This is a genomic window from Ferrovibrio sp. GW821-FHT12E11 (assembly GCF_058806975.1).
The window spans coordinates 945,694-1,002,227 of the sequence record NZ_JBXAQG010000001.1 but is presented as its reverse complement, the minus strand read 5'-3'; the positions used below and the strand labels follow the sequence as shown (position 1 = coordinate 1,002,227).

50 protein-coding genes and 2 tRNA genes (2 of these 52 only partly in view) are annotated in these 56,534 nt (G+C 63.8%); 38 read left to right on the top strand and 14 right to left on the bottom strand.

Features of this window, described 5'->3' with window-relative positions; all coding sequences use genetic code 11:
* Positions 1–1,899 carry the 5' portion of an LTA synthase family protein gene (locus AC1ROT_RS04950; protein WP_492997510.1) on the bottom strand. 60 nt of this gene lie to the left of the window's left edge, so only the first 1,899 of its 1,959 coding nucleotides appear in the window; it begins with the start codon at positions 1,897–1,899; its stop codon lies off the left edge, out of view.
* A 188-nt stretch (positions 1,900–2,087) separates the two neighbouring features.
* On the opposite strand from AC1ROT_RS04950, the gene AC1ROT_RS04945 reads away from it, so the two are divergent.
* The 3 genes from AC1ROT_RS04945 (at position 2,088) to AC1ROT_RS04935 (ending at position 5,267) form a co-directional block, all read left to right on the top strand.
* On the top strand, positions 2,088–3,260 hold the full coding sequence (locus AC1ROT_RS04945) for a phosphoserine transaminase (RefSeq protein WP_492997508.1): 1,173 nt from the start codon (positions 2,088–2,090) through the stop codon (positions 3,258–3,260).
* 73 nt (positions 3,261–3,333) lie between these two features.
* Positions 3,334–4,908, top strand: a complete 1,575-nt coding sequence (serA, locus tag AC1ROT_RS04940; protein WP_492997507.1) for a phosphoglycerate dehydrogenase — start codon at positions 3,334–3,336, stop codon at positions 4,906–4,908.
* Positions 4,909–4,997: 89 nt separating this feature from the next.
* A complete protein-coding gene (locus AC1ROT_RS04935; protein WP_492997506.1) occupies positions 4,998–5,267 on the top strand; it encodes a hypothetical protein in 270 nt (89 codons plus the stop codon).
* A 6-nt stretch (positions 5,268–5,273) separates the two neighbouring features.
* Here the strand turns inward: AC1ROT_RS04935 and AC1ROT_RS04930 are convergent, their stop codons facing one another.
* On the bottom strand, positions 5,274–5,975 hold the full coding sequence (locus tag AC1ROT_RS04930) for a YggS family pyridoxal phosphate-dependent enzyme (RefSeq protein WP_492997505.1): 702 nt from the start codon (positions 5,973–5,975) through the stop codon (positions 5,274–5,276).
* Between the two features lie 14 nt (positions 5,976–5,989).
* Between AC1ROT_RS04930 and AC1ROT_RS04925 the strand changes: the two genes are divergently transcribed.
* On the top strand, positions 5,990–6,595 hold the full coding sequence (locus tag AC1ROT_RS04925) for a thiamine phosphate synthase (RefSeq protein WP_492997504.1): 606 nt from the start codon (positions 5,990–5,992) through the stop codon (positions 6,593–6,595).
* A gap of 71 nt (positions 6,596–6,666) precedes the next feature.
* Here the strand turns inward: AC1ROT_RS04925 and AC1ROT_RS04920 are convergent, their stop codons facing one another.
* Positions 6,667–7,431, bottom strand: a complete 765-nt coding sequence (locus tag AC1ROT_RS04920) for a TorF family putative porin (protein ID WP_492997503.1) — start codon at positions 7,429–7,431, stop codon at positions 6,667–6,669.
* A 244-nt stretch (positions 7,432–7,675) separates the two neighbouring features.
* Here AC1ROT_RS04920 and AC1ROT_RS04915 point away from each other — a divergent pair, with 244 nt between their 5' ends.
* The 4 genes from AC1ROT_RS04915 (at position 7,676) to AC1ROT_RS04900 (ending at position 11,846) form a co-directional block, all read left to right on the top strand.
* Entirely contained in the window at positions 7,676–8,461 is a 786-nt protein-coding gene (locus AC1ROT_RS04915) for an enoyl-CoA hydratase/isomerase family protein (protein WP_492997500.1), read from the top strand.
* A gap of 93 nt (positions 8,462–8,554) precedes the next feature.
* Positions 8,555–10,204 carry a 3-(methylthio)propionyl-CoA ligase gene (locus AC1ROT_RS04910; protein ID WP_492969753.1) on the top strand — a complete coding sequence of 550 codons (1,650 nt, stop codon included), beginning with the start codon at positions 8,555–8,557 and terminating at the stop codon, positions 10,202–10,204.
* A gap of 446 nt (positions 10,205–10,650) precedes the next feature.
* Positions 10,651–11,178: a DUF3455 domain-containing protein gene (locus AC1ROT_RS04905; protein ID WP_492969754.1), complete on the top strand. Its 528-nt coding sequence runs from the start codon at positions 10,651–10,653 to the stop codon at positions 11,176–11,178.
* 80 nt (positions 11,179–11,258) lie between these two features.
* On the top strand, positions 11,259–11,846 hold the full coding sequence (locus AC1ROT_RS04900) for a peroxidase-related enzyme (protein ID WP_492997499.1): 588 nt from the start codon (positions 11,259–11,261) through the stop codon (positions 11,844–11,846).
* Between the two features lie 89 nt (positions 11,847–11,935).
* Here the strand turns inward: AC1ROT_RS04900 and AC1ROT_RS04895 are convergent, their stop codons facing one another.
* The 4 genes from AC1ROT_RS04895 to AC1ROT_RS04880 form a co-directional block, all read right to left on the bottom strand.
* Positions 11,936–12,484, bottom strand: coding sequence for a hypothetical protein (locus AC1ROT_RS04895; RefSeq protein WP_492969756.1), 549 nt, complete (start codon positions 12,482–12,484; stop codon positions 11,936–11,938).
* On the bottom strand, positions 12,481–13,464 hold the full coding sequence (locus tag AC1ROT_RS04890) for a hypothetical protein (protein ID WP_492997498.1): 984 nt from the start codon (positions 13,462–13,464) through the stop codon (positions 12,481–12,483). The genes AC1ROT_RS04895 and AC1ROT_RS04890 overlap by 4 nt, the downstream gene beginning before the upstream one ends.
* A gap of 116 nt (positions 13,465–13,580) precedes the next feature.
* Positions 13,581–14,204 (bottom strand): class I SAM-dependent methyltransferase, encoded by a 624-nt coding sequence (locus tag AC1ROT_RS04885; protein ID WP_492997496.1) that lies wholly within the window; start codon positions 14,202–14,204, stop codon positions 13,581–13,583.
* A gap of 111 nt (positions 14,205–14,315) precedes the next feature.
* Positions 14,316–15,233: an MBL fold metallo-hydrolase gene (locus AC1ROT_RS04880; protein ID WP_492997494.1), complete on the bottom strand. Its 918-nt coding sequence runs from the start codon at positions 15,231–15,233 to the stop codon at positions 14,316–14,318.
* Between the two features lie 174 nt (positions 15,234–15,407).
* On the opposite strand from AC1ROT_RS04880, the gene AC1ROT_RS04875 reads away from it, so the two are divergent.
* From AC1ROT_RS04875 to AC1ROT_RS04840, 8 genes are all read left to right on the top strand, one after another.
* The gene (locus AC1ROT_RS04875; protein WP_492969760.1) at positions 15,408–16,295 is read left to right on the top strand and encodes a branched-chain amino acid ABC transporter permease; all 888 of its coding nucleotides are present in this window, start codon (positions 15,408–15,410) and stop codon (positions 16,293–16,295) included.
* A gap of 15 nt (positions 16,296–16,310) precedes the next feature.
* Positions 16,311–17,387, top strand: a complete 1,077-nt coding sequence (locus AC1ROT_RS04870; RefSeq protein WP_492969761.1) for a branched-chain amino acid ABC transporter permease — start codon at positions 16,311–16,313, stop codon at positions 17,385–17,387.
* Positions 17,384–18,145 (top strand): ABC transporter ATP-binding protein, encoded by a 762-nt coding sequence (locus AC1ROT_RS04865; protein WP_492997492.1) that lies wholly within the window; start codon positions 17,384–17,386, stop codon positions 18,143–18,145. The genes AC1ROT_RS04870 and AC1ROT_RS04865 overlap by 4 nt, the downstream gene beginning before the upstream one ends.
* Position 18,146: 1 nt before the next feature.
* Positions 18,147–18,953 carry an ABC transporter ATP-binding protein gene (locus AC1ROT_RS04860; RefSeq protein WP_492969763.1) on the top strand — a complete coding sequence of 269 codons (807 nt, stop codon included), beginning with the start codon at positions 18,147–18,149 and terminating at the stop codon, positions 18,951–18,953.
* Between the two features lie 33 nt (positions 18,954–18,986).
* The gene (locus AC1ROT_RS04855; RefSeq protein ID WP_492997490.1) at positions 18,987–20,855 is read left to right on the top strand and encodes an AMP-dependent synthetase/ligase; all 1,869 of its coding nucleotides are present in this window, start codon (positions 18,987–18,989) and stop codon (positions 20,853–20,855) included.
* Positions 20,856–20,912: 57 nt separating this feature from the next.
* Positions 20,913–22,094, top strand: coding sequence for an ABC transporter substrate-binding protein (locus tag AC1ROT_RS04850; RefSeq protein WP_492969765.1), 1,182 nt, complete (start codon positions 20,913–20,915; stop codon positions 22,092–22,094).
* Between the two features lie 200 nt (positions 22,095–22,294).
* A complete protein-coding gene (locus AC1ROT_RS04845; RefSeq protein WP_492969766.1) occupies positions 22,295–23,482 on the top strand; it encodes an ABC transporter substrate-binding protein in 1,188 nt (395 codons plus the stop codon).
* A gap of 80 nt (positions 23,483–23,562) precedes the next feature.
* Positions 23,563–24,486, top strand: coding sequence for a DMT family transporter (locus AC1ROT_RS04840; RefSeq protein WP_492997488.1), 924 nt, complete (start codon positions 23,563–23,565; stop codon positions 24,484–24,486).
* Positions 24,487–24,537: 51 nt separating this feature from the next.
* On the opposite strand, the gene AC1ROT_RS04835 is transcribed toward AC1ROT_RS04840, so the two are convergent.
* Positions 24,538–24,614: transfer RNA gene (locus AC1ROT_RS04835), tRNA-Pro, on the bottom strand.
* 120 nt (positions 24,615–24,734) lie between these two features.
* Entirely contained in the window at positions 24,735–25,778 is a 1,044-nt protein-coding gene (locus tag AC1ROT_RS04830; RefSeq protein WP_492997486.1) for a polyprenyl synthetase family protein, read from the bottom strand.
* An 86-nt stretch (positions 25,779–25,864) separates the two neighbouring features.
* Between AC1ROT_RS04830 and AC1ROT_RS04825 the strand changes: the two genes are divergently transcribed.
* The 6 genes from AC1ROT_RS04825 (at position 25,865) to AC1ROT_RS04800 (ending at position 33,380) form a co-directional block, all read left to right on the top strand.
* Entirely contained in the window at positions 25,865–26,641 is a 777-nt protein-coding gene (locus AC1ROT_RS04825) for a tRNA1(Val) (adenine(37)-N6)-methyltransferase (RefSeq protein WP_492997484.1), read from the top strand.
* 101 nt (positions 26,642–26,742) lie between these two features.
* Positions 26,743–26,955, top strand: coding sequence for a hypothetical protein (locus AC1ROT_RS04820; protein WP_492969770.1), 213 nt, complete (start codon positions 26,743–26,745; stop codon positions 26,953–26,955).
* Positions 26,956–27,077: 122 nt separating this feature from the next.
* Entirely contained in the window at positions 27,078–27,968 is an 891-nt protein-coding gene (locus AC1ROT_RS04815; RefSeq protein ID WP_492969771.1) for a glycine--tRNA ligase subunit alpha, read from the top strand.
* Complete coding sequence (gene glyS / locus AC1ROT_RS04810; protein WP_492997482.1) at positions 27,968–30,040, top strand: glycine--tRNA ligase subunit beta; 2,073 nt, start codon at positions 27,968–27,970, stop codon at positions 30,038–30,040. The genes AC1ROT_RS04815 and glyS overlap by 1 nt, the downstream gene beginning before the upstream one ends.
* Before the next feature lie 7 nt (positions 30,041–30,047).
* Positions 30,048–32,900, top strand: coding sequence for a pyruvate, phosphate dikinase (ppdK, locus tag AC1ROT_RS04805; RefSeq protein ID WP_492997481.1), 2,853 nt, complete (start codon positions 30,048–30,050; stop codon positions 32,898–32,900).
* A 99-nt stretch (positions 32,901–32,999) separates the two neighbouring features.
* Complete coding sequence (locus AC1ROT_RS04800; RefSeq protein ID WP_492997479.1) at positions 33,000–33,380, top strand: hypothetical protein; 381 nt, start codon at positions 33,000–33,002, stop codon at positions 33,378–33,380.
* Between the two features lie 16 nt (positions 33,381–33,396).
* Here AC1ROT_RS04800 and apbC read toward each other — a convergent pair whose 3' ends face one another.
* Positions 33,397–34,602, bottom strand: a complete 1,206-nt coding sequence (apbC, locus tag AC1ROT_RS04795; RefSeq protein WP_492997477.1) for an iron-sulfur cluster carrier protein ApbC — start codon at positions 34,600–34,602, stop codon at positions 33,397–33,399.
* A 254-nt stretch (positions 34,603–34,856) separates the two neighbouring features.
* On the opposite strand from apbC, the gene hflK reads away from it, so the two are divergent.
* Genes hflK through AC1ROT_RS04780 form a run of 3 tightly spaced genes read left to right on the top strand, consistent with a single transcriptional unit; the run spans position 34,857 to position 38,461 of the window.
* On the top strand, positions 34,857–36,002 hold the full coding sequence (hflK, locus tag AC1ROT_RS04790) for an FtsH protease activity modulator HflK (RefSeq protein WP_492997476.1): 1,146 nt from the start codon (positions 34,857–34,859) through the stop codon (positions 36,000–36,002).
* An 11-nt stretch (positions 36,003–36,013) separates the two neighbouring features.
* Positions 36,014–36,904: a protease modulator HflC gene (gene hflC / locus AC1ROT_RS04785; RefSeq protein ID WP_492969777.1), complete on the top strand. Its 891-nt coding sequence runs from the start codon at positions 36,014–36,016 to the stop codon at positions 36,902–36,904.
* Positions 36,905–36,949: 45 nt separating this feature from the next.
* Complete coding sequence (locus AC1ROT_RS04780; protein WP_492969778.1) at positions 36,950–38,461, top strand: DegQ family serine endoprotease; 1,512 nt, start codon at positions 36,950–36,952, stop codon at positions 38,459–38,461.
* A gap of 67 nt (positions 38,462–38,528) precedes the next feature.
* Here the strand turns inward: AC1ROT_RS04780 and AC1ROT_RS04775 are convergent, their stop codons facing one another.
* Positions 38,529–39,149: an ATP-dependent Clp protease proteolytic subunit gene (locus tag AC1ROT_RS04775; protein WP_492969779.1), complete on the bottom strand. Its 621-nt coding sequence runs from the start codon at positions 39,147–39,149 to the stop codon at positions 38,529–38,531.
* Positions 39,150–39,329: 180 nt separating this feature from the next.
* Here AC1ROT_RS04775 and AC1ROT_RS04770 point away from each other — a divergent pair, with 180 nt between their 5' ends.
* The gene (locus AC1ROT_RS04770; protein WP_492997474.1) at positions 39,330–40,112 is read left to right on the top strand and encodes a 3-hydroxybutyrate dehydrogenase; all 783 of its coding nucleotides are present in this window, start codon (positions 39,330–39,332) and stop codon (positions 40,110–40,112) included.
* Positions 40,113–40,241: 129 nt separating this feature from the next.
* Here AC1ROT_RS04770 and serB read toward each other — a convergent pair whose 3' ends face one another.
* The gene (gene serB / locus AC1ROT_RS04765; protein WP_492997473.1) at positions 40,242–41,144 is read right to left on the bottom strand and encodes a phosphoserine phosphatase SerB; all 903 of its coding nucleotides are present in this window, start codon (positions 41,142–41,144) and stop codon (positions 40,242–40,244) included.
* 55 nt (positions 41,145–41,199) lie between these two features.
* On the opposite strand from serB, the gene miaA reads away from it, so the two are divergent.
* The 4 genes from miaA (at position 41,200) to ilvC (ending at position 45,699) form a co-directional block, all read left to right on the top strand.
* Entirely contained in the window at positions 41,200–42,195 is a 996-nt protein-coding gene (miaA, locus tag AC1ROT_RS04760) for a tRNA (adenosine(37)-N6)-dimethylallyltransferase MiaA (protein WP_492997471.1), read from the top strand.
* An 84-nt stretch (positions 42,196–42,279) separates the two neighbouring features.
* On the top strand, positions 42,280–44,079 hold the full coding sequence (locus AC1ROT_RS04755; RefSeq protein ID WP_492969783.1) for an acetolactate synthase 3 large subunit: 1,800 nt from the start codon (positions 42,280–42,282) through the stop codon (positions 44,077–44,079).
* A 32-nt stretch (positions 44,080–44,111) separates the two neighbouring features.
* Positions 44,112–44,627, top strand: coding sequence for an acetolactate synthase small subunit (gene ilvN / locus AC1ROT_RS04750; RefSeq protein ID WP_297688666.1), 516 nt, complete (start codon positions 44,112–44,114; stop codon positions 44,625–44,627).
* Positions 44,628–44,676: 49 nt separating this feature from the next.
* Positions 44,677–45,699, top strand: coding sequence for a ketol-acid reductoisomerase (gene ilvC / locus AC1ROT_RS04745; RefSeq protein WP_492997470.1), 1,023 nt, complete (start codon positions 44,677–44,679; stop codon positions 45,697–45,699).
* A 57-nt stretch (positions 45,700–45,756) separates the two neighbouring features.
* On the opposite strand, the gene AC1ROT_RS04740 is transcribed toward ilvC, so the two are convergent.
* Positions 45,757–46,302, bottom strand: a complete 546-nt coding sequence (locus AC1ROT_RS04740) for a methylated-DNA--[protein]-cysteine S-methyltransferase (RefSeq protein ID WP_492997469.1) — start codon at positions 46,300–46,302, stop codon at positions 45,757–45,759.
* Positions 46,303–46,631: 329 nt separating this feature from the next.
* Between AC1ROT_RS04740 and AC1ROT_RS04735 the strand changes: the two genes are divergently transcribed.
* From AC1ROT_RS04735 to AC1ROT_RS04705, 7 genes are all read left to right on the top strand, one after another.
* A complete protein-coding gene (locus AC1ROT_RS04735; protein ID WP_492997468.1) occupies positions 46,632–48,194 on the top strand; it encodes a 2-isopropylmalate synthase in 1,563 nt (520 codons plus the stop codon).
* Positions 48,195–48,289: 95 nt separating this feature from the next.
* Complete coding sequence (locus AC1ROT_RS04730; RefSeq protein ID WP_144066920.1) at positions 48,290–49,333, top strand: rod shape-determining protein; 1,044 nt, start codon at positions 48,290–48,292, stop codon at positions 49,331–49,333.
* Positions 49,334–49,373: 40 nt separating this feature from the next.
* On the top strand, positions 49,374–50,252 hold the full coding sequence (gene mreC / locus AC1ROT_RS04725) for a rod shape-determining protein MreC (RefSeq protein ID WP_492969787.1): 879 nt from the start codon (positions 49,374–49,376) through the stop codon (positions 50,250–50,252).
* 9 nt (positions 50,253–50,261) lie between these two features.
* Positions 50,262–50,783, top strand: a complete 522-nt coding sequence (gene mreD, locus AC1ROT_RS04720) for a rod shape-determining protein MreD (protein ID WP_492969788.1) — start codon at positions 50,262–50,264, stop codon at positions 50,781–50,783.
* Between the two features lie 4 nt (positions 50,784–50,787).
* The gene (gene mrdA, locus AC1ROT_RS04715; RefSeq protein WP_492997467.1) at positions 50,788–52,695 is read left to right on the top strand and encodes a penicillin-binding protein 2; all 1,908 of its coding nucleotides are present in this window, start codon (positions 50,788–50,790) and stop codon (positions 52,693–52,695) included.
* Position 52,696: 1 nt separating this feature from the next.
* Positions 52,697–53,839 (top strand): rod shape-determining protein RodA, encoded by a 1,143-nt coding sequence (gene rodA / locus AC1ROT_RS04710; protein ID WP_492997466.1) that lies wholly within the window; start codon positions 52,697–52,699, stop codon positions 53,837–53,839.
* 122 nt (positions 53,840–53,961) lie between these two features.
* A tRNA-Lys gene (locus tag AC1ROT_RS04705) sits at positions 53,962–54,037 on the top strand.
* Between the two features lie 91 nt (positions 54,038–54,128).
* On the opposite strand, the gene pgmG is transcribed toward AC1ROT_RS04705, so the two are convergent.
* Positions 54,129–55,580, bottom strand: a complete 1,452-nt coding sequence (gene pgmG, locus AC1ROT_RS04700; RefSeq protein WP_492969791.1) for a phosphoglucomutase/phosphomannomutase PgmG — start codon at positions 55,578–55,580, stop codon at positions 54,129–54,131.
* A 462-nt stretch (positions 55,581–56,042) separates the two neighbouring features.
* On the opposite strand from pgmG, the gene AC1ROT_RS04695 reads away from it, so the two are divergent.
* Positions 56,043–56,534, top strand: the 5' portion of a protein-coding gene (locus tag AC1ROT_RS04695) for a hypothetical protein (protein ID WP_492997464.1). It continues 75 nt past the right edge of the window; only the first 492 of its 567 coding nucleotides appear in the window; the start codon lies at positions 56,043–56,045; its stop codon lies off the right edge, out of view.

Genomic DNA, 56,534 nt, shown 5'->3' with positions numbered 1-56,534 from the left:
CTGCGCGATCGCCTGCTTGCGCAGCAGTTCGGGCAGGGTGTCTTCGCCCATGCCCTCCAGCTGATAGGGCCCGGTCTTCATCTTGTAAGGCACCAGGCCGCCTTTGGGCGTCAGCACCACGGCATTGCTGCCGTCGCCCACCGCCACATCGAAATTATGCGCCATGGCGATGCGCCCGCTGCCGTCGCGCGGCGCGCGGCGCAGGTCGATGCCGAAGAACGGGCTGTCGTAGCTCAGTCCCAGGATACCCATCAGCGTCGGGCCGACATCCATGCTGGAGCCCAGCACCGGATTGCGTTCCGGTTTGATGTATTTCGGCGCCAGCACGACCATCGGCACGCGGAAGGCCTGCACCGGAATCTGCGCCGCGCCCCAGACCTTCGGGCCGTGATCGCCCAGCATGACGAAGACGGTATCCTCGAACCATGGCTTCTGGCGCGCCGCATCGATGAACTGGCCCAGCGCCCAGTCGGCATAGGCCGCCGCATGATCGCGCGCATTCGGTGCCGGCTTGAAGGGCACGCGGCCTTCCGGGAACATGAAGGGGCGGTGATTGGTGACGGTGAGCGCCGCGAAGAAGAAGGGGCCCGGCTCGGCGGCCATCTTGTCGATGCGGGTCAATGCTTCCTTGAACATGTACTCATCGGCCACGCCCCAGATGGTTTTGAAGCTCTGGTCGGCGATATCGCTCTGGCCCAGCACCTGGTCGAAGCCGATGGTTTTCCAGAAATAGCCCATATTGTCGAAGCTGGTCGGGCCGCCATAAAGGAAGGCGGTGCGATAGCCGAATTTCTCCAGCAGGAAGGGCAGCGAATTCATGCCTTCCGAGCCGGCGCGGCGCGCCGTCGAAATGCCCGGGATCGGCGGGAAGGAGGTGAACACCGCCTCCAGCGCGCGCACGGTGCGGTCGCCGGTGGCGTAGATGTTGGTGAACAGCAGGCCGTCTTCGGCGATGCGGTGCCAGTTCGGTGACTTCGTCTTCCAGTAGTCCTTCTGCTTCGGGTCGAAGACATCCTCGAAGTAGATCGAGCCGTAGGACTCCTCCAGGATCAGCACCACATTCAGCTTCTTCGCCGGCGGCGGGCCATTGTCGACGCGGCGGCGCAGACTGCGCTCGCCGGGCGCGGCCAGGTTGGTGGTGTTGTCCTGCTTCACCATATCGCGCAGCAGCGGCAGGGCTTCGTCTTCCGCGATGCCGGCATAGACGCCATCGTATTTGCTGTCGTTGGTGAAATAGGCGTCCAGGATGCTGTGCATACCGTTGATCGCCAGTTCGTTGACCGTGCGCGTCGCCACCGGCTCATAGGGGCCGAAGATGACAAAGGGAAGCGCCAGTGCGGCCGAGATCGCGCCGAGGCCAAGTGCGCGCCGGCGTTCGCGCGGCAGGAACGGCGCCTTCAGCGCAGCAGTCATGCGGCGCCACAGGAAGGCATAAATGATCAGCACCACGGCGAAGATCGGCGGCAGGTAATAGCGCAGGTCGAAAGACTCGCGGATGTTGCCGATCACTTCCTTGGGGAAGATCAGGTAGTAGACGGCAATGCCGTTGAAGCGGCTGTTGTATTCTTCCCAGAAGAACAGCTCGGACACGGCGCTGAACACCACGACGCCGAGCAACAGCAGCAGAAGAAGATGCGCCGGCACAAGGCCCCAGCGTTTGCGCAGCGGCCAGGCGAAAACGTAAAGGCCCAGCAGGAAGGGCAGGCCGAGCAGCAGGGCGGTGGCCAGGTCGTCGGCCAGGCCGACGATCCAGGCCGCAGCAAAGGCGCCGAAGGAATCGGGCGTCTCGAGTGCGACCCATATGGTCAGGACCAGTCTGACCAGGGCAGCGATACCGATGAAGACGGCGAGGCAAAGAAGCCAGAAGCGCTGGCGCGGATACGGCACGGCAGGCAGCATATTTTTAAACACCGGATGAGACGGGCGGGTGAACCATGCCTGCCTTGGCAGCGGCTTGCATCCCTCAAAAGCATTAAATCGGGTTAACTGTGACGGTTATGGCCATTGCGCCGATAGCCGACTTTGGCTAGAAGGGCCGTGGGACACGCCCCCCCAACGGGGCGCTTACTATCTGGAAGGATAGACAGATGACCAAGCCTGCCCTGCGCCCCAAATCCGCGCATTTCTCCTCCGGCCCCTGCGCCAAGCGCCCCGGCTGGACCCCCGAAGTCCTCAAAAATGCTCTGGTCGGCCGTTCGCACCGCTCGAAAGAGGGTAAGGCGCGTCTGGTCGAAGCCATTGAGCTGCATCGCAAAATCCTTGGCATTCCGGCCGATTACAAGATCGGCATCGTGCCCGCGTCCGATACCGGCGCCGTCGAAATGGCGCTGTGGTCGCTGCTGGGCGAACGCGGCGTCGATGTGCTGGCCTGGGAAAGCTTCGGGGCCGGCTGGGGCTCGGATATCGCCAAGGAGCTCAAGCTCAAGGATGTCCGCACGCTCAAGGCTGGCTACGGCGCGCTTCCCGATCTGAAGCAGGTCGACTGGAGCCGTGACGTTGTTTTCACCTGGAACGGCACCACCTCCGGTGTGAAGGTCCCGAACGGCGACTGGATCGCCGATGACCGTCAGGGCCTCGCCATCTGCGACGCCACCTCGGCTGTCTTCGCCATGGACCTGCCCTGGTCGAAGCTGGATGTCACCACCTGGTCCTGGCAGAAGGCCACCGGCGGCGAAGCCGCCCATGGCATGATCGTGCTGAGCCCGAAGGCCGTGAAGCGGCTGGAGACCTACACGCCGGCCTGGCCGCTGCCGAAGATTTTCCGCATGGCCAAGGACGGCAAGCTGATCGACGGCATCTTCAAGGGCGAAACCATCAACACGCCCTCCATGCTCTGCGTCGAAGACATTCTCGATGCCCTGAAATGGGGCGAGAGCGTCGGCGGTCTCAAGGGCATGATCGGCCGTTCGGAAGCCAATCTGAAGACCATTGCCGACTGGAAGGCCAAGACCCCCTGGGTCGATTTCCTGGCCGGCGATCCGGCCGTGCGCTCCAATACCTCGATCTGCCTCAAGGTGGTCGATCCCTGGTTCACCGCCCTCGGCGAGAAGGACCAGGAAGCCGCTGCCAAGCAGATCGCCGCCGTGCTGGAGAAGGAGGGCGTTGCCCTCGACATCGCGGCCTATCGCGACGCGCCGCCGGGCCTGCGCATCTGGGGCGGCGCCACGGTGGAGACCGCCGATGTGGCTGCGCTCTGTCCCTGGCTGGACTGGGCTTTCGCGGAAGTGAAGGCCACCTACAAGCCGGCCGCAGCCGCCTGATCCGATCCACGGGCGCAGTCACAGGCTGCGCCCGTTTTTCTTTCCCCATTCCGACAATCCTGAGGACTATCCCATGGTCAAGGTTCTGATTTCCGACGAACTGAGCCCCGCCGCCGTCGACATCTTCAAGTCGCGCGGCGTCGATGTCGACATCAAGACCGGCCTGAAGCCGGAAGAGCTGCTCGCCATTATCGGCGACTATGACGGCCTGGCGATCCGCTCGGCGACCAAGGTCACCGCCAAAGTGCTGGAAGCCGCCACGAAACTGAAGGTCGTCGGCCGCGCCGGTATTGGCGTCGACAATGTCGACATTCCGGCCGCCACCGCCCGCGGTGTCTGCGTGATGAACACCCCGTTCGGCAATTCGATCACCACCGCCGAACATGCCATTGCCATGATGATGGCGCTGGCCCGCGAGATCCCGCTGGCCGACCGCTCCACCCAGGCCGGCAAGTGGGAAAAGAACCGCTTCATGGGCGTCGAGCTCTACGGCAAGACGCTCGGCCTGATCGGCTGCGGCAATATCGGCTCCATCGTGGCCGATCGCGCCCAGGGCCTGAAGATGCGCGTCATCGGCTATGACCCCTTCCTGACGCCGGAGCGCGCCACCTCGCTGGGCATCGAGAAGGTGGAACTGGACGAGCTGCTGGCGCGGGCCGATTTCATCAGCCTGCATACGCCGCTGACCGACCAGACCCGCAATATCCTCGACGCCAAGGCGCTGGCCAAGGCCAAGAAGGGCCTGCGCATCGTCAACTGCGCCCGCGGCGGCCTGGTCGACGAGGCGGCCCTGAAGGAAGCGCTGGACAGCGGCCAGGTGGCCGGTGCCGCCTTCGATGTGTTCGTCACCGAACCGGCCAAGGAAAACGTGCTGTTCGGGCATGAGCGTTTCGTCGCCACCCCGCATCTGGGTGCGTCGACCAACGAAGCCCAGGAGAATGTCGCGCTGCAGGTGGCCGAGCAGATCTCCGACTACCTGATCTCGGGTGCCGTCACCAATGCGCTGAACATGCCCTCGGTCTCGGCCGAGGACGCACCCAAGCTGCGCCCCTATATGAAGCTGGCCGAACAGCTCGGCAGCTTCGTCGGCCAGCTGGCCGAAGCCAACCTGACCAAGGTGATGATCGAATACGAAGGCCATGCGGCGACGCTGAACACCCGTCCGCTCACCGCCATCGTGCTGGAAGGCCTGCTGCGCCGTCAGCTCAGCAGCGTCAACATGGTCAACGCGCCGCTGGTGGCCAAGGAGCGCAATATCGAGGTCTCCGAGGTCAAGCATGACCGCGAGGGCGATTACCAGACCCTGATGCGTGTCACCATCCATGCCGACAAGGTGCGTCATCTCTCGGGCACGCTGTTCGCCAACAAGAACCCGCGCGTGGTCGAGATCAAGGGTATCGATATCGATGCCGAGCTTGGCCCGAACATGCTCTATATCACCAACGAGGATAAGCCGGGTTTCATCGGTCGTCTCGGCACCGTGCTGGGCGATGCGGGTATCAACATTGCCACCTTCCATCTCGGCCGCGCCGAGCGTGGCCAGGAAGCGATCTGCCTCGTGGAAGTCGATGGCCCGATCCCGCAGGCGGTTGCCGACAAGGTGAAGGCGATCCCCGGCGTGCGCCAGGCGACCCCGCTGCAGTTCTGAGTCAAGCGTTAAGACAGCTCATTCAAGCTTTACGTGGGCCGGGTTGGCCGCTTAACTGACCCGGCCCTTTTTATTCATGGAGTACCATCATGGCTCGCCTGGCCCGCCTTGCATTCACGCTTGCCCTGCCGCTGGCCCTGATCGCCTGCGGCCCGCCGAGCACCGAAGAAGCCCTGAAGAAAGCCGAGCCGGTGAAGACCAAGGCGGAGCTGGAGAAGGTGCTGGGCAAGCCGTCCGAGCTGCAGAAGCTCGGGCCGCTGGAGCAGTGGACCTACAAGACCAGCGATGGCTCGGTGACGTTTGTCATCACCGGCGACAGCGTCACGCTGGCGTCTGGCGGCACGACGAAGAAGAACTGATCCCGTTTAGGCCGCGGGCGGATATGTCCGCCCGCCGAAGATGGCGCTGCCGACGCGCAGATGAGTCGCGCCCAGCATTGCCGCCGTTTCGAAATCGCTGCTCATGCCCATGCTGAGCTGATCGAGTCCGTTGCGCTTCGCGATCTTGTGTAGCAGCGCGAAATGCGGCGACGGCTCTTCCTCGGCCGGTGGGATGCACATCAGGCCGACGACCGGCAGATCGAGCGCCCGACAGGCGGCGATGAAGGCATCCGCCTCTTTCGGTGCGCAGCCGGCCTTCTGTGGTTCTTCGCCGGTATTGACCTGCACGAAGCAGGGCAGGCGACGGCCGCCCTTGGCAAATTCCTTCGCCAGTTCCTCGGCCAGGCTCTGACGGTCCAGCGTGTGGATCACGTCGAAATGCGCCACCGCCTGCTTCACCTTGTTGGTCTGCAGCGGTCCGATCAGGTGCAGCACCAGATCCGGATGCATCTCGCGCAAGGCCGGATACTTCGCCATGCCTTCTTGCACACGGTTTTCGCCGAAATGAAGCTGGCCGGCAGCAAGCGCTTCGGCCACCGCTTCGGCTGGAAAGGTTTTTGCCACCGCAATCAGCGTGACGGCGTCGGCCTTGCGACCGGCTTCCGCCGCCGCTTCGGCAATACGCGCCTGCACGCCGGCGAGGCGGCTTGCGAGGCTGTCGGATGCTTCCGGCGAAGGCTGGGTCATGGCAGGCTGCACTGATGCGAGGAACAAAAACAGGAACCGGCGGCACGCTACCAATCCGCAGGCGCGGGCGAAAGCCCTGCGGTCTGCCGGTACGCCTGCTTGTCACCGATGCAACGCGGCTGAGCAACCCGCTGCCGGCCGTTGCCGGATTGCAGCCCGGCGATGGCGTGCTGTTCCGCCATTACGAGCTGGTGCCGGCGCGGCGCCGCGCACTGGGGCTGCAGGTGGCTGTGCTGTGCCGCCGGCTGGGTCTGGTGCTGCTGGTGGCCGGCGATGCGCGGCTGGCGCGGCAGCTCGATGCCGACGGGCTGCATCTGCCGCAGGGCCTTGTGCGGCGGCAGGACTGGCCGGGCCTGCTGACGGCGGCGGCGCATGATGCCGGTGCGGTGGCGCGGGCGACGCGGGCCGGGGCGGATGCGGTGCTGGTCTCGCCGGTGTTCATGACGGCGAGCCATCCGGGTGCGACGGGTCTGGGACCCGTGCGCTTTGCGGCCCTGGCGATGGCGGCCCGGCGGCGTGGCCTCGCGGTCTATGCGCTGGGCGGAATGTCGGAAGCCAGACTCCGGCGCCTGAGGGGCCTGCCGGTGCAGGGCTTCGCTGCTATTGGAAGTTTGGTGTAGCCCTCAAAACAAAACCGCCGCCATCTTGCGATGGCAGCGGCTGTTCAGGCCGTCCGGAGACGGGAGACTGATTAGAAGGTGAAGGCGCGGCTGATCGAGAGGACGCCGGCCGGGCCGCAATTGGCGCTGGTGCCGCAGACGCGCTTCTCGATGTTGGTGTCGACATACTGCAGGCCGACGGTGATGCCCCAGTAGACGGTGGCGAACACGCCGACATTCCAGTCAACATAGCTCTTGTCGGTGGTGGTGACGCCGAAGAAGTTCTGCGGGCGGTCGATATGCTGACGGCCGATATTGGCAATGATCTTCGGTTCCATGTCGGTCACCGGAACCGGCACGGTCAGGCCGGCGGTCAGGTAGTAGGCCTTGCCCGAGTCGAGCTGGAAGTTCGGGCTGTAGTAGCCGCCGACGCTCGGAATGGCGAAGCCGAAGTCATAAGCCGCGGTCAGCTTGCCCTCGGTGAAGTCGTAGGTGTTGGCAACACCCTGCGGCTGGTCGAGGTAGGTGTAGCGGATCAGGCCCGCATCCAGGCTCAGCTTGTCGAAGGTGGCGCGGAAGCCGCCCATGACGTCGATTTCAGCGCTGACCTGGTTGTTGAAGTCGACATTGCTGCCGAAGAAGCCGAGGTAGCCCGAGAAGGTGTCGTTGATCTTGAACAGACCTTCGCCGGTCAGCTGGTAGGCCGGGTGGCCGTCCGTCTGGCTGATGCCGCGGAAATAGTATTCCGAGGCCACGGCCGGGGTCAGGGTCAGGCTGAGACGGTCATCCGCCATCGCCGGAACAGCAGCCACGAGGCCCAGGCCAACCAGGGCGGCGCGGAAAGCAAACTTGATCATAGGGCAAACCTCCGAGAGAAAATTCGAGGGTGAGATAACCAGACAAGTTCCTGTCTCTCAAACGTTTCTCCGGTATTATGACCACCGACACCAGAAAGTGTGGCCTTACGGTTACACTCGTGTCGATAAACAGTCACTGTGAATAAATTCTGTGCAGAGATGAATGTAATAAAATTACCCGGCGGCTGTCGTGCATACAAGTTTACGGGGAAAATCGCCCCCGATTCCCGAGGAGTAGCGAATCATGGTTGAGTCCCAGCCCCTGGTCCTGGCTGAAACCCCGACCGCCGGTATCCGGGTGATCCGGCTGAATTACCCGGCCAAGCGCAACGCCCTGTCGCTGGACCTGCGCGCCGCGCTGCATGACGCCGTGGCGGCCGCCATGGACGACCTGGCGGTGCGCGTGCTGGTGCTGACCGGATCGGGCGGCGCCTTCTGCGCCGGCGGCGATATCTCCTCCATGCAGAATGTCGCCGGTGTCGGCGGCCGCCAGCGGCTGGCCAACCTGCATCGCCTGGTGCGCCTGATCGCGGCCGGGCCGAAACCGGTGATTGCGGCCGTGGAAGGTTTCGCCTATGGCGCCGGCATGTCACTGGCGCTGCTCTGCGACCAGGTGGTGGTGGCCAGCGACGCCAAATTCTGCTGCTCGTTTTCCAAGGTCGGCCTGATGCCCGACATGGCGGCGCTGTGGACGGTGCCGCAGCGGGTCAATGCCGGCTGGGTGAAACGCCTGCTGATGCTGGCTGAGGAGATCGACGGCGCCACCGCCGTGCAGATCGGCCTGGCCGACCAGGGGACTGCGCCCGGCGCGGCGCTGGACGAAGCGCTCAAGCTGGCGGCCAGGTTCGCGGCCATGGCGCCGCTGCCGATCGGCTTCACCAAGGCCGCCCTGGCGCGCGGACCCCAATCCCTTGAGGCGGTGCTGGCGCAGGAGGCCGACGGCCAGGCGCTGCTGTTCAACTCGGCCGATTTCGCCGAAGGCCGCGACGCCTTCCTGGCCAAGCGCAAGCCGGTGTTCACAGGCAGCTGACGCTGGGTAAATCCGGTCGCCTGCTTGCAGGTGTATGAGGCTGCGTCCTAGACTGACCCCACTAAAACAAAAGGGTTACACAGGAGGAAGCCCATGCTGGGCCTGATTCAGGACCGTCCGCTGCTGATCTCGCAGCTGATCGAGTATGCCGCGCTCTATCACAGCAACACCGAGATCGTGACCCGCACGGTCGAAGGTCCGATCCACCGCTATACCTACAAGGACCTGCGCAGCCGCTCGAAGAAGCTGGCCAATGCGCTGACCCGGCTGGGCGTGAAGCTGGGCGATCGCGTCGGCACGCTCGCCTGGAACACTTACCGGCATTTCGAACTCTATTACGGCGTCTCGGGGATGGGGGCGGTGCTGCACACCGTGAACCCGCGCCTGTTCCCCGAGCAGATCGACTACATCGTCAACCATGCCGAGGACAGCTACCTCTTCGTCGACCTGACCTTCCTGCCGATCATCGAGAAGCTGGCCGGCAGCCTGAAGACCGTGAAGGCCTTCGTGGTGCTGACCGATGCGGCCCATATGCCAAAGGACAGCAAGATCCCGAATCTGCTGTGCTACGAGGACCTGATCGGCAAAGAGAGCGACGACTTCGCCTGGCCGGAATTCGACGAACGCACGGCGTCGTCGCTCTGCTATACCTCCGGCACCACGGGCAACCCCAAGGGCGTGCTGTTCTCGCATCGCTCCAGCGTGCTGCACTCCTATGCGGTCTGCCAGCGCGACGGCCTCAATCTCGGCTCGGGCGACAGCGCCCTGGTGATCGTGCCGCTGTTCCACGCCAATGCCTGGGGCGTGCCCTATGGCGCGGCCATGTGCGGCGCCAAGCTGGTCTTCCCCGGCCCGGCGCTGGACGGCAAGAGCGTCTACGAGCTGCTGCGCGACGAGAAATGTAACTTCTCGCTCGGCGTGCCCACGGTCTGGCTCGCCTTCTTCCAGTATATCGACGCCAACCCGGGCCTCGATCTAAAGAAGGATATCCTGATCGAGCGCTGCGTGATCGGCGGCAGTGCCGCGCCGCGCGCCATGATCGAGCGCTTCGCCAAGCAGCTCAATTGCTTCGTCATCCATGCCTGGGGCATGACCGAGATGTCGCCGCTGGGCACCACCGGCAACCTGCTGAAGAAGCATGCCGATCTGCCGCTGGAAAAGCGCCTGGATGTGCAGTCCAAGCAGGGCCGCACGGTCTACGGCGTCGAGATCAAGATCACCGACGACGACGGCAACGAGCTGCCGCGCGACGGCAAGGCCTTTGGCGATGTGAAGGTGCGCGGGCCCTGGATCACCAAGGGCTATTTCAAGGGCGATGGCGGCAGCGTGCTGGACAAGGATGGCTGGTTCACCACCGGCGACGTGGCGACGCTGGATGCCGACGGCTACATGCAGATCACGGATCGTTCGAAGGACGTGATCAAGTCGGGCGGCGAATGGATCTCCTCGATCGACCTGGAGAATGCCGCCGTCGGCCATCCGGCCGTGCAGGAGGCCGCCGTGATCGGCGTCCATCACGAGAAGTGGCAGGAGCGTCCGCTGCTGCTGGTGATCAAGAAGCAGGGCCAGGAGGTCGGCCGCGACGAGCTGTTGACCTATCTCGAGGACAAGGTGGCCAAATGGTGGCTGCCCGACGATGTGGTCTTCGTGACCGAGCTGCCGCATACCGCCACCGGCAAGCTGCTGAAGACCAAGCTGCGCGAGCAGTTCAAGGGCCACAAGCTGCCGACCCCCGGCGCGTAAGCGCCGAAAAAGAATGCCCGGCGCGTCAGTGCCGGTTCATACGCTGTTATGACGATGGCCGGGTCCGGACTGTTTCCGGGCCCGGCCATCCGCATTTTCCGGGCTGCTCCCATCCGCTCCTGCTGCTTCCCATTGTGTCCTATTGCTTCCGGACGCTTCCCGATCATTCCGGTTGCTTCCGGAGCGTTCCCCATGCTTCCGGATCGTTCCCGACGGTTCATTCCGCATGGCCTACGCCGTCATGCAGGCGGCGAAAAGGCTCTCGCCACCGGCAAGATGCATACAAAAGTATTCAGGACTTTCAAAAACAAGAACATTAATAGAACATAACTCCAGCTTTCCGTCAAGCCAGACCCCGCAGGTTCGAAAACCGGACTAGCAGACAGGCCGCCCGGTGCCGCAGGTCTCACCCCCGTCAAAACACACACATCATGGGAGTGATGAGCATGCGTAAGTCCGTTCTGGTTTTCCCGATCCTGCTGGCCGCCTGCGCCGGCGAACCGCAGGCCGTTGCCGTGCCCGATCCGCTGAAGCCGGCCGCCGGCGAGCAGTTGGCGATGATCGTGCCGGCCAAGGGCGTGCAGATCTACGAATGCCGCGCCAAAGCCAACCAGGTCGGCCCCGGCGCCTATGACTGGGCCTTCACCGGCCCCGAGGCCGAGCTGTTCGACACGCGCGGCGCCAAGATCGGCAAGCATTACGGCGGCCCGAGCTGGGAAGCGGCTGATGGCAGCAAGATCACCGGCAGCGTGAAGGCGCGCGCCGATGCGCCGCAACCGAAAGACATTCCCTGGCTGCTGCTCACCGCCACCCAAGCCGGCGCCAAAGCCGGCGCCTTCAGTGCGATCACCAGCGTGCAGCGCGTGAATACCGTGGGTGGCATCGCGCCGGCCGGCGGCTGCACAGCGGGCAGTGCCGGCGCGGTGGCGCGCGTGCCCTACACGGCGGACTATTACCTGCTCAGCCAGCGCTGAGCCAGGCGTTATCCGGTCTGGATGCCCGCGCGATTCAAACGGGCATCCGGACCGGTCCGTCATCACCAGGAGGAAAAGAGATGTACCTGCAGACCATAGCGGATGACGCCGCCACCGGACGGGTGGCCGAGATCTACCAGGCCCAGAAGGCGCAGCTCGGCTTTGTCATGGCGGCGATGCGCTGTCTGACCACCCGGGCTGATCTGCTGCCGGCCTATACCGCTTTCGTCGATACGATGCGGGGCGGCTTTTCGCTCGGGCAACGCGGCTGGAAGCTGATCACGCTGATCGCCGCGAAAGAAGTCCGCTCCAGCTATTGTTCCCATGTCTATGGCAAGCAACTGATCGCCGATCTGGGCTCGAAGGCGGCCGTGCTGGCGGTGCAGCGCGATTTCCGCAATGCCGGCCTGCCCGAAAAGGATGTCGCGATGCTCAGCTATGCGCAGCAGGTGGCGCGCGATGCCTCGCAGGTGACCGAGGCCGATATCCAGCGGCTGCGCGCGGCGGGCTTCACCGATGTGGAGATCGGCGACATTGCGCTCTGCGCCGCCTTTCGCTGTTTCATCGCCCGCTATTTCGACGCCATCGGGGCGGGGCCGGAAGCGGCTTTCATCGACGCGGACGAGGATTTTCGTACGGCGATGACGGTGGGCAAGGCGGTGGCCTGACCGGCACGTCGCCATGTCATGCCACGGCTTCGACATGGCATGACGGAGGGATTAACGCCGCAGTCGCGCGCACTCTCCGTGCCGCCGGATCAGCCGGCGTCGGTCTTCAGGGTGTCGGGCTCGATGGTCTTGAAGAAGCCGGTCACCGTCAGGCCGTCGACGGACAGAGGCATGATCAGCCGCACATAACCGAACTGCTTTCCGTCCAACGTCACATAGCTGCGCCGCGCCAGGCTCGGCTGCCGCGCCTGCGCCACCTGCTCCATGCTGGCATAGACGATGGCGGCATCCCGGGCGGCAAAGAAATTGCCCAGCCGGCGACCGCCATCATCGCCGGTGGTGCGCTCGCCCACGTAATTGCCGGCCAGCCGGACGCGCACGTCGCGCTGTGCCGGCAGATAGTCGAGCAGCATGGTATAGGGCAGCACGGCGGCCGGCAGGGCCGCGGTATCGATGACGGCGGGCAGGGTGCTTCCCTTATGCGCGGCAAGCCAGGCGGCATGACAGGCCGCCAGCATCGGATAGTGCGCGATCTCGGCGAAGGCGAGTTCCTCATAGCCTTCGAGCTGCAGGCTGTCGAGTGCAGGATTGGCGGTGTCGCGGGTGTCGGCGGCGCGGGTGTCGGTGTTGTCGCTCATGGGGTGGGTCCGCCGGTTGGAGGCACAGGATAGCATGGGGTCTGGATGGGCGTCGCCGGCCGCATAAACATGGCGGGATCGAAACTGCCATAGCGCTGGCTGATCAGTCGCAGAATCTGTTCGAGATCGCGCGGACGCGGGCCATCGCTCTGCGCTGTGGCCTGGGACCAGTGCAGCATCACCGGTTCGACATCCAGGATCAGGGCGCGCAGGGCGCGGACCAGCGGCCAGGCGCGGTCGCAGAGCCGATCGGGCTCGGTCAGCAGGGCCATGATGTCGCCCACGGCTGTATCGGCGGCCATGGCTTTCTCGGTGCTCCAGATCGCCACGTCGCGCAGCAGCAGTGCACTGCGCCGCGCCATGTCGCCGGCCGGATCGGTGGTGCGGCGGGCGGCAAACTGCGCCAGTTCGCCCACCGTGCGCTGCAGGGTGCCGGTGGCGCGCCGCAGCCAATCGACGCGCGCCACCTCCAGGATCGCATTCTGCAAGCGCGCTTCCAGTTCTTCGGTGGTGGTGCCGGGCAGGCGGTCAAGCAGGGCGCTGGCGATCTGGCGCATCTCGGTGCCGGTCGGTCCTGCCACAAGAACGCCATCCCGGGCCGGATTGTCGCCATCCTGCGGTAGCGCCAGCGGCTGCTGCAGCGCCTGACGGACGGTGGCGATGGCGCGCTGCATGACATGCGGACGCGGAATCCAGGATGGCTGGCCGTCGACCAGTTCGCTGGGCACCGGATCGTCGGCGCGCACCTGCCGCATATACAGCAAGGCCTCGGGCACCAGCGCGATCAGCGCGCGGTCGGAATCGTCGGGCGACAATTGCAGGCTGCCGGCCACGCGGTCGAGCGGCAGGCTGCCGCGCAGCTCGCCGAACTGCATGGTCAGGATAGTCTGGCGGCCGTCATCGCGCAGGAATGCCGCCCCCGGCCGGCGCAGGTCGGGATGCTGGAAGGTGAAGCGCGCGGGGCGCGGATGGGCCGTCATGCAACTCATGGAACAAGGACGCCAAAGGGATACCGTCCTGTCTTACGAGGCCTCTGGCCGGGTGGATGCCCCCTGCGTCAAAACGCCCAGGCATCATAGCCCGCGGTCTTCTGCGCTCAGAGCCGGCGGAAGCGGCCGAACTGGAATTTCTGGATGCTGCCACCCGGTGTGGCGTGGTCATGTAACAAGGCCTCGGCCAGCTCGAAGTCCGGCTCGAGCAAGGCTGCGACTTCGCAGGTGGCATAGCGCTGCACCGGCAGCCCGCTGCAGCGCTGTGGGCCGTCACTGGCAAAGGTTCCGATCACCACCTGACTGCCGCGCCGTGTGCCCCGGCGCAGGGCCGCGAGATAACCGTCGCGGGCGGCCGGATCGGTGAGGAAATGAAACACCGCCCGGTCATGCCACAGATCATAGATGCGCGAGGGCTGCCACGTTGCGATGTCGGCAACAATCCAGTGCACGCGGGCGGCCTGGTCCGGGTGCAGCCGTGCGCGGGTTTTGCTCAGCGCGGCTTCCGCTACATCCAGCACGCTGACATCGCGATGGCCGGCCGCGAGCAGGTGATCGGGCAGGGCCGAGGCGCCGGCGCCGATATCAATGATGGCGGTATCCGATGCGACGCCGGCGCGGCCGATCAGGTCAAGCGAGACCTGCGGGACGGACTGGTACCAGCTGACGGAATCTGCAGCCTTCGTTGTGTAGACGGTGTTCCAGTGGCTGCTCCGTGCACCCGTGTCCATTCCACCCTCCATGCCGTGCAGCCCAGATAGGGTGCATGTGCGCGGGCTGCAAGCGGGTTATATGAAGACTGCGTGACGATGCCGGTTGCATAGCAGCCCGGCATGCGGGATTCAGGTCTTGCGATACACCGCCGCCTCATCCGCCGCGCCGTCGCCGTCCACCGTCACACGGCCATCGCCGACCATATGGATCAGATGGGCCAGCACCGAGCGCGCCGCCGCCGGATGCAGATAAGACGGCACATCCGCATACATGCTCTTCACCATCTGCGGAATCTGCTGCGGGCCAGCTTGGGTCAGGCACTCGATAATCTGTGCCTCGCGCGCCTCGCGGTGCCTGATCAGCTCGGTGACGAAATGCTGCGGACTGTGGCCGGTGGCCATCGCGTCGATCGGCGCGCCGTGGGTGGGGTAGTAGCGCGCGTCGTCGCGGAACAGCAACTTGCGCAAGCTCGCATAGTAATCGGTCATGCTGCCATCGGGCGGCGAGATCACCGTGGTGGACCAGCCCATCACATGGTCGCCGCTGAACAGCGCCTTTTCCTCATGCAGCGCGAAACACAGATGATTGGAGATATGGCCCGGCGTGTGCAGTGCGCTCACGGTCCAGCCCGCGCCTTTGATCTCGGCGCCATCCTTCAGCAGGTGATCGGGCTGAAAGTCGTGGTCGCCGCCTTCCTCCACCATCACGCCGCCCGGGGGCTGCGGATGCGGGCCGAAGGCATAGGTTTCCGCGCCGGTTTTCGCTTTCAGCAGGGTCGCGCCCGGCGAATGGTCGCGATGGGTATGAGTGATCAGGATGTGACTGACGGTCTCATCGGGCAGGGCCGAGAGGATGGCGTCGATATGATCCGCCTCGTCGGGGCCGGGATCGACCACGGCCACCCGGCCCTTGCCGATGATATAGGTGCCGGTGCCATGGAAGGTGAACGGCGAGGGATTCGGCGCAATGACGCGGCGCACCAAAGGGCTCAGGCCGCTGACCGTTCCGTAGGCAAAGGCGAGGTCTTTGATGAACGGGATCGACATGCTGGTTTTTTCCTGGGCAATTTCTGGCGGACGGCTCCGTCAGGGTGCGAAAAATTGACGTAGCGTCAAGTGATTAGCGTTCATCCGAGCGCGAAAGCGATTGACCTTAACACCGTCGTCTTCATAATCTGCCACCACAAGACGGCGACACCAAGAATCGCCTGAATATGACCTGTGGGAGGGTGGACGCTGTCTGACATTGTCCAGTTGCTGCTGAACGGATTGGCGGCAGGCTGTATTTACGGCCTGATCGCACTCGGTTTCGTGCTCATCTATAAAGCCACCGAAATGGTGAACTTCGCCCAGGGCGACCTGCTGATGCTGGGCGCCTTCATGGCTTATGCCCTGATCGAGGGTTTCGGCCTGAATTACTGGGTCGCCTTCGGCGGCGCGGTGTTGTTCATGGCGGTGTTCGGCTATCTGCTCGACACCGTGATCCTGCGCCAGGTGATCGGCCAGCCGCAATTCTCGGTCGTCATGCTCACCATCGGTCTCGGCTTCATCTTCCGCTCCGGCGCCTCGATGATCTGGGGCACCGAGACGCGCGCCTTCAACACGCCCTTCACCGATGGCGTCATGCGCGTCGGCGGTCTGGTGATCGCCGATGTGAATGCCTCCATCGTGTTCGGCACGGCGCTGCTTTGCGCCGTCCTCTACGGTTTCTTCCGCTTCACCCGCATCGGCGTGGCCATGCAGGCAGCCTCGCAGAACCAGCTGGCGGCCTATTACATGGGTATTCCGGTGAAGATGATCTTCTCGCTGGTCTGGGCGATTTCGGCTGCTGTCGCCGCCGTTGCCGGCATCCTGCTGGCGCCGGTATCGCTGATCGACACGACGATTGGCCTGCTCGGCCTCAAGGCCTTTGCCGCCGCGGTGCTGGGCGGCTTCGGCTCGATTCCCGGCGCGGTGATCGGCGGCCTGGTGATCGGCGTGATCGAGCAGTTCTCCGGCATCTACATGGCCGAAGGCTTCAAGGATGTGGCCGCCTATGTGGTGATCCTGGTCGTGCTGTTCATCCGGCCGCAGGGCCTGTTCGGCAATATCGGCCGCAAGCGCGTGTAAGGGCGGAAACAGATCATGCGCTTCTTCTTCAAGACCCATTACAACCAGGACATCAACCTGTTCCGCGACAAGGTCGACCGCTTCTGGTACGGCCTGATGATCCTGCTGCTGCTGGCGGCGCCGTTTGTGCTGGAAGATTTCTGGCTGGGTGAATTCTCCTATGTCTTCATCCTCTCCATTGTCGGCATCGGCCTGATGATCCTGACCGGCTATACCGGCCAGGTCTCGCTCGGCCATGCCGCCTTCCTCGGCATCGGCGCCTATACCCATTCGATCCTGCTCAGCCTCGGCGTGCCCTTCGTGATCTCGGTGACGGTGGCGACGCTGCTGTCGGCGGCGATCGGCGCGGTGATCGGCCGGCCGGCGCTGAAGCTCACCGGCGTCTACCTCGCCATCGCCACATTGGCATTCGCGTTCATCATCGAGCAGATCCTGATCCGCTGGGAGCATGTCACCGGCGGCTTCAAGGGCTTTGCCGTCGAGCGGCCGGAGATGTTCGGCCATTCCATGGTGGAAGACGTGTTCTTCTACTATCTCTGCTTCGGTGCGCTGATCCTGGCCGTGCTGGCGGCGCTCAACCTGCTGCGCTCACCCACCGGCCGCGCCTTCATCGCCATCCGCGATTCCGAAATCGCCGCCCAGTCGATGGGCGTCAACCTCGCCGCCTACAAGACGATGGCGTTTTCGATTTCGGCCGGCTTCACCGGCTTCGGCGGCACGCTGTTCGCCCACAAGATCGGCTACCTGGCGCCCGATGCCTTCAACATCCTGCTGTCGATCCAGCTGCTGCTGATGGTCGTGGTCGGCGGGCTGGGTTCGATCCACGGCGCCATCTTCGGCGCCATTTTCGTCGGCTGGCTGCCGCAGCTGATCGCCATCCTGCGCGATTTCCTGCCGGAAACCATCGCGCGCCAGCCGGGCCTGGAACCGGGCATCTTCGGCCTGATCCTGGTCTTCTTCATCCTGTTCGAGCCGCTCGGCATCTATGGCCGCTGGATGAAGGTGAAGCTCTATTTCTCGCTCTTCCCGCTTTACAAGAAGGCCACCTTCAAGCGGCAGAAGACCTATACCAAGTCGGAGCGCAACCGGTGACCGCCCTGTTCCAGGCCGACAATCTCGCCATCAACTTCGGCGGCATCAAAGCCGTCGACGGCGTCAGCTTCGACGTCGAGAAGGGCCAGGTCTTCACCATCATCGGCCCGAACGGCGCCGGCAAGACCACGGTGTTCAACCTGATCAGCCGCATCTACGACCCGACCAGCGGCGTGCTGCGCTTCGAGGGCGAGGAGATCACCGGCGTGCCGCCGCACAAGATCGCCGCCATGGGGATCGCGCGCACCTTCCAGAATATCGAGTTGTTCGAGCATGCCACCGTGCTGCACAACCTGCTGCTTGGCCGCCATGCCCATCGTGGCGGCAACCTGGTGCAGGAGCTGCTGTTCACGCCGGCGGTGCGCAGGATGGAGCTGGCGCATCGCGAGAAGGTCGAGCATGTGATCGACTTCCTCGACCTGCAGCATTACCGCGACACCTATATCGTCAATCTGCCCTATGGCGCCCGCAAGGTGGTCGAGCTGGCGCGCGCGCTCTGCACCGAGCCCAAGCTTCTGCTGCTGGACGAGCCCTCGTCGGGTCTCAATACCGAAGAGACCGAGGACATGGCCTTCTGGATCCATGACATCCGCAATGAACTCGGCATCACCGTGCTGATGGTGGAACACGATATGGGCCTGGTGAACGAAGTGTCGGATCGCGTGCTGGCGCTGAATTACGGCCGCGTGCTAGCTCTGGGCACGCCGCAGGAGGTGCAGAGCCATCCCGAAGTCATCAAAGCCTATCTGGGAGGCTGAGATGAGCGCTGCCCTTTCCATCGAACAGAAACTCGCCAATCCGCCAGTGCTCAAGCTCTCGAATATCGAGACCTTCTACGGTCCGATCATGGCGATCCGCGGCGTCAGCCTGGAAGTGCCCGAAGGCAGCATCGTGACGGTGCTGGGCGCCAACGGCGCCGGCAAGACCACGATCCTGAAGACCATTTCCGGCGTCATGGACCCGCAGAAGGGCAGCGTCGCCTTCGAGGGCCGCGACATCCAGAAGATGGATCCCGACAAGGTGATGCGGCTGGGCATCGGCCATGTGCCCGAGGGCCGCGAGACCTTCCCGTTCCTGACGGTGAAGGAAAACCTGATGATGGGCGCCTTCACCCGCAAGGATGCCGATGGCGTCGCCAAAGACATGGAGATGGTCTACGGCTATTTCCCGCGCCTGAAGGAGCGCGAGAACCAGGCGGCCGGCTCGATGTCGGGCGGCGAGCAGCAGATGCTGGCGATTGGCCGCGCGCTGATGGGCCGGCCGAAGCTGCTGCTGCTGGACGAGCCTTCGCTCGGCCTGTCGCCCAAGCTGGTGAAGGAAATCTTCGAGATCATCGTGCGCATCAATGCCGAGCAGGGCACCACCATCCTGCTCGTGGAGCAGAACGCCAATGTGGCGCTCCATGCCGCGCATTACGGCTATGTGCTGGAAGTCGGCCGCATCGTGATGGCCGATACCTGCGCCCGTCTTCTGGAAAAGGAAGACATCAAGGAATTCTATCTCGGCATGAAAGAACAGGGCGTGCGCGGCAAGCGGCGCTGGAAAAAGCGTAAAACCTGGCGGTAACGCTATCGCCACGCGACCCAGGGAGGGTGCACCATGAGTGCCAAGGCGGTCGACACAAAAACAGGCATCCAAATCGATGCCGATATTCTCGCCATCATCGATCGCGACACCATGCCGCGTTACTTCTGGCGCAAGGTGGGCGAGCGCGGCGCCAAGGTGGCGATGCGCGAGAAGCATCTCGGCATCTGGAATTCGATCACCTGGGCCCAGTATGGCGAGAATGCCAAGCATGCCGGACTGGGCTTTGCGGCGCTGGGCCTGAAGCGCGGCGAGGTGGTTTCGATCATCTCGGAAGGCAATCCGCAGTGGCTCTATGCCGATCTGGGCTGCCAGGGCGTCGGCGGCGTCACCAACGGCGTCTACACCACCGATTCCGCCAAGCAGGTAGAATACATCATCAACGACAGCAAGACGACGATCTATGTCGCCGAGAATGACGAGCAGCTCGACAAGATTCTCGAAGTGCGCGAGCGCTGCCCCAGTTTGCGCAAGATCGTCATCATCGACATGGAAGGCCTGGCCGATTTCCACGATCCGATGGTGATCAGTTTCGACCAGTTGCTGCAGCTCGGCCGCGACTTCGAGACGAGCAATCCGAAATTCTGGGACGCGCAGCTCGCCCTCGGCAAGCCGGAAGACCTGGCGATCCTGATCTATACCTCGGGCACCACCGGTGCGCCCAAGGGCGCGATGATCAGCCATCGCAACCTGATCTTCCAGATGGAGAATGCCGGCCGCCTGCTGGAGCAGGATGGCACCGACGAGCAGCTCAGCTTCCTGCCGCTCTGCCATATCGCCGAGCGCGGCTTCAGCCTGCTGTGGCCGATCCGCTCGGGCTCGACGGTGAATTTCGCCGAAAGCCCCGAGACCGTGCCACAGAACCTGCAGGAGGTGCAGCCCACCGTATTCTTCGCGGTGCCGCGGCTCTGGGAAAAGTTCTATTCCGGCATCGCCATCCGCATGAAGGATGCCACCGGCCTGGGCAAGCTGGCCTACAAGATCGCCATCGGCATCGGCTACCAGGTCGCCGCCGCGCGGCTGGAGCGGCGCGAGCCCTCGGCCGGCCTCAAGATGGCCTTCTGGTTCGCCGACCAGCTGGTGCTGCGCAACATCAAGCGCATTATCGGCATCGACCGCTGCAAGTGGCTGGTCACCGGCGCCGCGCCGATCTCACCCGACCTGATCAAATGGTATCTGGCGCTGGGCAAGGACATGCGCGAGGTCTATGGCCAGACCGAGAATGTCGGTCTCGCTAGCTCGCCGATGATGAACGAGGTCAAGCTCGGCAGTATCGGCCAGGCGGTGCCCAACACCGAGATGAAGATCAGCCCCGAGGGCGAAATCCTGCTCAAGGGCCCCCATGTCTTCATGGGCTACCTGAACAACCCGACCAAGACGGCGGAGACAATCGTCGACGGCTGGCTGCATACCGGCGATGTTGGCACCGTCGACAACGAGGGCTGGTTCAAGATCACCGACCGGATGAAAGACATCATCATCACGGCGGGCGGCAAAAACATCACGCCGTCGGAGATCGAGAACCAGCTGAAATTCAGCCCCTATGTTTCGGATGCGGTGGTGATCGGCGACCGCCGCGCCTATCTGACCTGCCTGATCATGATCGACCACGACAACGTGGTGAAATTCGCCCAGGACCTGAACGTGCCCTTCACCAACTTCACCTCGCTGTGCAAGGCCAAGGAAGTGCAGGAACTGATCTGGACCGAGATCGAGAAGGTCAACAAGAACTTTGCCCGCGTCGAGACGATCAAGAAATTCCGCCTGATCGACCGGCAGCTGACCGCCGAGGATGACGAGCTGACGCCGACCATGAAGCTGAAGCGCAAGTTCGTGAACGAGAAATACAAGCCTCTGATCGAGGAAATGTATGCCGGCGCCTGAACGGCGGCCGGTGAACGCGTGAACTGAACCAACGGTTTACTGAAAGGGAGAATGAGGATGCGTACGAGAATTCTGGCCGCGACAGCGGCTTTTGCGGCGGTGGCCGGTCTGGCCGGCGCGGCGGACGCCCAGTCGGTGCGTGGCGTCACCAAGACGGAAGTGGTGATCGGCCAGCATACCGATCTGAGCGGCCCGGCGGCGTCCTATGGCGTCCATGTGTCGAACGCCATGCGGCTGTATTTCGACAAGATCAATGCGGAAGGCGGCATCCATGGCCGCAAGATCCGGCTGATCGTCGAGGATCACCAGTATCAGGTGCCGCGCGCCGTGCAGGCCGCGAACAAACTGATCAACCGCGACAAGATCTTCCTGATGGCCGGCGCGCTCGGCACGCCGCATAACAACGCGGTCTTTGCCGACCAGTTCAAGGCCGGCGTGCCCAATCTGGCGCCGCTGACTGCCGCGCGCTCGATGGCCGAGCCGTTCCATGAGCTGAAGTTCCAGACCTTCTCCAGCTACTACGATCACACCCGTGCGGGCATCAAGTATCTGGTCGAGAAGAACGGCCGCAAGAAGCTCTGCACGCTGTATCAGGACACCGACTTCGGCAAGGAAATCCTGGAAGCCGTGCAGGACCAGGCCAAGGCGATGAACATGCCGGTGGTGGATACGGCGACCAACACGCCGATCGCCACCGACTTCACCGCCCAGATCACCAAGCTGCGGGCCTCGGGTTGCGACCTGGTGGCGATGGGCGCCATCGTGCGTGACGCCATCGTGCCCTATGCCACCGCCCGCAAGATGGGTTGGACCGATGTCGACTTCGTGTCGCAGTCGGCCAGCTTCGACCAGATCGTGGCTTCCGCCCCCGGCGGCGCCACTGAAGGTCTGTATGTTGGCGCCGGCACCGTGATGCCGTACCGCGACACCGCCTCGCCGCAGGTCGGCGCCTGGTGGGATGCTTACAAGGCGAAGTATGGCAGCGATCCGAATATCGGCTCGGTCTATGGTCATAACATCGCCGACCTGATCGTCACCTCGCTGGATCGCGCTGGTAAGGACCTGACCACCGAGAAGTTCCTGAAGGCGCTGGAAAGCATCAACGGCTACCGCGATGTCTTCGGCGGCCCGGTGATCAGCTTCGGTCCGCAGAAGCATCAGGGCACAACCGATGTGCTGTTCTATCAGATCCAGAAGGGCCGCTTCGTGCAGCTCGCCGGCGGTCCGATCAAGTACTAGGTTTCAAAGGTCCGGATACGGACGACAAGAAAAGTCTCGCATTTCCTGTGACGCCCGCGGCATCCGCCGCGGGCGTTTTCTTTTGTGCAACGCAAACAGCGCGCGACACGCAGCCTGTGTTGCAGAATCCCGTAGGTGCGCTCGCGCGGGAGGACTAAGATTTTCCGTGTAAAAACCATAAAACCTTCAGGGAGGTCCGCATGCGTAGGGTAGCCGTACTCGCGGTCGCAGCCGTGGCCGTTTCAACGCTGACTGCCGGCATCGCTGCCGCACAGTCGGACAAGGTGCGTGGCGTAACCAAAACCGAAATCGTCCTCGGCATGCATACGGACCTTAGCGGTCCGGCAGCCAGCTATGGCGTGCATTCCTCGCAGGCCATGCGGCTCAAGATCGACGAGATCAACGAGCAAGGCGGCATTCATGGCCGCAAGATCCGCCTGATCGTCGAGGACAACCAGTATCAGGTGCCGCGCGCCGTGCAGGCCGCGAACAAGCTGATCAACCGCGACAACATCTTCCTGATGGCCGGCGCGCTCGGCACGCCGATGAACAACGCGGTGCTGCCAGACCAACTGAAAGCCGGCGTGATCAACTTCTCGCCGATCACCGCGGCGCGGCAGATGTCGGAACCCTTCCACAAGCTGAAATTCGCCGGCCTGTCGTCCTATTACGACCAGGTGCGCGCCGGCATGAAGTGGATGGTGGCCAACAAGGGCAAGCAGCGCTTCTGCACGCTCTACCAGGACACCGATTTCGGCAAGGAAATCCTGGAAGCCGTGCAGGACCAGGCCAAGGCGATGAACCTGCCGGTGATCGAGACCGCTACCAACACTCCGATCGCCACCGACTTCACCGCCCAGATGGCCAAACTGCGGGCGGCCAACTGCGACATCGTGGTGATGGGCACCATCGTGCGCGATGCTATCGTGCCCTATGGCACGGCGCGCAAGATGGGCTGGGATGTCGACTTCCTCGGACAGTCGGCCAATTACGACCAGATCGTTGCCGGCGCACCCGGCGGCGCGACGGAAGGCCTGTATGTCATGGCAGGCACCGTGATGCCGTATCGCGACACGGCCTCGCCGCAGGTGGCGGCCTTCATGGACAAGTACAAGGCCAAGTTCAATGCCGATGCCAATATCGGCGCCGTCTACGGCTATGGCCTGATGGACCAGCTGGCCTTTGCCTTCCAACGGGCTGGCAAGGACCTGACCACCGACAAGATGGTGACGGCGATTGAAGGCATCCAGGGCTTCCGCGATATCTTCGGCGGCCCGCTGGTCAGCTACGGCCCGACCAAGCATCTGGGCGCCGAGGAAAGCTTCCTGTTCCAGGTGCAGAAGGGCCGCTTCGTGCAGATCGCCGGCCCGGTCCGTTACGGGAGCTGATGTAACAGCCTGACGCGTGCATTCCACGGCCCGGCATGGCACAACCATCCGGGCCGTTTCTTTTTCTCCCCATCCAGCCGATGTCTGTCTTCCCCAAATATACGCAGGTTTCCAATACGCCCCTCGGCATCGGCTACATGCTGATGGCGGTGTCGTTGTTCGGCATCATGGATGCGCTGGTGAAATGGCTCGGCGCCAGCTATCCCACCGTGCAGATCATGTTCTTCCGCAGCTTCTGCGCCTTTCCGCCGATCCTGCTGATGGTACTGCGCACGGCCGGCGGACCGAGAAATTTCTGGGCCGTGCTGCGCCCCACCAGTTTCGCCGGCCTCAGCCTGCGCTCGGTGTTCGGCTGCATTTCCATGGCGCTGTTTTTTTATGCCTACCAGTTCCTGTCGCTGGCCGATGTGACGGCGATTTCCTTTGCCGCGCCGATCTTCATCGCCTGCATGTCGGTCTGGCTGCTACAGGAAAAGGTCGGGCTGCATCGCTGGTCGGCGATCATCGTCGGTTTCATCGGCATGCTGGTGATCCTGCGGCCAGGCGAGGGGATGCTGACCAGCGGCGCGCTGATCGTGGTGGCCGCCACGCTGTTCTACGCGCTCGCCATCATCCAGATCCGCAAACTCAGTCGTACCGAACCCTCCACCAGCATCGCCTTCTGGTATGCGGCTTTCTGCAGTGCGGTCACCGGCCTGCTGCTGCCGTTTTTCTGGGTGACGCCGGATATGGAAGGCCTGGTGCTGCTGGTCACCACTGGGCTGATCGGTGGCGCCGCGCAGCTGTTCATGACGCGTGCCTACAGTCTGGCGCCGGCCTCGGTGGCCGCGCCCTTCGACTACACGCACCTGATCTGGTCGGTGGCGATCGGCTGGTATATCTGGGGGGATTTCCCCGACATTCATACCTGGCTCGGCTGTGCCATTGTCATCGCCAGCGGGCTCTACATCCTGTGGCGCGAGACGGTGAAGCGCGCGCCGGTACCGCCCATCGTTACCGAGTAACTTGGGTGACGGAATAGAATAAGAGGTAAATTTTCGGGGAGAGCCGCGCGCTGGTCGGAGCGAGAGGATTCGAACCTCCGGCCCCTAGCTCCCGAAGCTAGTGCTCTACCAGGCTGAGCTACGCTCCGACCGGCGCGGGCCGACTGTATAGCGCCTGCGCTACGCCCCCGCAAGGCGCACAAGGCGCATTCCGGGCGGAAAAGCAGGCATGGGGAAAGTCGTGGCCGGCCAGAGGCTTACAGGAAGCGCTACTGGGCCCGTTCGACAGCGAAATCGACCGCTTCCGACAGCGCATCGCGCATCGGTCCGGGGTTGAAGACCTGCAGCGCCTGGCGTGCCTTCTGGGCATAGGCGCGGGCGCGGGCCATGGTTTCCTCGATGGCGCTGTGGCGGTCGAGGTAGCGCAGCGCCTGGGCGAAATCCTCGGGCGTCTGCGCCTCGGGCGTCTCGATGACGCGACGCCAGAAGCCGCGCTCGGTCTCGCTGCCCTTGGCGATGGCTAGCAGGATCGGCAGAGTCACCTTGCCTTCGCGGAAATCGTCGCCGGTATTCTTGCCCAGCGTCACCCCGTCGGAGGCATAGTCCAGCGCATCGTCCACCAGCTGGAAGGCGATGCCGAGATTGTGGCCGTAATCGTCCATCGCCTGGGTCTCGGCCGGTGCGCGGCCGGCAATCACGGCGCCGACGCGGCAGGCGGCGGCGAACAGCGCGGCCGTCTTGGCCTTGATGACCTTCAGGTAATCGGCCTCGCTGGAGGTCGTGTCGTTGGCGATCACCAGCTGCAGGACTTCGCCCTCGGCGATTTCGGCCGAGGCGCCGCAGAGGATGCGCAGCACTTCCAGCGAGCCGGTCTCGACCATGAGCTGGAAAGAGCGCGTGAACAGAAAATCGCCGACCAGCACCGAAGCCTGGTTGCCCCACAGCACATTGGCGGTGGCGTTGCCACGGCGGCGGTCGCTTTCGTCCACGACGTCATCGTGGAGGAGCGTCGCGGTATGGATGAATTCGACGCAGGCCGCCAGCAGCACGTCCTTGTCCCCGGCATAGCCGCAGAGCCGGGCCGAGCCCAGCGTTAGCAGCGGGCGGATGCGCTTGCCGCCGGCGGCGATCAGATGGCTGGCCAGTTCCGGAATCAGGGTGACATCGCTGGCCATGCGGTCGATGATCTCGCGATTCACCGCATCCATCTCGGCTGCCACCAGAGCGCGCAACGGCTCGATGCTGGGCTTGCGGCCCGGCTCCGTCGCGCCCTGAATCTGTTTGGAGGCAGTCTGCACTGTCGCGTAACCCATATTGTGTCCGGTCGTCTGGCTGGAGCATAGTGGGCTGGCATACCCGGTCAAGCGCCGCTCCCTTTCAAGTTTCCGTTTCAGATCAAATGCCTGACAGCCATCACACACACGACGCCCTGCTTGGCGGCCAGGTCCGGCTGATCCAGCCGCAAAAGGGCCAGCGCGCCAGCGCCGATGCCGTCATGCTGGCTGCCGCCGTGCCGGCGCGCAGCAAGACTGGCGGCACGCAGCATGCGCTCGATCTGGGCTGCGGCTCCGGCGTCGGCATGCTCTGTCTGGCCGCGCGCCTGAAATCTGTGCAGATCACCGGCGTGGAATTGCAGCCCGATCTGGTGGCCCTGTGTGAGCGCAACATCGCGGCGAACGGCATGGCGGAGCGGTTGCGTGTTCTGCAGGGCGATATCCGGGGCCGGATCGCCGGACTGGCAGCCGGCAGCTTCGATCAGGTGTTTGCCAACCCGCCGTATTTCGACAGCACGCGGCATCGCGTCTCCCCTCATGCCGGCCGCGCCACCGCGCGCAGCGAGGGCGATGAGGCTGATCTGGGCCACTGGATCGCCGCGCTGCTGCGCTATGCGAAGCCCGGCGGCGGCGTCACCCTGATCCACAAGGCCGACCGCCTGGCCGATATTCTGGCGGCGCTCAGCCCGCCATCCGGCAAGCAGCCGGCCGGGGCGATTCGGGTGATTCCGCTGGTCTCGCGGGCCGGCCAACCGGCGAAACGGGTGATCGTGCGGGCGGTGAAGGGCAGCAAGGCGCCACTGGTGCTGGAGGCCGGCCTGGTGCTGCACGCGGCCGATGGCGGCGCCTACCAGCCCGCCATCGACGCGGTGCTGCGTGACGGCGCCGCCCTGCCGGTCTGATCAGTGGCGGTCTGATCGGCGGTCCGGAGGGCTTGCGGCCGGCCTGGCAAAAGCCGCAGACTCGGGCTCCGTTGTCTGAGAGCCGGTAAAGCCCTGCGCCCATGCTGAAATACCTGCTGCTGATCCTGGTGATTGCCGCCGTCTGGTATGGCTGGCGCACCTTCAACCGCAAGCCCGTGGCCAAGCCGCCGGCCCCCCCGCCGGCAGAGCCGGTCAAGCCCAAGGCGGTGGCCGAGGACCTGAAACCCTGCCCGGTCTGCGGCACCTACACCACGGGCCAGACCTGCGGCCGTCCGGAGTGCCGCCCGGCCTAGCCTTTCGGGCGTAAGTCTAACGCCCGCAATGGCTTGATTCTCGGGCCTCCGCTGGCTATGGTCCGCGCGATTTCGGGCACCCCCCAAAGGCACGCAAAGGCGAGAGAACAGAGGACTTAACGATGGCGCCCACCGGAAACGCCGCGGCTTCGTCGTTCCAGGATCTGATCCTCACGTTGCAGACCTATTGGGCACGTCAGGGCTGCGTCCTGCTGCAGCCCTATGACATGGAAGTGGGCGCCGGCACCTCCCATCCCGCCACCACCCTGCGTGCGCTTGGCCCGGAACCGTGGAGCGTCGCCTATGTGCAGCCTTCGCGCCGGCCAAAAGACGGCCGCTATGGCGAGAACCCCAACCGCCTGCAGCATTACTACCAGTTCCAGGTGGTCCTGAAGCCGAGCCCGGCCAATGTGCTGGAGCTGTATCTCGGCTCGCTGGAAGCGCTGGGCATTTCGTCGAAGCGCCATGACATCCGCTTTGTCGAGGATGACTGGGAAAACCCGACGCTGGGCGCCTGGGGCCTGGGCTGGGAAGTCTGGTGCGACGGCATGGAGGTGACGCAGTTCACCTATTTCCAGCAGGTCGGCGGTTTCGACTGCGCGCCGGTTTCGGCCGAGATCACCTACGGCCTCGAGCGCCTCGCCATGTATGTGCAGGGCAAGGACAACGTTTACGATCTCGACTTCAACGGCCGTGGCGTGAAATACGGCGAGGTGTTCCACCAGGCCGAACGCGAATTCTCGGCTTATAATTTCGAGCATGCCGACACGGAGCAGCTGTTCCGCCGCTTCGCCGATGTCGAGAAGGAATGCATGGCGCTGGTCGAGAAGGGCCTGGCGCTGCCGGCCTATGACCAGTGCCTGAAGGCCAGCCATGCCTTCAACCTGCTGGATGCGCGCGGCGTCATCAGCGTCACCGAGCGCGCTGCCTATATCGGCCGTGTGCGCACGCTGGCCAAGGCCTGCTGCACCCAGTGGCTGCGCTCGCGCGGCCATCTGCAGGAGACGGTCTGATGCTCGGCGAACTCCTGCTTGAGGTCCATTCGGAAGAAATTCCCGCGCGCATGCAGCAGCGTGCCGCCGAGGACCTTCTGCGCCTGGTCACCGAGGGCCTGAAGAAGGCCGGCCTGAGCTTCGAGGCAGCGGAATCCTATGTCACGCCGCGCCGCCTGGCGCTGGTGGTGAAAGGTCTGCCACGCCTGCAGGCCGATATCCGGGAAGAAAAGAAAGGCCCGCGCGTCGGCTCGCCCGATGCGGCCGTGCAGGGTTTTCTGCGCGGCGCCGGCCTGACCTCGCTCGATCAGTGCGAGAAGCGCGATACCGGTAAGGGCGAATTCTGGTTCGCTATCGTCGAGAAGAAGGGCGAGGCGACCAAGGATGCCCTGCTGCGTATCTTGCCCGAAGCGCTGGCGCAGCTGCCCTGGCCGAAATCCATGCGCTGGGGCGCGCATGAGCTGCGCTGGGTGCGACCGCTGCATTCGATGATCGCGCTGTTCGAGGGCGAGACGGTGCCCTTCGTCTTCGGTCATCTCACGGCTGGCGACACCACCTGCGGCCATCGCTTCCAGGCACCGGAAAAGTTTTCCGTGCGCAATGCCGGCGACTATCTGGCTCGCTTGCGCGCCGCCTATGTCGAGCCGGATTTTGCCATCCGCCGTGCCGCCGTGCTGAAGGATGCCGCCTTCGCGGCCTCCGCCGAAGGCCTGATGCTGGTGGACGATCCCGGCCTGGCCGACGAAGTGACCGGCCTGGTCGAGCAGCCGGTCGTGCTGCTGGGCCGGATTCCGCAGCAGTTCATGGATGTGCCGCGCGAGGTGCTGACCACCACGATGCGGACGCACCAGAAGTATTTCGCGCTCAACACGGCCGACGGCGCGCTGGCGCCGCGCTTTGTCATCATCGCCAACACCCTGACTGATGACGGCGGCAAGCAGGTGGTGGCCGGCAACGAGCGGGTGCTGAATGCGCGCTTGTCGGATGCCAAGTTCTTCTGGGACCAGGATCGCAAGACCCGCCTGGAAGACCGCCTGCCGGCGCTGAAGGATATCGTCTTCCACGCCAAACTCGGCACCGTGGCGCAGAAGGTCGAGCGCGTCGAGCGCCTGGCCTACGAGATCGCCGGCGCGGTGAATGCCGATGCCAAGCTGGCCCGTCGCGCCGCCCGGCTGGCGCGCGCCGATCTGGTCAGCGGTGTGGTCGGTGAATTCCCCGAGCTGCAGGGTATCATGGGGCGCTATTACGCTCTGAACGATGGCGAGGCGCCCGAGGTGGCCGAGGCCATCGCGCTGCATTACGCGCCGCAGGGTCCGAATGACCGCTGCCCCAATACGCCGGTGGCCATTGCCGTGGCGTTGGCCGACAAGATCGACACGCTGGCCGGTTTCTTCGCCATCGACGAGAAGCCGACCGGCTCGAAGGATCCGTTTGCGCTGCGCCGCGCTGCACTCGGCGTGATCCGCATCATCCTGGAAAACCGGCTGGCCCTGCCGCTGAAGACGCTGTTCCGCTCGGCGCTGTCGCTGCAGATCGTGCAGGCCGAGGGTACGCGCAATCCGACCGAGGAGCTGATGCAGTTCTTCGTCGACCGCCTCAAGGTGCATCTGCGCGAGCAGGGCGTGCGGCACGACCTGATCGCCGCCATCTTCGCCAAGAGCGCCGATGACGACCTGGTGCGCGTGCTGGACAAGGTGGATGCGCTGCGCGGCTTCCTGGCGACCGAAGACGGCGGCAACCTGCTGGCCGGCTATCGCCGGGCGAACAACATCGTGCGCGCCGAGCTGAAAAAGACCCCGGACCTGACGCTGGGCGAGGTGGATGGCCACCTGATCGCCCAGGACGAGGAGCGCGCGCTGGTCGGCGCTTTGGGCGATCTCGGCCGCGAAGTCGCGGCAAAGACACAGGATGAAGCGGAATTCCGCCATTATCTTGCCACACTTGCGCGGCTACGTGCGCCGATCGATGCGTTCTTCGAGCGCGTCACCGTCAATGCCGATGACGGCGCCGTGCGCCGTAACCGTTTGAGTTTGCTTTCCGCCGTTGCCGGAAGCATGGACCGTATCGCCGACTTCTCGCAGATCGAAGGGTAACAGACCGATGGCCAAGCCCAAGCCGAAGAAGAAAACCGCCCCCAAGGCCAAGAAGGCTGCCAAGCCGGCTACGAAATCCAAGGTGAAGGCCAAGAAAGCCGCAGCCTCAAAGAAGGTCGTGAAAAAGGCTGTGAAGGCGTCGGCGCCGAAGAAGGCTGTCGCCCCCAAGAGCGCTCTGGCCAAGGGCAAGCTGGTTTACTCGTTCGGCGACGGCAAGGCCGAAGGCCGCGCCGATATGAAGAACCTGCTGGGGGGCAAGGGCGCCAACCTGGCCGAGATGTCGAATATCGGCCTGCCGGTGCCGCCGGGCCTGACCATCACCACCGAGGTCTGCACCGCCTATTACAAGAACGGCAAGCAGTATCCCAAGGAGCTGAAGGCCCAGGTCGATGCCGCGCTGATCAAGGTGGAGAAGCTGGTCGGCGCCAAGTTCGGCGACGCCAAGAAGCCGCTGCTGGTTTCGGTGCGCTCGGGCGCCCGCGCCTCGATGCCCGGCATGATGGATACCGTGCTGAATCTCGGCCTGAACGACGTGACCGTCGAGGCGCTGGCCAAGCAGTCGGGCAACGAGCGGTTCGCCTGGGACAGCTATCGCCGTTTCATCCAGATGTATTCCAATGTCGTGCTCGATATCGGACATGAGCATTTCGAGGAACTGCTCGAAATGCACAAGGAAGAACATGGCCTCAACCTGGACACCGAGCTGAAGGCTGCCGACTGGAAGGAACTGGTTGGCGCCTACAAGAAGAAGGTGGAGCAGGAACTGGGCCGGCCCTTCCCGCAGGATGTGCGCGACCAGCTCTGGGGTGCCATCGGCGCCGTGTTCTCCAGTTGGATGAACCAGCGCGCCATCACTTATCGCAGCCTGAACAACATCCCGGCCTCATGGGGTACGGCGGTGAATGTGCAGGCGATGGTGTTCGGCAACATGGGTGAGACCTCGTGCACGGGCGTCGCTTTCACCCGCGATCCGTCCACCGGCGAGAAGATTTATTATGGCGAATACCTGATCAATGCGCAGGGCGAGGACGTCGTTGCCGGTATCCGCACCCCGCAGCAGCTGACCAAGGAATCGCGCCTGAAGGTCGGCAACGAAATGCCCTCCATGCAGGAGGCCATGCCTGATACCTTCAAGCAGCTGGTCGCGGTGTTCGTCCGGCTGGAAAAGCATTATCGCGACATGCAGGACATCGAATTCACGGTCCAGCAGGGCAAGCTGTGGATGTTGCAGACCCGTTCGGGTAAGCGCACCGCCAAGGCGGCGATCAAGATCGCCGTCGATATGGTGAAGGAAAAGCTGATCAGCCAGGGTGAAGCCATCGAGCGTGTCGATCCGGCCTCGCTGGACCAGCTGCTGCATCCGACGCCGGACCCGAAGGCCGAGCGCAAGGTGATCGCCAAGGGTCTGGCTGCCTCGCCGGGCGCTGCCTCGGGCAAGGCCGTGTTCCTGGCCGATGAGGCCGAGCAGTGGGCCGCCAAGGGCGAAGCCGTGATCCTCTGCCGCGTCGAGACCTCGCCGGAAGACATCCATGGCATGCATGCCGCCAAGGGCATCCTGACCGCACGCGGCGGCACCACCAGCCATGCGGCCGTCGTGGCCCGGGGCATGGGCCGTCCCTGCGTCTCGGGCGCTGGCGGCATCCGCATCGATTACGGCGCCGGCAAGATGACAGTCGGCGATATCACGGTGAACAAGGGCGATGTCATTACCATCGATGGTTCCACCGGCGAAGTGATCCTGGGCGTCATGCCGATGATCGAGCCGCAGCTGTCGGGTGATTTCGGCCTGCTGATGACCTGGGCGGATAAGCTGCGCAAGCTGAAGGTCCGCACCAATGCGGAAACCCCCGCTGACGCCGAGACCGCCGTGCGCTTCGGCTGCGAGGGCATCGGCCTTTGCCGCACCGAGCATATGTTCTTCGATGCCGACCGCATCACCGCGGTGCGCGAGATGATCCTGTCGCCGGCCGTCGAGGGCCGCAAGAAGGCGCTGGCCAAGATCCTGCCGATGCAGCGCGAAGACTTCATACAGCTGTTCAAGATCATGGCCGGTCGTCCGGTAACGATCCGCCTGCTCGATCCGCCGCTGCATGAATTCCTGCCCAAGACCGATGCCGATTTCGACGCGGTCGCCCGCGGCACCGGCCTGAGTGTCGCGGCACTGAAGGAGCGCAAGAAGGCGCTGGAAGAAACCAACCCGATGCTGGGTCATCGTGGCTGCCGTCTGGGCATCAGCTATCCGGAAATCTACGAGATGCAGGCCCGCGCCATCTTCGAGGCGGCTGTTGCCGTGACCAAGGGTGGTGGCAAGGCCGTCGAGCCGGAAGTGATGATCCCGCTGGTCGCCACCAAGGCCGAGATGGATATCCTGAAGACCCGCGTCGATGCCATCGCCGCTGAAGTCTTCAAGGAGCAGGGCAAGAAGGTGAAATACCTGGTCGGCACCATGATCGAGTTGCCGCGCGCCGCGCTGCGTGCCGGCGACATTGCCGAGACGGCCGAGTTCTTCTCCTTCGGCACCAACGACCTGACCCAGACCACCCTGGGCATCAGCCGCGATGACTCGGCGTTGTTCATGGACGACTATCTGAAGGCCGGTATTTTCGAGCGTGACCCGTTCGTCACCATCGATCAGAACGGCGTGGGCGAGTTGGTGAAGATCGCTGCCGAACGCGGCCGCGCCACCCGCAAGGATATCAAGCTGGGCATCTGCGGCGAACATGGCGGCGACCCGTCCTCGGTGCGCTTCTGCCACAATGCCGGCCTCGATTATGTGTCCTGCTCGCCCTATCGCGTGCCGATCGCCCGCCTGGCGGCGGCCCAGGCGGCGATCTCGGAAGAGAAGGCCAGCGAAGCCTAACCGAGAAGTAACCTTACTGCCCTCAGAGCAGATCGCTAGAACAGACGGCGCCGGCCAAAACCGGTGCCGTTTTTCTTTGCGGATGACCACAGGGCAATAATGATGATAGGCATTTCGGCGGATACCGGCGGCAGCGCCGCAGCAAGTTTCGAAACCCTGCTGCAGGGAGAAGTCGAGAAGGCGGTCTGGGCCCTGGAAGCGGCCCACAGCAATCCGGCCCATGCCGAGGTGTGCATAGGGCAGATCGCCCGGATCGTCTGCGCCCTGCGGGGCAGCGCCAGCCGTGCCGGCTATCCGCTGGTTGCCGCGTTATGCGACTCCGCCTGCAGCCTTGCCACGACGGACCGCACTGCCGGGCGCGCCCAGCAGCGCGGTCTGCTCGAGCATCTGAATGCCCTGCGCAACATCGTCATTGCCAGCATGCAGGACCGCGGCTACGGCGGCGGCGTCGATCCGTTGATGCGCCCGGCCTGTATCTGAGCCGGCCGGCCCCGGTCTACTGGATGGTGATGCGGGGCATCCGGCTGGCCGCCACATCGCGGTCGATTTTCTCGGCCACCTTCGCGGCAATCGCGCGATAGGCCTTCGCTTCCTCACTCTCCGGCATGGACGCCACGATCGGGGTACCGCCGTCCGAGGTCTCGCGGATCTCGATTTTCAGCGGCAGCTCGCCCAGGAAGTCGCAGCCCAGTTCCTCGGCCGTCTTGCGCGCGCCGCCATGGGCGAAGATGTCGCTGCGGTGGCCGCAATTGGGGCAGCAAAAATAGCTCATATTCTCGACGATGCCGAAGACCGGCACATCGACGCGGCGGAACATGTTCAGGCCCTTGCGGGCATCCAGCAGGGCAATGTCCTGCGGAGTCGAAACGATCACCGCACCGGCCAGCGGCACGCGCTGGGCCATGGTCAGCTGGGCGTCGCCGGTGCCTGGCGGCATGTCCACCACCAGCACGTCCAGCTCGCCCCATTCCACGTCGCGCAGCATCTGTTCCAGCGCGCTCATCACCATCGGCCCGCGCCAGATCATCGGCGTGTCTTCCGGCACCAAGAAGCCCATTGACATGCAGGGGATGCCCCAGCCCTGCATCGGGTGCAGACGTTTGCCGTCGGGCGAATAGGGTTTGCCAGTGATGCCCATCATGCGCGGCAGCGAGGGGCCGTAGATATCGGCATCCAGCAGGCCGACCTTCTTGCCGCCCTGCGCCAAGGCCAGAGCCAGGTTGACGGCGGTGGTGGACTTGCCCACGCCGCCCTTGCCGGACGCCACGGCGATGATCGATTTGATGCCGGGAATGGCGGGGCGGGCGGCCACTTCAGGGGCCGCGCCGGGGCGACCGGCGGCCGAAGCTGCACCCTGGGCCGCGCCTTGGGCCGGGCCATGGGAATGACCCGGTCCGTGAGAATGCCCGGCATGGCTGTGGGCCGCCGGCTGGGCGGCAGCGCTTTTGCCCTGGGTTTCGGCGGTCAGGACCACGGTGGCGGAGGTGACGCCGGGCAGGGCGGCGACCGCCTGTTCGGCGGCCCGGCGCAGTGGTTCCTTGCGGGCGGCACCCTGGGCGGGCACTTCCAGCACGAAACCGACATTTCCACCCTTGATCACAAGTCCGGCAACCATGCCGAGCTCGACCACATTCTTGCCATGATCGGTGTCTACCACACCGCCCAGCGCGGCCATGATCTGCGCTTCTGTCACCCCGGTCATGCTTGAAATCCCTGTAAACGTTCCAATATTCTCGATAATCGGCCGCGAAGGCCCAGCTTACGCCACGCGAGTGATATATCGCGGGGCCGGGGGCGGGGCAATTCACCGGCCGGGACGGCAGGCAGGCAAAAGCAGGCAGGCAAAGCAGTCGGACAGCGTTCGCACGCAGTCTGATACAATCACGGGCAGTTAAGCCCGGCAACAACAGCCCCCAATCGCTTTGCGAGACGGTTTCGGCTGAGAAGGACAGTGGGATGCCCTGGAGCAATCAAGGTGGCGGCGGTTGGCAAGGTGGCGGCGGCGGTGGCGGTCGCGGACCTTGGGGACAGGGACCGCGCGGCAATGGCTCGGGCTCCGGCGGCGGCGGCGTGCCGCCCAGCCTGGAAGACATCCTGCGTAAGGGTCAGGACCGCTTCCGCGGCATGCTGCCCGGCGGCGATGTATCGGGTCGCGGCATCCTGCTGCTGATCTTGGTGGCGATTGCCATCTGGCTTGGCACCGGCTTCTACCGCGTCGATACCGACGAGCAGGGTGTGGTGCTGCGCTTCGGCAAGGTCCATGCCGTGACCGAACCCGGCCTGCGCTATCGTCTGCCCTGGCCCATCGATTCCGTCCTGACGCCCAAGGTCACCTCGGTCAACCGCGAAGAAATCGGTTTCCGCTCGCTGGGCGAGTCGCCCACCCGCGGCGCCCAGCAGCGCGATGTGCCGGAAGAAAGCCTGATGCTGACCGGCGACGAGAATATCGTCGACATCGATTTCACCGTGCTGTGGCAGGTGAAGGATGCCGGCCAGTATCTGTTCAGCGTGGTCGATCCCGCGCGCACCATCAAGCAGGTGGCGGAAAGCGCCATCCGCGAAGTGGTCGGCAAGAACAATATCCAGTTCATCCTGACCGAAGGCCGCACCAAGATCGCCGACGACACCCGACGGGTCATGCAGGCGATCCTGGATGGCTATGGCGCCGGCGTGGTGGTCACCCAGGTGGCTTTGCAGCGCACCGAACCGCCGGCTTCGGTGCTGGATGCCTTCCGCGATGTGCAGTCGGCCCAGGCCGATCGCGAGCGCACGCAGAACGAGGCAGAAGCCTACCGTAACGACATCGTGCCGCGTGCCCGCGGCGAGGTGCAGCGCCTGCTGCAGCAGGCCGAGGCCTACAAGCAGGAAACCATCGCCAATGCCCAGGGCGATGCCAGCCGCTTCACGCAGGTCTACAACGAATACCGTCTGGCCAAGGACGTCACCACCCGGCGCATGTATCTCGAAACCATGGAAACCATCATGCGCGGCACCAACAAGGTGATCGTCGATGGCAATGGCGCCGGCAGCGGCGTCGTGCCTTACCTGCCGCTACCGGAACTGCAGAAGCGGGCGGCGCCCGCGGCGCAGCCGCAGCGCTGAGGAGAATCCAGATGAACCGCTCTCTCCTCACCATTATCGTCATCGTCGTCGTCGCGGCCGGCTTCCTGCTGCGCGGCGCCCTGTTCACCGTGCATCAGGCCCAGCAGGCCCTGGTGGTGCAGTTCGGCGATCCGCGCCGGGTCATCACCGAACCTGGCCTGCATGCCAAGATTCCGCTGATCCAGGATGTGGTCTATTTCGACAAGCGCATCCTCGGCCTCGATGCGCAGCCGGAAGAAATCCTGACGTCTGACCAGCGCCGCCTGGTGGTCGACAGCTTCGTGCGCTACCGCATCACCAACCCGCTGCTGTTCTATCAGACCGTCCGCAACGAACTGGGCCTGCGTGGCCGTCTGGCGCCGTCTGTCGCCAATGCCTTCCGGGGCGCCTTCGGCCGTCTGGACGCCGCCTCGGTGATCTCGGGCGACCGTCCGTCGGCGATGCAGCAGGTGACCAACACCCTGCAGGAAGACTCCCGGCGCTTAGGCATCGAACTGGTCGATGTGCGCATCAAGCGCGCCGACTTCCCTGATACCATCAGCCAGGCGATCTTCCGCCGTATGCAGACCGAGCGTCAGCGTGAAGCCAACGAGCAGCGCGCAACTGGCTTCGAACTGGCCGAGCGTATCCGCTCGGAAGCGGAACGCCAGCGCACCGTGCTGATCGCCGACGCCCGCCGGCGTTCGGAAATCCTGCGCGGCGAAGGCGATGCCGAACGCACCAAGATCTTTGCCGAAGCGGCCAACAAAGATCCGGAGTTCTATAACTTCTACCGGTCGCTGCAGGCCTATACCAAGGTTCTGCAGCCGAGCGACACCACGATGGTGCTGTCGCCCGACTCCGACTTCTTCCGTTATTTCGAGAACCCGACCGGCGTGCCGCGCCGGGCGCCCCAGCGATAGTCCTGCATGATCGCCGCGCCCGACAGGGCGGCGAGGAGGTTGCCCATGAATGCCATTCTGCCGCGTCGCCTGGTCTCCGCCGGATTGCTGCGCCGTTGCACGGCAGCCGCCGCCGGTCTGGTCGTCACTTTCGCTGTGGGGGCCACGCAGGCGCGCGCACCGGATGGCGATTTCGCCGATCTGGCCGAGAAACTGCTGCCCGCCGTGGTCAATATCTCGACCACGCAGACGGTGCAGAACCGTGGCGCCATGCCGGAAGGCTTGCCGCAATTCCCGCCGGGCTCGCCGTTTGAGGATTTCTTCAAGGAATTCTTCGACCGCCAGCAGCGCGGCGAGGGCAACCGGCCGCCGCGCCAGGTGTCGTCGCTGGGCTCGGGTTTCATCGTCGATGCCCGCGGCTATGTGGTGACCAACAATCACGTGATCGCCGATGCCGACCAGGTGCGCGTCATCCTGCATGACAACACCGAACTGGAAGCCAAGATCGTCGGCCGCGATCCGGAAGTGGATATCGCCGTGCTGAAGGTCGAGCCCAAGGGCCGCACGCTCACGGCTGTCCCGTGGGGCGACTCGGAGAAAATCCGCGTCGGCCAGTGGACGCTCGCCATCGGCAATCCCTTCGGCTTGGGCGGCACGGTCACCGCCGGTATCATCTCGGCGCGCGGCCGTGACATCAATGCCGGTCGCTACGACGATTTCATCCAGACCGATGCCTCGATCAACAAGGGCAACTCCGGTGGTCCGCTGTTCGACAAGGAAGGCAATGTCATCGGCATCAACACCGCGATCTTCTCGCAATCGGGCGGCTCGATCGGCATCGGCTTTGCCGTGCCGGCCAATCTCGCCCGTCCGGTGGTGCAGCAGCTGATCGAGTTCGGCCGCACCAAGCGCGGCTGGCTCGGCGTGCAGATCCAGTCGGTCACCGACGAGATGGTGGAAGCGCTGGGCCTGCAGCAGGCGCGCGGCGCCCTGGTCGCCAAGGTGGTGCCCGGCGGCCCGGCCCAGAAGGCCGGCATCGATTCAGGCGATGTGATCGTCAGCTTCGACGGCAAGGCGATTGCCAGCACCAATGCGCTGACCCGCAGCGTCGCCGAGACGCCCGTGGGCAAGGCGGTGAATGTTGAGTTCATCCGCAAGGGCAAGAAGCAGACGGTGAAGGCGACGCTAGGCGAGCTGGAAGCCGCCATGGCCTCGGCTAAGCAGGAGAGCAGCCAGAAGACCGATGGCGCCCGACCCAAGGCCGGCCGCAACGAGACCGAGCTGGCCGATCTGGGCGTGCGCGTTGCGCCGCTGTCGAAGGAACTGCGCCAGAAGCACGACATCAAGGATGACGTGAAGGGCGTGGTGATCACCGATGTGGAGCCCGATGGCCCGGCCGCCAAGCGTGACGTGCGCGTTGGCGACGTCATCATCGAGATGGCGCAGTCGGAAATCCGCAATACCGACGATGCGGTGGAAATGCTCAAGGCGCTGAAGGATGCCAAGCGCAAGGTGGCGCTGCTGCAGATCCAGCGTTCGGGCGAGCCGCGCTTCGTGCCGGTGCCGCTCAAATCGTAAGCGGCGGTTCAAGCCAATAAAAAAGGCCGGCTTAAAGCCGGCCTTTTTCGTGTCCGGTGCGAACCGGTTATTCGATCTCGCGGGCGTTCTGCACGACCTTGCCGACCAGGCCGTATTCCACGGCCTGTTCTGCGCTCATCCAGTAATCGCGATCGGTGTCCTTCTCCACGCGCTCCAGCGTCTGGCCGGTCTCGCGGGCGAAGATCTCGTTCAGCCGCTTGCGCATGCGGATGATTTCCTTGGCCTGGATGGCGACATCCGAGGCCGTGCCGCCGGCGCCGCCGGACGGCTGATGCAGCAGGAAGCGGGTGTTGGGCAGGCTGAAGCGGTTCTCGCGCTTGGCGGCGGCATAGATCAGCGCGCCGGCCGAAGCGACCCAGCCGGTGCCGACCACGCGCACATCGGGCTTCACGAACTTGATCATGTCATAGATCGTGTCGCCGGATTCGACGTGGCCGCCCTGGCTGTTGATGAAGATGGTGATCGGTTCATCGCCGGCCGACTGCAGGGCTAGCAGGCGGGCCGAGACTTCCTTGGCGATCTTCTGGTCGATGCCGCCGTAGATCAGGATGGTGCGTGCCTTGAACAGCCGCTCCTCGATGCCCGGCGTCTTGTCCTTGGCCTTTTCCTTCTCGTCGTCGCCGTTCTTTTCCGGCTCGTCGTCCAGATGGGTAATGCGGTTCAGCATGTGGGAAATGCTCCTGAAACGGCCTTGAAAACGTCTGTCTCTGGTATCCCACGGGGCCGGGGGAGGGTGCAAGGCTCAGGGCCCCGCCAGCCCTGCCGGGTGGGCTGCCGCTAGGCAGAAGCCGGCGTTTTCCGCTAGGCTTCGGCCATACCGAACAGAGGCTTTAAGAAAGGTCGCCCCATGCTGAAAGGCAAGTCCGCCGTCGTCACCGGTTCCACCAGCGGCATCGGACTGGGTATCGCCCGGGCCCTGGCGGCCCAGGGCGCTAACATCATGCTGAACGGCTTTGGCGACGCCGCCGAGATCGAAAGGCTGCGCGCCGGTCTGGCATCGGAATTCGGCGTCAAGGTGGTCTATGACGGCGCCGACATGAGCAAGGGCGAGGCAATCGCCGCCTTCATCAAGAAGGCCGAAGCCGAGTTGGGCGGCATCGATATCCTGGTCAACAATGCCGGCATCCAGTTCGTCTCGCCGGTGGACGAATTTCCCGATGCGAAATGGGATGCGATCCAGAGCATCAATCTCAGCTCCAGCTATCACTGCATCAAGGCGGCGTTGCCCGGCATGAAGAAAAAGGGCTGGGGCCGTATCGTCAATATCGCCTCGGCCCATGGCCTGGTGGCCTCGCCGTTCAAGTCGGCCTATGTGGCGGCCAAGCATGGCCAGGTCGGCCTGACCAAGGCGGTGGCGCTGGAAGTGGCCGAGGCCGGCATCACGGTGAATGCGATCTGTCCGGGCTATGTGCGCACGCCGCTGGTGGAAAACCAGATCGACGACCAAGCCAAGGCCCATAACATGCCGCGCGATCGGGTGATCCGCGAAGTGATCCTGGCGGTGCAGCCGACCAAGCGTTTTGTCGAGATCGAGGAAGTGGCGGCCACCGCCGTCTTCCTGTGCAGCGAGGGCGCCAAGTCGATCACCGGCACGTCCATCGCGATTGATGGTGGCTGGACGGCGCGGTGAAGATCGCACGTACTACCAGACAAGCGTCATGGCCAGGCTTGTCCTGGCCATCCACGTTTCTGGGCATTGCGAATATTGGAAAGTAAGGCGTGGATGGCCGGATCAAGTCCGGCCATGACACACGGGGCGTCAGCCGCGCCCGAAAATCTCGTCGGCGCGATAGCCCTGCAGATACAGCAGTGCCGTCAGGTCGCCATGGCGGATGTTGATCTTCGACGCCTGCTGCACCACCGGCTTGGCGTGATAGGCGACGCCCATGCCTGAGGCCTCCAGCATGGCGAGGTCGTTGGCGCCATCGCCCACCGTGATGCAGTCGGCCTCGGAGATCCCGCGCGCCTTGGCCACACGCTGCAGGGCCTCCAGCTTGGCCTCCTTGCCCAGGATCGGCTCGGCGACACCGGCGATCTTTTCGTCCTCGATGAGCAGGCGGTTGGCCTGCTGCTCGTCGAAGCCAAGCTGTTCGGCGATCCGCTGGGTGTAATGATCAAATCCGCCTGAGACCAGCGCAGTATGCACGCCATGCTGCTTCAGCGTGTTGAGCAGCACCTGTGCGCCCGGCATCAGTTTGATGCGGCCGGCGGCCTCGTCCAGCAGGGTCGCGGGCTGGCCTTTCAGCAGGGCAACGCGCTCGCGCAGGGCAGCGAAGAAATCCAGCTCGCCGTTCATGGCGCGGCGGGTGATATCGGCGACCTTCTCGCCGATATCGGCAAGATAGGCGATCTCGTCCAGCATCTCGTTGCGGATGATGGTCGACTCCATATCGGCCACCAGCGCCTTCTTGCGGCGGGTGTCGGCCGTCTGCAGCACCACCACATCGACCGGCGCATTGCGCAGGGCCACCTTGGCGACCTTTTCCGCTTCGGCGGCATCGACGCCATCGAAGGGAATGTCGCAGGCAATGCCCTGATCGAGCCAGTCGACCGGACCGACCTTGCCGCGGGCCAGCGCCAGCGCATCGCGCACGGCATTGGTAGCGCGCGGCGTCAGCACGGCATTGTGGGGGGCGGCGATCAGGGTGAGAATGTTTTGCATCCACCTGTTCTAGGACTGTAGAAGAGGCGGCGCAACTCGGATGCCGCCAGTAACCATGCCCGCGACAGAACCTGAGACAAACCTTAACACTGCCCCGATCCTGGTGCTGGCCGGTCCGACCGCCAGCGGCAAGTCGGCGCTGGGCATTGCCCTGGCGCAGCGGTTCAACGGCACCGTCATCAATGCCGACAGCATGCAGGTCTATCGCGATCTGCGCATCCTGACCGCGCGCCCAACCGACGATGAAATGGCGCAGGCGCCACATCGCCTGTATGGCGTGCTGGATGGTGCCGAGCATGGCACGGCGGCGCGCTGGGTTGAACTGGCGAAGGCCGCCATCGCCGAGACCATTCACGCGGGTCGCCTGCCGATCCTGCTGGGCGGCACTGGCATGTATCTGCGCAGCCTCTTCGAGGGCCTGGCCGAGATTCCCGCGATTCCGGCCGATGTGCGCGCGGCAGCGCGGCTGCGGCTGGAGCGCCATGGTGCGGACGCCCTGCATGCGGTTCTGCGCGGCGAAGATCCGGTCACGGCGGCGCAGGTGAAGCCGGGCGACAGCCAGCGCCTGGTGCGAGCCTGGGAGGTGCTGCAGACCACCGGCCGCGGCCTGGCTGCCTGGCAGGCCGAAAGCGTTGCTCCGCCCCTGTCCAATCCGGTCTTCCGCCTGCTGCTGCAGCCACCGCGACCGGCGCTGTATGCCCGGATCGACCGGCGTTTTGACGACATGCTCAAGGCGGGTGCTCTTGAGGAGGTGCGGGCGGTGCTGGCGCGGGCGGATATCCCCATCGATGCCCCGATGCGCAAGGCCCACGGACTTCCCGAATTGTTCCAATATCTTAAGGGGCAGATCGGGCTGGATGAGGCGGCCCGTATCGGCCAGCTCAACACCCGCCACTACGCCAAGCGGCAGACCACCTGGTTCCGACACCAGTTCGTTCCGGACCTGGTTGTGGAAAACGATCTCAGCCAGCAAGAAAATTTCAACCCAGAGGCGGAAATCTTTCCATTCATTGTGAGATACCTATTGACCGTGCGCGGAGCGGCCGTTTAGGTTGGCGCCGATTTTGACGGCCGGGGCGGCGTGTTCCGGCCGATTTTCGTCTAAAAGGGCTGATCGCCCAAAGGATTGAGTGTCATGTCTACCGCAGCGCAGGCTGCGCCGACCCTGCCAAACCAGCAGATGAGCGGCGCCGAAATGCTGATCAAGGCCCTGATCGACCAGGGTGTTGAGGTCGTCTTCGGGTATCCGGGCGGCGCGGTACTCCCGATTTATGACGCGCTGTTCAAGCAGAATGCCATCCGACACATCCTGGTGCGCCACGAGCAGGGGGCCGTCCATGCCGCCGAAGGCTATGCCCGCTCGACCGGCAAGCCCGGCGTGGTGCTTGTCACCTCCGGTCCCGGCGCCACCAATGCCGTCACCGGCCTGACCGATGCCCTGCTGGATTCCATCCCCGTCATCTGCCTGACCGGCCAGGTCGCCACCCATCTGGTGGGCACCGACGCCTTCCAGGAATGCGACACCACCGGCATTACCCGGCCCTGCACCAAGCACAACTATCTCGTCAAAAACGTGGATGATCTCTCCCGCGTCGTCCATGAGGCCTTCTATGTCGCCACCAACGGCCGTCCGGGCCCAGTGGTGATCGATCTGCCCAAGGACGTGCAGGTGGCCCAGGGCACCTACACCGCCAAGGACAATATACGCCACAAGACCTACCGCCCGCGCGTGGAAGGCGAGGCCTCGCTGATCAAGGATGCCGTGGCGCTGATGGCCGCGGCCGAGCGTCCGGTCTTCTATACCGGTGGCGGCATCATCAATGCCGGCCCGAAGGCGTCGGAACTGCTGCACGAGCTGGTGAAGCTGACCGGCTTCCCCATCACCAATACGCTGATGGGGCTTGGCGGCTACCCGGCCACCGACAAGCAGTTCCTCGGCATGCTGGGCATGCATGGCACCTGGGAAGCCAATCATGCGATGCATGATTGCGACGTGATGATCAATATCGGCGCGCGTTTCGACGACCGCATCACCGGCCGGCTGAATGCTTTCTCGCCGGGCTCGAAGAAGATCCATGTCGATATCGATCCGTCGTCGCACAACAAGACCGTGCGCTGCGACCTCAATATCGTCGGCGATGCCTGCAAGGTGCTGGAACAGCTGATCGCCGCCTGGAAACAGGGCGGCCACAAGCCGAACCAGAAGGCACTGGACAAATGGTGGGCGCAGATCGACCAGTGGCGCGCCCGCGACAGCCTGAGCTACAAGAAGGACCCCAAGATCATCAAGCCGCAGCTCGCCATCGAGCGGCTGTATGAGCTGACCAAGGATCAGGACACCTTCATCACCACCGAAGTGGGCCAGCACCAGATGTGGGCGGCCCAGCATTACAAGTTCAACAAGCCGAACCGCTGGATGACCTCGGGCGGCCTGGGCACCATGGGCTACGGCCTGCCGGCCGCCATCGGCGTGCAGCTCGGTCATCCGGGCAAGCTGGTGGTGGATATTGCCGGCGAGGCCTCGATCCTGATGAACATCCAGGAGCTGGGCACCGCGGCGCAGTTCCGCCTGCCGGTGAAGGTGTTCATTCTCAATAACGAATACATGGGCATGGTGCGCCAGTGGCAGCAGCTGCTGCATGGCGGGCGTTACTCGCAGAGCTATTCGGAATCGCTGCCCGATTTCGTCAAGCTGGCGGAAGCCTTCCATTGCCGCGGCCTGCGGGTTACCGATCCGGCCGATCTCGACGGTGTCATCAAGGAAATGATTGCCATCGATGGTCCGGTGGTGGTGGATGTCGCTGTCGACAAGGCGGAGAACTGCTTCCCCATGGTGCCCTCGGGCGCGGCCCATAACGAGATGATCCTGGCCGACGACAAGCCGAAGGATCCGAAGAATGCCAGCGTCAGTGAAGAAGGCATGGCCCTCGTCTGAGGCCGGCCATACAGCACAGAAGAAATCCGATCATGTCCGCGCCGCAGCAGCCGATCCAGTCCCATATCCTGTCCGTCCTCGTCGATAACGAGCCCGGCATCCTGGCTCGCGTGGTCGGGCTGTTCTCGGGCCGAGGCTACAATATCGAAAGCCTGACCGTGGCTGAGGTCTCGGATGCCGCGCATCTCTCGCGCATCACAGTGGTCACCTCTGGCCCGGCCAATGTGATCGAGCAGATCAAGGCTCAGCTCGGCCGTCTGGTGCCGGTGCATAATGTGCATGACCTGACCGTCGAAGGCCCGCATATTGCGCGCGAACTGGCGCTGATCAAGGTTGCCGGCACCGGCGAGAAGCGCGTGGAAAGCCTGCGTATTGCCGATATCTTCCGCGCCCGCGCCGTCGACAGCACGATCGAATCCTTCGTCTTCGAGCTGACCGGCGCGCCGGAAAAGATCACCGCTTTCGTCGAGTTGATGAAGCCGCTCGGTCTGGTCGATGTGTCGCGCACTGGTGTCGTGGCGATCAGCCGCGGCCCGAAGCCGCTTTAATTCTGAAGCCGAACACGAAAACAACGACGCTTTTTGAGGAGAGACTGAGATGCGCGTTTACTACGACCGCGATGCGGACCTGAACCTGATCAAGGGCAAGAAGGTTGTCATCGTCGGCTATGGCAGCCAGGGCCATGCCCATGCGATGAACCTGAAGGACAGCGGCGTGAAGAACATCGCTGTCGCATTGCGCAAGGGTTCGGCCGGCACCAAGAAGGCCGAAGAGGCCGGTTTCAAGGTGATGACCCCGACCGAGGCCGCCAAGTGGGCCGACGTCGTCATGGTGCTGACTCCCGATGAGGGCCAGTCGGACCTCTGGGTTAATGACCTGCGCGACAACATGAAGGAAGGCGCCGCCCTTGCCTTCGCGCATGGCCTGAACATCCATTTCAACCTGATCGAGCCCCGCAAGGATCTCGACGTCTTCATGATCGCGCCCAAGGGCCCGGGCCACACCGTGCGTTCGGAATACCTGAAGGGCGGCGGCGTGCCGTCGTTGGTTGCCGTGCACCAGAATGCCTCGGGCAACGCCCTGGAAATCGCGCTCTCCTATGCCTCGGCCAATGGCGGCGGCAAGGCCGGTATCATCGAGACCACCTTCCAGGAAGAATGCGAAACCGATCTGTTCGGCGAGCAGGTCGTGCTCTGTGGTGGCCTGGTCGAGCTGATCAAGGCCGGCTACGAGACCTTGGTGGAAGCGGGCTACGCCCCGGAAATGGCCTATTTCGAGTGCCTGCATGAAGTGAAGCTGATCGTAGATCTGATCTACGAAGGCGGCATCGCCAACATGAACTACTCGATCTCGAACACCGCCGAATACGGTGAATACGTCACCGGTCCGCGCATCGTGACTGCCGAGACCAAGGCCGAGATGAAGCGCGTTCTGGAAGACATCCAGTCCGGCCGCTTCACCCGCAACTGGATGCTGGAAAACAAGGTCAACCAGACTTCGTTCAAGGCGACCCGTGCGGCGCTGGCCAAGCACCCGATCGAGGAAGTGGGTGCCAAGCTGCGCGCCATGATGCCCTGGATCGCCAAGAACAAGCTGGTCGACAAGGCTCGCAGCAACTAAGCGATTCCATATCGCAGACGATGCGGCCGGCGGTTCATCACCGTCGGCCGTTTTTGTTTATGCCACTTTCGGCACCACGACGCCTTCATGAGCCAGCAGCCAGCGTTTGCGCTCCAGGCCGCCGCCATACTTGATGAGCGATCCGTTGGCGCCGACCATGCGATGGCAGGGCACGACCACGCTCAGCGGATTGGCGCCATTGGCCGCTCCGACCGCGCGTATAGCCTTGGGCATGCCGAGCTTCGCCGCCAATGCGCCATAGGTCAGCGTCCTGCCCGCCGGAATCTTGCGCAGCGCCGCCCAGACCCGGCGCTGGAAATCCGTGCCGGCCGTGCGACAGGCGATATCATTGATCCGGGTCAGTTCGCCGGCGAAATAGCTGTCCACAGACTGCCGCAGGGTTTTGGGCGACCGGGCAGTGTCGATGCTCGTCCCAGTGCCGTAATGCAGCCGCAGCAGCTTCAGCAGGCGCGCCTCGTGATCGCTCCAGTCAAGCGCACGCAGAAAGCCCGCCGCATCGGTGACCAGCAGCGCGGTGCCGATGGGGGTGGCCAGCCGGTCGATCAGTAGGCGGTCGGGTGGGGGCGAGGAGGGCTTTGCCATGGCGGGATTATCGGCCGGCGAGCGGCATCTGTCGGGTGTCTGGCGGCCGCTTTTTAAGATTTCCGGGGCGGACACAATTTCACCGTGTTTTCAGTCTATTAACTTGTTTGGTCGGTATTTCCGTCAAATTCATCCCTTTTTAAGCCTGGTATCGGAGAGTAGCCGCGCAAGTCCATGAAGGCCTTTGACTTTTCGGCCTTTGCCCGGACCCCGCCGGAGCGTGTAGACTATGGTTAAAGCACGGAAACCACGGCAAGAATCGCGTTGCGCCGGCCTTTTGGGGTCTGGTCGGCGTGAGACCGCCGTCTATGGGCGAGAAGGGGTCTGACATGACGACAGCGGCGGCCGGCAGCGCGCGCGAGCGCGTCATCATTTTCGACACGACCCTGCGCGACGGCGAGCAGTCGCCCGGCGCGTCCATGAATCTGGAAGAGAAGCTCAAGATCGCCTCCGTGCTGGAAGGCATGGGCGTCGATGTCATCGAGGCCGGCTTCCCGATCGCTTCCAACGGCGACTTCGAAGCCGTGAATGAAATCGCCAAGCGCGTCGTCAACTCCACCGTCTGCGGTCTCTCCCGCGCCGGCAAGAAGGATATCGACCGCGCCTGGGAGGCGCTCAAGCCCGCCAAGCGGGCACGCATCCATACCTTCATTTCCACCTCGCCGCTGCATATGAAGTTCAAGCTGCAGATGGAGCCCGAGGCGGTGCATCAGGCCGTGATCGACAGCGTTTCTCATGCGCGCAACCTCTGCGACGACGTGGAGTGGAGCTGCGAGGACGGCACGCGGTCGGATCGCGATTTCCTGTGCCGCGTGATCGAGAGCGCCATCAAGGCTGGCGCCACCACCATCAACGTGCCCGACACCGTAGGCTACACCGTGCCGGAAGAGTACACGGCGCTGATGCGCTTCCTGATTGAAAACATCCCGAACAGCGATAAAGCCAGGTTTTCCGCGCATTGCCACAACGATCTCGGTCTGGCGGTTGCCAACTCGCTGGCTGCCGTCGTGGGCGGCGCGCGTCAGGTGGAATGCACGATCAACGGCCTGGGCGAGCGCGCCGGCAACGCAGCGTTGGAAGAAATTGTCATGGCGCTGCGCACGCGGCCCGATGCGATGCAGTTCGAAACCAACATCAAGACCACCGATATCATGAAGGCCTCGCGGCTTGTTTCTGCCGTGACGGGCTTCGTCGTACAGCCGAACAAGGCCATCGTCGGCGCCAATGCTTTCGCGCATGAGAGCGGCATCCATCAGGATGGCATGCTGAAGCATGCGGGCACCTACGAGATCATGACACCGGAATCGGTTGGCCTGAACCGCTCGACCCTGGTAATGGGCAAGCATTCCGGCCGCCATGCCTTCCGCAAGAAACTGGAAGAGCTTGGCTTCAATCTGGCCGAGAACCAGCTCAACGATGCCTTTGGCCGCTTCAAGGATCTGGCCGACCGCAAGAAGGAGGTCTTCGACGAGGACCTTGTTGCTCTGGTCGACGATACCGTGGCTCATGACAGCCACCGCATCCGCTTCGTCTCGCTGCAGGTGATTGCCGGCTCCAAAGAGCCGCAGAGTGCCGAACTGGAGTTGGAGATCGATGGTGCGGTCAAATCGGTCAAGGCGACGGGTAACGGACCGGTTGATTCGATTTTCAATGCGATCAAGGCCCTGTTCCCCCATCAGGTCAATCTGCAGCTGTACCAGGTCCATGCCGTGACCCAGGGCACCGATGCCCAAGCCGAGGTGACCGTGCGGCTGGAAGAGGGCGGTAAGACCGTGAACGGGCAGGCTTCTGACGCCGATACGCTGGTCGCCAGCTGCCGGGCTTATATTCATGCGCTCAACAAGCTGCTGGTGAAGCGGGAAAAGACCGCGCCGGCAGCCATGAGTGCCTGATTTCAGTGGGGTAAAAATAGGGGGGCTGGGGGTTGCGCTGTTCCGGTCCCAAAGGCGATAACGGCGCGATATTTCGCTGGTGAGGGTTCTTCTCGATGTTCTCGCGTTTGATGGGTTTCATGTCGGCCGATATGGCCATTGATCTGGGCACGGCCAACACGCTGGTCTACGTCAAGGGTCGAGGGATCGTGCTGAATGAACCCTCCGTGGTGGCAATCGCCAATAACCGTGGCAAAAAGCAGGTTCTGGCTGTCGGTGACGAGGCCAAGCAGATGCTGGGCCGTACGCCGGGCAATATCGAAGCCATTCGCCCGCTCCGTGACGGCGTGATCGCCGATTTCGAAGTGGCGGAGGAAATGATCAAGCATTTCATCCGCAAGGTTCACAACCGCCGCAGCTTCGCCTCGCCGCAGGTGATCATCTGCGTGCCGTCGGGTTCCACCGCGGTCGAACGGCGCGCCATCATGGACTCGGCCGAGTCCGCCGGGTCGCGCCGCGTCTTCCTGATCGAAGAGCCGATGGCCGCCGCGATTGGCGCCGGCCTGCCGGTGACCGAGCCGACCGGCTCGATGGTCGTCGATATCGGCGGCGGCACCACTGAGGTGGCCGTGCTCTCGCTCGGTGGCATCGTCTATTCGCGCAGCGTGCGCGTCGGCGGCGACAAGATGGACGAGGCGATCATCGCCTATATCCGGCGCAATCATAACCTGCTGGTGGGCGAGGCCTCGGCCGAGCGCATCAAGAAGCAGATCGGCTCGGCCGCGCCGCCGGAAGACGGCAACGGTCTCTCGATGGAGATCAAGGGCCGTGATCTGATGAACGGTGTGCCGAAGGAACTGGTGATCAACCAGCGCCAGATCGCCGAAAGCCTGGCCGAACCGGTCGGTGCCATCGTCGAGGCCGTCAAGGTCGCGCTGGAACACACCGCACCGGAACTGGCTGCCGATATCGTCGACAAGGGCATCGTTCTCACCGGCGGCGGCGCGCTGCTCGGCAATCTGGACCTCGTGCTGCGCCATGCCACCGGCCTGCCGGTGTCGATCGCTGACGAGCCGCTCAGCTGCGTGGCGCTGGGCACCGGCCGCGCGCTGGAAGAAATGAAGACGCTGAAGCACGTTCTGTACAACCCGCCGTACTGAACGGCGGGCGGGCAACGTCTAACGGGGTAGACGGAGGCACATGGCAAGACGGTCTGGACGCAGTGCTTGGGTTGCAGCGCCGTTCCGCGCGCTGCTGCAGCGCTTTGCGTTTCTGCTCCTGCTCGCCACGGCTGTCGGCCTTATCCTGTTGAGCCGCGTCGACCGTCCGGTGGTCGAGCGCCTGCGCACCGTCGGCGCGGATATCGTGGAGCCGGTGCTGAGCGCCGTTGCGCAGCCGGTCAGCGCCGTCAACGCCGTGATCGGCTGGGCCGACGACATCCTCTTCGTCCATGACGAGAATTTCCGCCTGCGCACCGAAAATGCCCGCCTGCTGCAATGGCAGGAAGTGGCGCGCCGGCTGGAACAAGACAATGCCGCGCTGCGCCGTCTGCTGTCGGCGGGACCGGATCTCAGCCACACCTATGTCAGCGGCCGAGTCATCGCCGATGGCGGCGGTTCCTTCGTGCGGACCGCCCTGCTCAATGTCGGCACCAAGGATGGCATCAAGAAGGGCCAGGCCGTGATTGGCGAGGGCGGCTATGTCGGCCGCGTTGCCGAAGTCGGTGTGCGTGCCGCCCGCATCCTGCTGGTCACCGACCTGAATTCGCGCCTGCCGGTCATGTTGCAGGATGGCGGCCATCGCGCCGTACTGACGGGCGACAACTCGCCTCAGCCGCGTCTGGAATACCTCTCGGGCGCAGCCAAGCCGGCCATCGGTATGCATATCGTCACCTCGGGCGATGGCGGCCAGTTTCCGGCCGGCATTCCGGTGGGCGAGATCGTCGCCATCGACGGCGTCATCCGCGTGCGGCCTGTCGTCGATCTTGGGCGTCTGGACTTTCTGCGCGTGATGCAGTTCGACGAGACCCGTGTCGAGGCGGAAGATCCGTCGGCGCCATCTCCGCCGCTGAAGCGATAGGCCACGGCCATGTCTGCGCTGCTTCGCCAGACCAGCCGCCGCCTCCGCGCGCTGCTGCCGATCCTGAGCAGTATTGCGTTGGTGCTGATCGGTCTGCTGCCGCTCGGCCTGCCGCATTTCGATACCGTGGCACCCTCCTTTGCCCTGATGGCGGTCTTCTACTGGAGCATTTTCCGCTCCGATCTCATGACCATGGTCGGCGCCTTCCTGATCGGATTGCTGCTTGATCTCCTCAGCGCCGGCCCGCTTGGCCTGAATGCCCTGACCCTGGTCATCATCCATGAACTTGGCGTGTCGCAGCGTCGGGTATTCCTGGGCTCGTCCTTTTTCGTCAACTGGACGGCTTTCGCCCTGGTGGTGGGTGCCGTGGTGCCCCTGAGCTGGGCACTGGTGTCGCTGTTGCATTGGCGGCTGCTGCCCACCGCGCCGGTGCTGGCACAGGTGGTGCTGTCGCTGGGTCTGTATCCGGGCATCTACTGGGCGCTGAGCCGCCTGGAGCGCCGCTGGCTCCGCAGCTCCGTGACGGTTTAACGGGATGAACCGGCGCGATAACGATCTGCAGCGGGTGTTTACCCGGCGCGCCCTGCTGCTGGGCACGGCGCAGCTGGCATTGTTCGGGACGCTGGCGGCGCGGCTGTATTACCTGCAGGTGCTGGAATCCGACAAATATGCCCTGCTGGCCGATGAAAATCGCATCAATATGCGTTTGCTGTCGCCGCGACGCGGCCGCGTGGTGGACCGCAATGGCCATGAGCTGGCGTCCAACCGCCGCAACTATCGCGTCCTCATCGTCGCCGAGCAGACACGGAATGTGGATGGCACGCTGGAGGCCCTGTCGAAGCTGATTCAGGTCGACGACAACCAGCGTGCGCGGGTGAAGCGCGAGATCGAGCGGCGTCGCAAATTCGTGCCCGTTGTGGTGGCCGAGAATCTGTCTTGGGACGACTTTGCCAAGGTGAACCTGCATTCACCCGACCTGCCCGGTGTGCAGCTCGACGTGGGCGAGACGCGCGATTACCCCTATGGCCCGTTGTTCAGCCATGTGGTCGGTTATGTCGGTGCTGTGGCGGAGAATGAGCTGGGCGACGATCCGCTGCTGGAACTGCCGGGTTTCCGCATCGGCAAGAGCGGCGTGGAGAAGATCTACGACGAACGCCTGCGCGGGCGTGCCGGGCACAGCCAGATCGAGGTCAATGCCTATGGCCGCGGCATCCGCGAGCTGCAGCGTTATAACGGCCAGCCCGGCGACGATATCGTTCTGACCATCGATGCCGACCTGCAGCGGTTTGCGCAGGAGCGCTTCGGCGAGGAGAGCGGCGCCGGCGCGGTGATCGATATCCATACCGGCGAAATCCTCAGCCTGGTGTCTAATCCGGGCTACGACCCGAACTGGTTCAATGTCGGCATCACGCCGTCGCAATGGCGCCAGCTCAACGGCGACAAATACAAGCCGCTGATCAACAAGGCGATCCAGGGTACATATCCGCCGGGCTCGACATTCAAGATGCTGGTCGGTTTGGCGGCCCTGGAAACCGGGAATATCACACCGGATACCCGGGTCTTTTGCCAGGGCCATATGGAATTCGGCAATAACGTCTTCCATTGCTGGAAGAAGGGCGGCCATGGCAGCATGAACTTCGTCGCCGCCCTGGAAGAAAGCTGCGACGTCTTCTTCTATGAAGCGGCGCGCCGCACCGGCGTGGACAAAATCGCCGAGATGGCCAAGCGGCTGGGCCTGGGTGAATTTACCGGCATCGACCTGACCGGCGAACGGCGCGGCCTGATTCCGACCAAATCCTGGAAGCAGGCGGTGCTGGGGCAGCCATGGCACCAGGGCGAAAACCTCAATACCGGTATCGGCCAGGGCTATGTCACCACCACGCCGTTGCAGTTGGCCGTGATGGCCGCGCGGCTGGCCAATGGCGGTTATGCGGTGCAGCCGCGCATCGTGCGGCAGGACGAGGCTTACGGGCCGGCCACCGACAAGCGACCGGCCTCGCAGCGCTGGCCCCATACCGGCATCAAGCGCGAGCAGCTGGACCTGGCGCTGGAAGGCATGATTCGCGTGACTACGCCACCCCGCGGCACGGCGCATCGCGCCCGCATCACCATTCCGGAATTTGCCATGGCCGGCAAGACCGGCTCCAGTCAGGTGCGCCGCATCAGTCGTCTGGAGCGTGAGACGCGCGTACGCAAGAACGAGGAAAAGCCGTGGGAGGAGCGCGATCACGCGCTGTTCGTTGCCTTCGCACCGGTCAGCGCGCCGCGCTATGCCTGCGCCGTGGTGGTGGAGCATGGCGGTTCCGGTTCGGGCGCTGCAGCGCCGATCGCCCGCGACATCATGCTGGAGGCGCAGAAGCTGGATCCGTCACGCAAGGGTCGACCTGCCCCTGGTCCCAATACGGCTGCGACGCCGTCCGCAGCGCCCAGGGAAGGCGGCTGACATGGCTCATTGGTCCAGTCGCGGCAATGATCTGAGCTTCGGGCGCAAGCTGCGTGATGTGAACTGGGGCCTGGTGCTGCTGATCACCCTGATCGCCTGCGTCGGCTTTGCGACGCTCTATTCCGCCGGCGGTGGCGATATCGATCCCTGGGCGGACCGGCAGATGGCCCGTTTTGCCGTCGGCCTGGTCATCATGGTGGCGATCGCCACCACCGACATCCGGATCTGGATGCGGTTTTCCTACCTGATTTTTGCTGTTGGCCTGGTGCTGCTGATCGCGGTTGAGCTGTTCGGCCGCATCGGCATGGGTGCGCAGCGCTGGCTCGACCTCGGGGTCATCCATATCCAGCCCTCGGAAATCATGAAGATCTCGCTGGTGCTGACGCTGGCGCGCTATTTCCATGGCCTGTCGTATGAAGAGGTCGGGCAGATTCGCTGGCTGGTGCTACCGCTGGCCGTCGTTCTGGTGCCGGTGATTCTGGTGATCAAGCAGCCTGATCTCGGTACGGCCATGCTCTTGCTGGCATCGTCGGGGGCGGTGTTCTTCTTTGCCGGTGTACGGGCATGGAAATTCATCCTGGTGATCGTGGGCGGCGGCAGTGCGCTGCCGGTGCTGTGGAATTTCCTGCACGATTATCAGAAGAAGCGTGTGTTCACCTTCATGAACCCCGAACAGGACCCCCTCGGCGCCGGCTATCACATCCTGCAGTCGAAGATTGCACTGGGCTCGGGCGGGTTTGCCGGCAAAGGCTTCCTGCAGGGAACCCAGAGTCATCTGAGTTTCCTGCCCGAGAAGCAGACCGACTTCATCTTCACCATGCTGGCGGAAGAACATGGCCTGATTGGCGCGCTGGTATTGATTGCGCTTTATATCCTGCTGATCGCCTATGGCTATGCGATTGCGCTGCGGGCGCGCAGCCAGTTCGGCCGCCTGCTGGCCGGCGGCATCACCACCATGCTGTTCCTTTATGTCTTCATCAATATCGCCATGGTCTCGGGCCTGGTGCCGGTGGTCGGTGTTCCGCTGCCTCTGGTTTCCTATGGCGGGACAGCGATGATGACGCTGCTGGTCGGTATCGGGTTGTTGATCAATTGCTATGTTCACCGCGACGTGGAAATCCCACGTCATATGAGCGGGCTGTAGGCGTCGGGCGAGTCCGAATCGGGCCGATTTAAGTCTTTGTCCGAACTGGTAAAAATCGCCGGGACGAAGGCCTTGCAATTCCGGCGAATCCGGGTATTTTCCCCCAGCTTTTGACGACCACTGGGCGCATAGCTCAGTTGGTAGAGCAGCTGACTCTTAATCAGCGGGTCCCAGGTTCGAGCCCTGGTGCGCCCACCATTCTCCGGAATGGCTTCTCGGTGGTTCTTGAAGGCAAACTGAAAAGGCCCGGAGTGATCCGGGCCTTTTTCGTTTCGGGCTGTCCTGCGGTCTATGCTGCCGGACGATGGCCTTCGTGTTGCGTCTTGTGAGATTGCGGACGATGGCTGTTCCCCAAGGCACCCGCAATGACACCGTCATCGACGCCGCCAGCCGTCAGTTGCTCGCCGAGCGCCTGTTTCAGGCGATCAAGACCTGCCGTATCGCCAGATTCGCAGCGACCGACCAGTACATTCTGGGTGTTGGAAGCGCGTAGCAGCCACCAGCCATCATCGGTCTGCACCCGCACGCCATCAATGTCGTTGACCTTGGCGCCGGCCCTGGCCAGACGCTCCTTGACCCGGTCGATGATGGCGAATTTCTCTTCCTCACGAACTTCGATGCGCAGTTCCGGCGTATTCACTGTCTTGGGCAGGCGGTCATGCATCTCGGCCAGGCTGCGCGGGCTGCGCGATACGATATTCAGCAGGCGGATCGCGGCATACAGGGCATCGTCATAGCCGAAATAGCGGTCGGCAAAGAAGATATGACCGCTCATCTCGCCGGCCAGCAGGGCGCCGGTCTCGCGCATCTTGGCCTTGATCAGCGAGTGGCCGGTCTTCCACATCAGTGGCTTGCCGCCCAGCCGTTCGATGGTATCGAACAGCGTCTGGCTGGTTTTTACATCGGCAATGATGGTGGCGCCGGGATTCTTGCGTAGCACCTCTTCCGACCAGAGCATCATAAGCTGGTCGCCCCAAAGAACATGACCGGCATTGTCGATCACGCCCAGGCGGTCGCCATCGCCATCGAAAGCAATCCCGAGGTCGCAATTGTTGTCTTTCACGGCTATGCGCAGCTGTTCCAGCGTTTCGGGCAAAGTGGGGTCCGGGTGATGATTGGGGAATGTGCCATCGACATCGCCGTTCAGCACGACATGACGGCCGGGCAGGGCGCGCACGATCCGCTCGACGATCGGGCAAGCAGCCCCATTGCCGGGATCCCAGGCGATCGACAGCGGTTTCGCCAGTTCGGCATCGCGCAGCAGCCGCATGGCATAGGCGCCAGCTACCGTACGACGCAGGGTATGGCCATTGCCTTCCGCGAAACTGCCCTTGGCGATGATGTCGCCGATGGCCTGAATTTCCTCTCCGTAGATGGTCTTGCCGCCAATAGAGAGTTTGAAGCCGTTATAGTCAGGAGGGTTGTGCGATCCGGTGATCATCGCGCCGGCATCGGCCTGCAGGTGACGTTCGGCAAAATACAGCATCGGAGTCGGCCCGAGGCCAACACGCAGGACATCGATACCGGCCTGTTTCAGGCCTTTGCCAAAGGCGCGCATGATCTGCGGCGAACTGAGCCGGCCATCGCGGCACAGCGCGACGCTGCGCCCGTTGCGACGGCGCACCAGGGTGCCAAAAGCGCGGCCCAGCAATTGCGCCGTCGGCAGGGTCAGGGTCGAGCCAACGATGCCGCGGATATCGTATTCGCGCAGGATGCCGCGGTGGAATTCAGTCTTGCTCATCGTGATCTCCTCTATCGTACTGTCACCGTTGCCGGCTGATTTGATGGAATGATGGAGATTGCGACGCCTTGCGTGTGTGGCAATGGCGTGGTCAACAGCGGATCAGGATGCAATGTCACATGCGGTGTGACTTTTCTGTGGCCCGGCCACAGAAGCGCCTCTGTTTGCTTGAAGAGAGGGCAACGCTCCATATTATTGCCCCATTGATCGCCATCGATAGGGGTGTTCACTCCCGCCGCAATTATTGTGTGGCTTCGGTGCGATCTTTTTGCTGTTCGAGCGTTTGGCTCTGGCTGACGGGCTGCAAGCCCGGCGGCAACAGTCCCTGGGGGAAACACGAGAAGGCCGGTGACCCGGGGTTTCCCCGCGTTCCCGGAATGATTTTTTGCGCGCCGGACCGGGCATGACGCCTGTTCGACGTCAAAGGTTGCTGTTTCCGGTGATGTTCTTGTGCAGGGGCCGATGATGAAGGGGATGATCCCATGGTGTCTTGCCAGTACCTGTCTGGTGTTGCTGGGCGGCTGCGAGGCGCGCCAGTGGCCGGCAGACAGCAGCGGCGCGCGCCCGGATTTTTCCTGGTCCGCTCCCCGTCCTGCGCAGCAGCCTCTCCGCAATGTCTCTCCGCCGCCGAAGCCGTCCGTGGCAAGCCAGCCTCCTGTCCCCGCAGTCCCGCAGGCGCGGCCCACGCCGGTTTCTGCCCCGGCGACCGCTGTACCGCCTTCCACGGCGATCCCTGCGGTGGCGCCTGCCGGCACCACGCTCGATGGCAAGGCCGGCCTCAATCTAGTGGGCCTGGATACGACACAGGCTCGCCAGATGCTGGGCGCGCCGGCCGAGGAAGAGCAACGCCCGCCGGCTCGTGTCTGGCGCTACCGCTACCCCCAATGCACCCTCGACGTCTCTTTCTATCCCGACGTTCAGACCCGGGTGTTTCGTGTTCTCAGCTATGAGGTG

What these genes read in the sequence shown, in the direction of transcription:
- AC1ROT_RS04945 (WP_492997508.1), top strand. Translation starts at nt 2,088, where the DNA reads ATGACCAAGCCTGCCCTGCGCCCCAAATCCGCGCATTTCTCCTCCGGC.
- serA (WP_492997507.1), top strand. Translation starts at nt 3,334, where the DNA reads ATGGTCAAGGTTCTGATTTCCGACGAACTGAGCCCCGCCGCCGTCGAC.
- AC1ROT_RS04935 (WP_492997506.1), top strand. Translation starts at nt 4,998, where the DNA reads ATGGCTCGCCTGGCCCGCCTTGCATTCACGCTTGCCCTGCCGCTGGCC.
- AC1ROT_RS04930 (WP_492997505.1), bottom strand. Translation starts at nt 5,975, where the DNA reads ATGACCCAGCCTTCGCCGGAAGCATCCGACAGCCTCGCAAGCCGCCTC.
- AC1ROT_RS04925 (WP_492997504.1), top strand. Translation starts at nt 5,990, where the DNA reads ATGCGAGGAACAAAAACAGGAACCGGCGGCACGCTACCAATCCGCAGG.
- AC1ROT_RS04920 (WP_492997503.1), bottom strand. Translation starts at nt 7,431, where the DNA reads ATGATCAAGTTTGCTTTCCGCGCCGCCCTGGTTGGCCTGGGCCTCGTG.
- AC1ROT_RS04915 (WP_492997500.1), top strand. Translation starts at nt 7,676, where the DNA reads ATGGTTGAGTCCCAGCCCCTGGTCCTGGCTGAAACCCCGACCGCCGGT.
- AC1ROT_RS04910 (WP_492969753.1), top strand. Translation starts at nt 8,555, where the DNA reads ATGCTGGGCCTGATTCAGGACCGTCCGCTGCTGATCTCGCAGCTGATC.
- AC1ROT_RS04905 (WP_492969754.1), top strand. Translation starts at nt 10,651, where the DNA reads ATGCGTAAGTCCGTTCTGGTTTTCCCGATCCTGCTGGCCGCCTGCGCC.
- AC1ROT_RS04900 (WP_492997499.1), top strand. Translation starts at nt 11,259, where the DNA reads ATGTACCTGCAGACCATAGCGGATGACGCCGCCACCGGACGGGTGGCC.
- AC1ROT_RS04895 (WP_492969756.1), bottom strand. Translation starts at nt 12,484, where the DNA reads ATGAGCGACAACACCGACACCCGCGCCGCCGACACCCGCGACACCGCC.
- AC1ROT_RS04890 (WP_492997498.1), bottom strand. Translation starts at nt 13,464, where the DNA reads ATGACGGCCCATCCGCGCCCCGCGCGCTTCACCTTCCAGCATCCCGAC.
- AC1ROT_RS04885 (WP_492997496.1), bottom strand. Translation starts at nt 14,204, where the DNA reads ATGGACACGGGTGCACGGAGCAGCCACTGGAACACCGTCTACACAACG.
- AC1ROT_RS04880 (WP_492997494.1), bottom strand. Translation starts at nt 15,233, where the DNA reads ATGTCGATCCCGTTCATCAAAGACCTCGCCTTTGCCTACGGAACGGTC.
- AC1ROT_RS04870 (WP_492969761.1), top strand. Translation starts at nt 16,311, where the DNA reads ATGCGCTTCTTCTTCAAGACCCATTACAACCAGGACATCAACCTGTTC.
- AC1ROT_RS04860 (WP_492969763.1), top strand. Translation starts at nt 18,147, where the DNA reads ATGAGCGCTGCCCTTTCCATCGAACAGAAACTCGCCAATCCGCCAGTG.
- AC1ROT_RS04855 (WP_492997490.1), top strand. Translation starts at nt 18,987, where the DNA reads ATGAGTGCCAAGGCGGTCGACACAAAAACAGGCATCCAAATCGATGCC.
- AC1ROT_RS04850 (WP_492969765.1), top strand. Translation starts at nt 20,913, where the DNA reads ATGCGTACGAGAATTCTGGCCGCGACAGCGGCTTTTGCGGCGGTGGCC.
- AC1ROT_RS04845 (WP_492969766.1), top strand. Translation starts at nt 22,295, where the DNA reads ATGCGTAGGGTAGCCGTACTCGCGGTCGCAGCCGTGGCCGTTTCAACG.
- AC1ROT_RS04840 (WP_492997488.1), top strand. Translation starts at nt 23,563, where the DNA reads ATGTCTGTCTTCCCCAAATATACGCAGGTTTCCAATACGCCCCTCGGC.
- AC1ROT_RS04830 (WP_492997486.1), bottom strand. Translation starts at nt 25,778, where the DNA reads ATGGGTTACGCGACAGTGCAGACTGCCTCCAAACAGATTCAGGGCGCG.
- AC1ROT_RS04825 (WP_492997484.1), top strand. Translation starts at nt 25,865, where the DNA reads ATGCCTGACAGCCATCACACACACGACGCCCTGCTTGGCGGCCAGGTC.
- AC1ROT_RS04820 (WP_492969770.1), top strand. Translation starts at nt 26,743, where the DNA reads ATGCTGAAATACCTGCTGCTGATCCTGGTGATTGCCGCCGTCTGGTAT.
- AC1ROT_RS04815 (WP_492969771.1), top strand. Translation starts at nt 27,078, where the DNA reads ATGGCGCCCACCGGAAACGCCGCGGCTTCGTCGTTCCAGGATCTGATC.
- glyS (WP_492997482.1), top strand. Translation starts at nt 27,968, where the DNA reads ATGCTCGGCGAACTCCTGCTTGAGGTCCATTCGGAAGAAATTCCCGCG.
- ppdK (WP_492997481.1), top strand. Translation starts at nt 30,048, where the DNA reads ATGGCCAAGCCCAAGCCGAAGAAGAAAACCGCCCCCAAGGCCAAGAAG.
- AC1ROT_RS04800 (WP_492997479.1), top strand. Translation starts at nt 33,000, where the DNA reads ATGATGATAGGCATTTCGGCGGATACCGGCGGCAGCGCCGCAGCAAGT.
- apbC (WP_492997477.1), bottom strand. Translation starts at nt 34,602, where the DNA reads ATGACCGGGGTGACAGAAGCGCAGATCATGGCCGCGCTGGGCGGTGTG.
- hflK (WP_492997476.1), top strand. Translation starts at nt 34,857, where the DNA reads ATGCCCTGGAGCAATCAAGGTGGCGGCGGTTGGCAAGGTGGCGGCGGC.
- hflC (WP_492969777.1), top strand. Translation starts at nt 36,014, where the DNA reads ATGAACCGCTCTCTCCTCACCATTATCGTCATCGTCGTCGTCGCGGCC.
- AC1ROT_RS04780 (WP_492969778.1), top strand. Translation starts at nt 36,950, where the DNA reads ATGAATGCCATTCTGCCGCGTCGCCTGGTCTCCGCCGGATTGCTGCGC.
- AC1ROT_RS04775 (WP_492969779.1), bottom strand. Translation starts at nt 39,149, where the DNA reads ATGCTGAACCGCATTACCCATCTGGACGACGAGCCGGAAAAGAACGGC.
- AC1ROT_RS04770 (WP_492997474.1), top strand. Translation starts at nt 39,330, where the DNA reads ATGCTGAAAGGCAAGTCCGCCGTCGTCACCGGTTCCACCAGCGGCATC.
- serB (WP_492997473.1), bottom strand. Translation starts at nt 41,144, where the DNA reads ATGCAAAACATTCTCACCCTGATCGCCGCCCCCCACAATGCCGTGCTG.
- miaA (WP_492997471.1), top strand. Translation starts at nt 41,200, where the DNA reads ATGCCCGCGACAGAACCTGAGACAAACCTTAACACTGCCCCGATCCTG.
- AC1ROT_RS04755 (WP_492969783.1), top strand. Translation starts at nt 42,280, where the DNA reads ATGTCTACCGCAGCGCAGGCTGCGCCGACCCTGCCAAACCAGCAGATG.
- ilvN (WP_297688666.1), top strand. Translation starts at nt 44,112, where the DNA reads ATGTCCGCGCCGCAGCAGCCGATCCAGTCCCATATCCTGTCCGTCCTC.
- ilvC (WP_492997470.1), top strand. Translation starts at nt 44,677, where the DNA reads ATGCGCGTTTACTACGACCGCGATGCGGACCTGAACCTGATCAAGGGC.
- AC1ROT_RS04740 (WP_492997469.1), bottom strand. Translation starts at nt 46,302, where the DNA reads ATGGCAAAGCCCTCCTCGCCCCCACCCGACCGCCTACTGATCGACCGG.
- AC1ROT_RS04735 (WP_492997468.1), top strand. Translation starts at nt 46,632, where the DNA reads ATGACGACAGCGGCGGCCGGCAGCGCGCGCGAGCGCGTCATCATTTTC.
- AC1ROT_RS04730 (WP_144066920.1), top strand. Translation starts at nt 48,290, where the DNA reads ATGTTCTCGCGTTTGATGGGTTTCATGTCGGCCGATATGGCCATTGAT.
- mreC (WP_492969787.1), top strand. Translation starts at nt 49,374, where the DNA reads ATGGCAAGACGGTCTGGACGCAGTGCTTGGGTTGCAGCGCCGTTCCGC.
- mreD (WP_492969788.1), top strand. Translation starts at nt 50,262, where the DNA reads ATGTCTGCGCTGCTTCGCCAGACCAGCCGCCGCCTCCGCGCGCTGCTG.
- mrdA (WP_492997467.1), top strand. Translation starts at nt 50,788, where the DNA reads ATGAACCGGCGCGATAACGATCTGCAGCGGGTGTTTACCCGGCGCGCC.
- rodA (WP_492997466.1), top strand. Translation starts at nt 52,697, where the DNA reads ATGGCTCATTGGTCCAGTCGCGGCAATGATCTGAGCTTCGGGCGCAAG.
- pgmG (WP_492969791.1), bottom strand. Translation starts at nt 55,580, where the DNA reads ATGAGCAAGACTGAATTCCACCGCGGCATCCTGCGCGAATACGATATC.